General features: G+C 52.0%; 57 protein-coding genes (2 of these 57 only partly in view). 34 read left to right on the top strand and 23 right to left on the bottom strand.

Annotated elements, in window-relative coordinates; all coding sequences use genetic code 11:
• Nucleotides 1-9, bottom strand: the beginning of a protein-coding gene (gene mutM / locus F454_RS0104255) for a bifunctional DNA-formamidopyrimidine glycosylase/DNA-(apurinic or apyrimidinic site) lyase (protein WP_026292698.1). 804 nt of this gene lie to the left of the window's left edge; 9 of the gene's 813 nt are visible here — the first part of the coding sequence; its start codon is at nt 7-9; its stop codon lies beyond the left edge, outside the window.
• Nucleotides 10-116: 107 nt separating this feature from the next.
• Here mutM and dgt point away from each other — a divergent pair, with 107 nt between their 5' ends.
• The 7 genes from dgt (at nt 117) to F454_RS0104220 (ending at nt 7,783) form a co-directional block, all read left to right on the top strand.
• Nucleotides 117-1,400 carry a dGTP triphosphohydrolase gene (gene dgt / locus F454_RS0104250; RefSeq protein ID WP_018969386.1) on the top strand — a complete coding sequence of 428 codons (1,284 nt, stop codon included), beginning with the start codon at nt 117-119 and terminating at the stop codon, nt 1,398-1,400.
• Nucleotides 1,401-3,521 (top strand): RecQ family ATP-dependent DNA helicase, encoded by a 2,121-nt coding sequence (locus F454_RS0104245; RefSeq protein ID WP_018969385.1) that lies wholly within the window; start codon nt 1,401-1,403, stop codon nt 3,519-3,521. It abuts the gene before it with no gap.
• Between the two features lie 280 nt (nt 3,522-3,801).
• The gene (locus F454_RS0104240) at nt 3,802-4,086 is read left to right on the top strand and encodes a DUF6172 family protein (RefSeq protein WP_018969384.1); all 285 of its coding nucleotides are present in this window, start codon (nt 3,802-3,804) and stop codon (nt 4,084-4,086) included.
• Nucleotides 4,087-4,177: 91 nt separating this feature from the next.
• Nucleotides 4,178-4,792 carry a hypothetical protein gene (locus F454_RS0104235; RefSeq protein ID WP_156817126.1) on the top strand — a complete coding sequence of 205 codons (615 nt, stop codon included), beginning with the start codon at nt 4,178-4,180 and terminating at the stop codon, nt 4,790-4,792.
• Between the two features lie 150 nt (nt 4,793-4,942).
• Nucleotides 4,943-6,124 carry a transposase gene (locus tag F454_RS0104230; protein ID WP_018969382.1) on the top strand — a complete coding sequence of 394 codons (1,182 nt, stop codon included), beginning with the start codon at nt 4,943-4,945 and terminating at the stop codon, nt 6,122-6,124.
• 310 nt (nt 6,125-6,434) lie between these two features.
• A complete protein-coding gene (locus F454_RS0104225) occupies nt 6,435-7,046 on the top strand; it encodes a flavin reductase family protein (protein WP_018969381.1) in 612 nt (203 codons plus the stop codon).
• Between the two features lie 56 nt (nt 7,047-7,102).
• Nucleotides 7,103-7,783, top strand: coding sequence for a YqjF family protein (locus F454_RS0104220; protein WP_033367404.1), 681 nt, complete (start codon nt 7,103-7,105; stop codon nt 7,781-7,783).
• An 18-nt stretch (nt 7,784-7,801) separates the two neighbouring features.
• Here F454_RS0104220 and F454_RS0104215 read toward each other — a convergent pair whose 3' ends face one another.
• Complete coding sequence (locus F454_RS0104215; RefSeq protein WP_018969379.1) at nt 7,802-8,971, bottom strand: acyltransferase family protein; 1,170 nt, start codon at nt 8,969-8,971, stop codon at nt 7,802-7,804.
• Between the two features lie 196 nt (nt 8,972-9,167).
• On the opposite strand from F454_RS0104215, the gene F454_RS0104210 reads away from it, so the two are divergent.
• The 6 genes from F454_RS0104210 (at nt 9,168) to F454_RS0104185 (ending at nt 15,180) form a co-directional block, all read left to right on the top strand.
• Nucleotides 9,168-9,614, top strand: a complete 447-nt coding sequence (locus F454_RS0104210) for a deoxycytidylate deaminase (RefSeq protein WP_018969378.1) — start codon at nt 9,168-9,170, stop codon at nt 9,612-9,614.
• An 11-nt stretch (nt 9,615-9,625) separates the two neighbouring features.
• Nucleotides 9,626-10,717 (top strand): ABC transporter ATP-binding protein, encoded by a 1,092-nt coding sequence (locus F454_RS0104205; RefSeq protein WP_018969377.1) that lies wholly within the window; start codon nt 9,626-9,628, stop codon nt 10,715-10,717.
• A 53-nt stretch (nt 10,718-10,770) separates the two neighbouring features.
• Nucleotides 10,771-12,243: an ABC transporter substrate-binding protein gene (locus F454_RS0104200; RefSeq protein ID WP_169334315.1), complete on the top strand. Its 1,473-nt coding sequence runs from the start codon at nt 10,771-10,773 to the stop codon at nt 12,241-12,243.
• 2 nt (nt 12,244-12,245) lie between these two features.
• Nucleotides 12,246-13,943 (top strand): ABC transporter permease, encoded by a 1,698-nt coding sequence (locus F454_RS0104195; protein ID WP_018969375.1) that lies wholly within the window; start codon nt 12,246-12,248, stop codon nt 13,941-13,943.
• Between the two features lie 85 nt (nt 13,944-14,028).
• Entirely contained in the window at nt 14,029-14,208 is a 180-nt protein-coding gene (locus F454_RS0104190; RefSeq protein ID WP_018969374.1) for a hypothetical protein, read from the top strand.
• 27 nt (nt 14,209-14,235) lie between these two features.
• Entirely contained in the window at nt 14,236-15,180 is a 945-nt protein-coding gene (locus tag F454_RS0104185; protein ID WP_018969373.1) for a hypothetical protein, read from the top strand.
• 154 nt (nt 15,181-15,334) lie between these two features.
• Here F454_RS0104185 and F454_RS0104180 read toward each other — a convergent pair whose 3' ends face one another.
• Both F454_RS0104180 and ftsY read right to left on the bottom strand, forming a co-directional pair.
• Nucleotides 15,335-15,541, bottom strand: a complete 207-nt coding sequence (locus F454_RS0104180; protein WP_018969372.1) for a hypothetical protein — start codon at nt 15,539-15,541, stop codon at nt 15,335-15,337.
• Between the two features lie 87 nt (nt 15,542-15,628).
• A complete protein-coding gene (ftsY, locus tag F454_RS0104175; RefSeq protein WP_018969371.1) occupies nt 15,629-16,480 on the bottom strand; it encodes a signal recognition particle-docking protein FtsY in 852 nt (283 codons plus the stop codon).
• A gap of 357 nt (nt 16,481-16,837) precedes the next feature.
• Between ftsY and F454_RS0104170 the strand changes: the two genes are divergently transcribed.
• Nucleotides 16,838-17,308: a hypothetical protein gene (locus tag F454_RS0104170; RefSeq protein WP_018969370.1), complete on the top strand. Its 471-nt coding sequence runs from the start codon at nt 16,838-16,840 to the stop codon at nt 17,306-17,308.
• Between the two features lie 1,097 nt (nt 17,309-18,405).
• Here F454_RS0104170 and tmk read toward each other — a convergent pair.
• Nucleotides 18,406-19,020 (bottom strand): dTMP kinase, encoded by a 615-nt coding sequence (tmk, locus tag F454_RS0104155; RefSeq protein ID WP_018969367.1) that lies wholly within the window; start codon nt 19,018-19,020, stop codon nt 18,406-18,408.
• A gap of 148 nt (nt 19,021-19,168) precedes the next feature.
• Here tmk and F454_RS0104150 point away from each other — a divergent pair, with 148 nt between their 5' ends.
• Nucleotides 19,169-19,660, top strand: coding sequence for a hypothetical protein (locus F454_RS0104150; RefSeq protein WP_018969366.1), 492 nt, complete (start codon nt 19,169-19,171; stop codon nt 19,658-19,660).
• Between the two features lie 292 nt (nt 19,661-19,952).
• Here the strand turns inward: F454_RS0104150 and F454_RS0104145 are convergent, their stop codons facing one another.
• Nucleotides 19,953-20,954, bottom strand: coding sequence for a permease (locus F454_RS0104145; RefSeq protein WP_018969365.1), 1,002 nt, complete (start codon nt 20,952-20,954; stop codon nt 19,953-19,955).
• Between the two features lie 81 nt (nt 20,955-21,035).
• Here F454_RS0104145 and F454_RS0104140 point away from each other — a divergent pair, with 81 nt between their 5' ends.
• Entirely contained in the window at nt 21,036-21,353 is a 318-nt protein-coding gene (locus F454_RS0104140; protein ID WP_018969364.1) for an ArsR/SmtB family transcription factor, read from the top strand.
• 34 nt (nt 21,354-21,387) lie between these two features.
• On the opposite strand, the gene F454_RS0104135 is transcribed toward F454_RS0104140, so the two are convergent.
• The 5 genes from F454_RS0104135 to F454_RS0104115 form a co-directional block, all read right to left on the bottom strand.
• Complete coding sequence (locus F454_RS0104135; RefSeq protein WP_018969363.1) at nt 21,388-22,656, bottom strand: adenylosuccinate synthase; 1,269 nt, start codon at nt 22,654-22,656, stop codon at nt 21,388-21,390.
• A 17-nt stretch (nt 22,657-22,673) separates the two neighbouring features.
• The gene (locus tag F454_RS0104130; protein ID WP_026292695.1) at nt 22,674-23,114 is read right to left on the bottom strand and encodes a hypothetical protein; all 441 of its coding nucleotides are present in this window, start codon (nt 23,112-23,114) and stop codon (nt 22,674-22,676) included.
• Between the two features lie 77 nt (nt 23,115-23,191).
• A complete protein-coding gene (gene carA / locus F454_RS0104125) occupies nt 23,192-24,346 on the bottom strand; it encodes a glutamine-hydrolyzing carbamoyl-phosphate synthase small subunit (RefSeq protein ID WP_018969361.1) in 1,155 nt (384 codons plus the stop codon).
• A 157-nt stretch (nt 24,347-24,503) separates the two neighbouring features.
• A complete protein-coding gene (locus tag F454_RS0104120) occupies nt 24,504-24,860 on the bottom strand; it encodes a hypothetical protein (RefSeq protein WP_018969360.1) in 357 nt (118 codons plus the stop codon).
• A 15-nt stretch (nt 24,861-24,875) separates the two neighbouring features.
• Complete coding sequence (locus F454_RS0104115) at nt 24,876-25,514, bottom strand: hypothetical protein (protein ID WP_018969359.1); 639 nt, start codon at nt 25,512-25,514, stop codon at nt 24,876-24,878.
• 218 nt (nt 25,515-25,732) lie between these two features.
• Between F454_RS0104115 and F454_RS0104110 the strand changes: the two genes are divergently transcribed.
• On the top strand, nt 25,733-26,926 hold the full coding sequence (locus F454_RS0104110) for a M29 family metallopeptidase (RefSeq protein WP_018969358.1): 1,194 nt from the start codon (nt 25,733-25,735) through the stop codon (nt 26,924-26,926).
• 32 nt (nt 26,927-26,958) lie between these two features.
• Complete coding sequence (locus F454_RS0104105) at nt 26,959-27,684, top strand: putative 4-mercaptohistidine N1-methyltransferase (protein WP_018969357.1); 726 nt, start codon at nt 26,959-26,961, stop codon at nt 27,682-27,684.
• Nucleotides 27,685-27,789: 105 nt separating this feature from the next.
• Here the strand turns inward: F454_RS0104105 and F454_RS15550 are convergent, their stop codons facing one another.
• Together F454_RS15550 and F454_RS0104095 are read right to left on the bottom strand one after the other, a co-directional pair.
• Nucleotides 27,790-28,386 carry a DUF2062 domain-containing protein gene (locus tag F454_RS15550; protein WP_018969356.1) on the bottom strand — a complete coding sequence of 199 codons (597 nt, stop codon included), beginning with the start codon at nt 28,384-28,386 and terminating at the stop codon, nt 27,790-27,792.
• A 39-nt stretch (nt 28,387-28,425) separates the two neighbouring features.
• A complete protein-coding gene (locus tag F454_RS0104095) occupies nt 28,426-28,956 on the bottom strand; it encodes an iron-sulfur cluster assembly scaffold protein (protein ID WP_240471539.1) in 531 nt (176 codons plus the stop codon).
• Between the two features lie 188 nt (nt 28,957-29,144).
• On the opposite strand from F454_RS0104095, the gene F454_RS0104085 reads away from it, so the two are divergent.
• On the top strand, nt 29,145-29,798 hold the full coding sequence (locus tag F454_RS0104085) for a lysophospholipid acyltransferase family protein (RefSeq protein WP_018969353.1): 654 nt from the start codon (nt 29,145-29,147) through the stop codon (nt 29,796-29,798).
• On the opposite strand, the gene F454_RS0104080 is transcribed toward F454_RS0104085, so the two are convergent.
• Together F454_RS0104080 and F454_RS0104075 are read right to left on the bottom strand one after the other, a co-directional pair.
• Complete coding sequence (locus tag F454_RS0104080) at nt 29,795-30,016, bottom strand: hypothetical protein (protein WP_018969352.1); 222 nt, start codon at nt 30,014-30,016, stop codon at nt 29,795-29,797. The two genes, F454_RS0104085 and F454_RS0104080, sit on opposite strands and share 4 nt — an antisense overlap.
• Before the next feature lie 289 nt (nt 30,017-30,305).
• Entirely contained in the window at nt 30,306-31,148 is an 843-nt protein-coding gene (locus tag F454_RS0104075; protein ID WP_156817125.1) for a hypothetical protein, read from the bottom strand.
• 89 nt (nt 31,149-31,237) lie between these two features.
• On the opposite strand from F454_RS0104075, the gene mnmA reads away from it, so the two are divergent.
• The 4 genes from mnmA (at nt 31,238) to F454_RS0104055 (ending at nt 34,937) form a co-directional block, all read left to right on the top strand.
• Nucleotides 31,238-32,326, top strand: a complete 1,089-nt coding sequence (gene mnmA, locus F454_RS0104070) for a tRNA 2-thiouridine(34) synthase MnmA (RefSeq protein ID WP_338049193.1) — start codon at nt 31,238-31,240, stop codon at nt 32,324-32,326.
• Between the two features lie 480 nt (nt 32,327-32,806).
• On the top strand, nt 32,807-33,073 hold the full coding sequence (locus F454_RS0104065) for a hypothetical protein (RefSeq protein WP_205618987.1): 267 nt from the start codon (nt 32,807-32,809) through the stop codon (nt 33,071-33,073).
• A 164-nt stretch (nt 33,074-33,237) separates the two neighbouring features.
• Nucleotides 33,238-33,675, top strand: coding sequence for a MotA/TolQ/ExbB proton channel family protein (locus tag F454_RS0104060; protein WP_083912882.1), 438 nt, complete (start codon nt 33,238-33,240; stop codon nt 33,673-33,675).
• A gap of 203 nt (nt 33,676-33,878) precedes the next feature.
• Entirely contained in the window at nt 33,879-34,937 is a 1,059-nt protein-coding gene (locus F454_RS0104055) for an endo-1,4-beta-xylanase (RefSeq protein WP_169334314.1), read from the top strand.
• A gap of 128 nt (nt 34,938-35,065) precedes the next feature.
• On the opposite strand, the gene F454_RS0104050 is transcribed toward F454_RS0104055, so the two are convergent.
• Complete coding sequence (locus F454_RS0104050) at nt 35,066-35,836, bottom strand: PEP-CTERM sorting domain-containing protein (RefSeq protein WP_018969346.1); 771 nt, start codon at nt 35,834-35,836, stop codon at nt 35,066-35,068.
• Between the two features lie 243 nt (nt 35,837-36,079).
• On the opposite strand from F454_RS0104050, the gene thrS reads away from it, so the two are divergent.
• Both thrS and infC read left to right on the top strand, forming a co-directional pair.
• The gene (gene thrS, locus F454_RS0104045; protein ID WP_018969345.1) at nt 36,080-37,960 is read left to right on the top strand and encodes a threonine--tRNA ligase; all 1,881 of its coding nucleotides are present in this window, start codon (nt 36,080-36,082) and stop codon (nt 37,958-37,960) included.
• Nucleotides 37,961-38,069: 109 nt separating this feature from the next.
• A complete protein-coding gene (gene infC / locus F454_RS0104040) occupies nt 38,070-38,672 on the top strand; it encodes a translation initiation factor IF-3 (RefSeq protein WP_018969344.1) in 603 nt (200 codons plus the stop codon).
• Between the two features lie 106 nt (nt 38,673-38,778).
• On the opposite strand, the gene F454_RS0104035 is transcribed toward infC, so the two are convergent.
• Nucleotides 38,779-39,147 carry a hypothetical protein gene (locus F454_RS0104035; RefSeq protein WP_018969343.1) on the bottom strand — a complete coding sequence of 123 codons (369 nt, stop codon included), beginning with the start codon at nt 39,145-39,147 and terminating at the stop codon, nt 38,779-38,781.
• A gap of 102 nt (nt 39,148-39,249) precedes the next feature.
• Between F454_RS0104035 and rlmB the strand changes: the two genes are divergently transcribed.
• The gene (gene rlmB / locus F454_RS14125; RefSeq protein WP_018969342.1) at nt 39,250-39,825 is read left to right on the top strand and encodes a 23S rRNA (guanosine(2251)-2'-O)-methyltransferase RlmB; all 576 of its coding nucleotides are present in this window, start codon (nt 39,250-39,252) and stop codon (nt 39,823-39,825) included.
• 8 nt (nt 39,826-39,833) lie between these two features.
• Here rlmB and hemW read toward each other — a convergent pair whose 3' ends face one another.
• The gene (hemW, locus tag F454_RS0104025) at nt 39,834-41,006 is read right to left on the bottom strand and encodes a radical SAM family heme chaperone HemW (protein ID WP_018969341.1); all 1,173 of its coding nucleotides are present in this window, start codon (nt 41,004-41,006) and stop codon (nt 39,834-39,836) included.
• A gap of 97 nt (nt 41,007-41,103) precedes the next feature.
• Between hemW and F454_RS0104020 the strand changes: the two genes are divergently transcribed.
• A complete protein-coding gene (locus tag F454_RS0104020) occupies nt 41,104-42,024 on the top strand; it encodes a phytoene/squalene synthase family protein (protein WP_018969340.1) in 921 nt (306 codons plus the stop codon).
• A 63-nt stretch (nt 42,025-42,087) separates the two neighbouring features.
• Entirely contained in the window at nt 42,088-42,438 is a 351-nt protein-coding gene (locus F454_RS0104015; RefSeq protein WP_018969339.1) for a hypothetical protein, read from the top strand.
• A gap of 7 nt (nt 42,439-42,445) precedes the next feature.
• On the opposite strand, the gene F454_RS0104010 is transcribed toward F454_RS0104015, so the two are convergent.
• Together F454_RS0104010 and F454_RS0104005 are read right to left on the bottom strand one after the other, a co-directional pair.
• Complete coding sequence (locus F454_RS0104010; RefSeq protein WP_156817122.1) at nt 42,446-45,355, bottom strand: M16 family metallopeptidase; 2,910 nt, start codon at nt 45,353-45,355, stop codon at nt 42,446-42,448.
• 193 nt (nt 45,356-45,548) lie between these two features.
• Nucleotides 45,549-46,211 carry a type II secretion system protein gene (locus F454_RS0104005; protein WP_018969337.1) on the bottom strand — a complete coding sequence of 221 codons (663 nt, stop codon included), beginning with the start codon at nt 46,209-46,211 and terminating at the stop codon, nt 45,549-45,551.
• A 156-nt stretch (nt 46,212-46,367) separates the two neighbouring features.
• On the opposite strand from F454_RS0104005, the gene rsmA reads away from it, so the two are divergent.
• The 3 genes from rsmA to F454_RS14115 all read left to right on the top strand — a co-directional run bounded on the left by rsmA (nt 46,368) and on the right by F454_RS14115 (nt 49,920).
• The gene (gene rsmA / locus F454_RS0104000; RefSeq protein ID WP_018969336.1) at nt 46,368-47,720 is read left to right on the top strand and encodes a 16S rRNA (adenine(1518)-N(6)/adenine(1519)-N(6))-dimethyltransferase RsmA; all 1,353 of its coding nucleotides are present in this window, start codon (nt 46,368-46,370) and stop codon (nt 47,718-47,720) included.
• 194 nt (nt 47,721-47,914) lie between these two features.
• Entirely contained in the window at nt 47,915-49,276 is a 1,362-nt protein-coding gene (locus tag F454_RS15545) for an AI-2E family transporter (RefSeq protein WP_018969335.1), read from the top strand.
• A 47-nt stretch (nt 49,277-49,323) separates the two neighbouring features.
• Entirely contained in the window at nt 49,324-49,920 is a 597-nt protein-coding gene (locus F454_RS14115; protein ID WP_018969334.1) for a MauE/DoxX family redox-associated membrane protein, read from the top strand.
• Here F454_RS14115 and rimK read toward each other — a convergent pair.
• The 3 genes from rimK to F454_RS0103975 all read right to left on the bottom strand — a co-directional run bounded on the left by rimK (nt 49,917) and on the right by F454_RS0103975 (nt 53,840).
• Nucleotides 49,917-51,302, bottom strand: coding sequence for a 30S ribosomal protein S6--L-glutamate ligase (gene rimK / locus F454_RS0103985; RefSeq protein WP_018969333.1), 1,386 nt, complete (start codon nt 51,300-51,302; stop codon nt 49,917-49,919). The genes F454_RS14115 and rimK overlap by 4 nt on opposite strands.
• 145 nt (nt 51,303-51,447) lie before the next feature.
• Complete coding sequence (locus F454_RS0103980; protein ID WP_018969332.1) at nt 51,448-53,046, bottom strand: glycine--tRNA ligase; 1,599 nt, start codon at nt 53,044-53,046, stop codon at nt 51,448-51,450.
• 131 nt (nt 53,047-53,177) lie between these two features.
• Nucleotides 53,178-53,840 (bottom strand): TVP38/TMEM64 family protein, encoded by a 663-nt coding sequence (locus F454_RS0103975; protein WP_018969331.1) that lies wholly within the window; start codon nt 53,838-53,840, stop codon nt 53,178-53,180.
• 138 nt (nt 53,841-53,978) lie between these two features.
• Here F454_RS0103975 and F454_RS0103970 point away from each other — a divergent pair, with 138 nt between their 5' ends.
• The 3 genes from F454_RS0103970 to F454_RS15540 all read left to right on the top strand — a co-directional run.
• Complete coding sequence (locus F454_RS0103970) at nt 53,979-54,449, top strand: YHS domain-containing (seleno)protein (protein ID WP_018969330.1); 471 nt, start codon at nt 53,979-53,981, stop codon at nt 54,447-54,449.
• Nucleotides 54,450-54,721: 272 nt separating this feature from the next.
• On the top strand, nt 54,722-55,375 hold the full coding sequence (locus tag F454_RS0103965) for a response regulator transcription factor (RefSeq protein WP_026292694.1): 654 nt from the start codon (nt 54,722-54,724) through the stop codon (nt 55,373-55,375).
• Between the two features lie 77 nt (nt 55,376-55,452).
• A protein-coding gene (locus F454_RS15540; RefSeq protein ID WP_169334313.1) for a sensor histidine kinase crosses the window boundary here: on the top strand, nt 55,453-56,263 show its 5' portion. It continues 770 nt past the right edge of the window; 811 of the gene's 1,581 nt are visible here — the first part of the coding sequence; its start codon is at nt 55,453-55,455; its stop codon lies beyond the right edge, outside the window.

Below are 56,263 nucleotides of genomic sequence, written 5' to 3'. Positions count from 1 at the left end.
TTCCGGCATGTCCATGTGATCGCCCGATTCGGATTGTTCCGCAAGTGTAGAGTTCGGCTCGAGCTAAAGAAAACTGTTGTCGCAGTTGGCTGATGCGTTAGTCTCTGGCAGACATCATGGAGAATTCGTTTTACTCAGCCTTCGACCAAGAAAGATTGAACATAGAATCCCCACGCGACGACTATCGTTCGTGTTTTCAGATCGACCGCGATCGTATTCTCCATACCGATTCATTTCGTAGTCTGCAGAGCAAGACTCAGGTGTTTTGGAGTGGTGAATATGACTTCTATCGGACACGACTGACCCATTCCTTGGAGGTGGCTCAAATCGGTAGATCCATTAGTTATTACCTTAAAAAATTTTCCTCATATCTGGGTGAAGAGTACTTCATTGATAGTGATTTGGTGGAGGCGATATGTTTGTCCCATGATCTTGGGCACCCACCCTACGGGCATGCTGGTGAGAATGTGATCAATCGCTTCATGCATGAGGAGGGAGGCTTTGAAGGGAATGCGCAAACTTTGCGTTTGATTACGGAGCGGATCTTCTCGTCCAAGAACACCGGGATGAACCCATCCCGTGCCTTCCTCGATGGAGTGCTCAAGTACAAGACGCTGTGGTCTGAGCTCAAGTCATCCAATGATGGCATGCCGCCAAAGAACCACTTTATATACGACGAGCAGGTGAAGTATTTAGATTGGGTGTATGAAGGTCGCGATTTTCCAATCGAATACACTCCAGGTAAAGCCAGAGATGCCTTCAAGTCGATCGAATGCCAAATCATGGATTGGGCAGACGATGTGGCGTACTCACTCAATGATCTAGCAGATTCTATCAGAGCTGGTTTTCTCGATGTCCTAACGATTGAGAATTGGGCTGCAGAGCACGGCCATTCCATTCAACCCGAGTCTCCATTGGGCGACTTGCTCAAGGCGATACGCCGGGGTAAGGTGGAGTCGTTCGTGGGGCGGAAAATTGGGGATTTTATCCAGGCGGTCGAGCTTGATGAAGTGGTCAATTTCATGAGTGGTGAGTCGAATCGTTATCGATACACATTACTGATAGATGCTGAGCAACGTGCAGTCTGTGATGTGTACAAGGCACTAGCCTATCAAGTGGTGTTTCAATCATCTGAGCTTAGCCAGTTAGAGTACAAAGGCGGACACATGCTCAGCAAGCTTTGGAATCTTCTGCACTGTCAGTATGTGCTTGGAGATTCGAATGATGGGTTCCGGATTCTGCCCGATCCCGTGGCCAAGGAAATCGAGCAGTGCGCGGATCGCGCCGCGAAATCGCGCGTGCTCTGTGACTACATCGTGAGCCTTACCGATGCTGCGGTCAATCGCCTGTACAAGCGCCTTTTCACGCCGGGCTACGGCTCTATCGGAGACATTGTTTAGATGCAGAATCCACGGCAGATCAAGGACGCCCACGAGGCACTTCGCGAGCACTTTGGCTTTGAGGCCTTCCGTGAAGGGCAGGGCGATGTGGTAGATAAAATCATCAGTGGCACAGACGGCCTAGTCGTCATGCCCACCGGCGGCGGTAAGTCGCTTTGTTACCAACTGCCAGCGCTGTGCTTAGAAGGTGTCTGCATTGTGGTTAGCCCATTGATTGCCCTGATGAAGGATCAAGTGGATGCTTTATTGGTGCGTGGAGTACCAGCCACAGTGATCAATTCCACGCTGACCCTCGCCGAGCAACGCGAGCGCGTCTCCGGCATGCGCTCAGGCAAGTATAAGCTGGTCTACGTTGCGCCTGAGCGCTTTAAAGTGGAGAGCTTTATTCAGGCGCTGCTAGAGGTTGATATTTCACTTTTTGCGATCGATGAAGCCCATTGTTTGAGTCAGTGGGGACATGATTTTAGGCCAGATTACATGCGCTTGGGCGCAGTGTTAGAAAAAGTTGGGCATCCACAATGTGTGGCGCTCACAGCCACTGCTACAGCAGATGTGCGTCGCGATATCTTGTCGGTGCTTAAGCTGAGAAATCCCTTCGAGACAGTGAGTGGCTTCGCTCGAAGTAACCTAAGCCTGAACATCACGACGGTCTCGAAGCATGAGCAAAAGTACAAGCGCATCCGCGAGGTCATCAAGCAATGGAAGACTGGGATTGTCTACTGCGCCACGCGCAAGCGTGTGGATGAGATCGCTGAGATGCTGCACGACTGGGGCGTGAGTTGCATTGCCTACCACGGGGGGATGAGCGATGAACAACGTGAGAAAACCCAGAATACTTTCATTCAGAGAGAGGCCGATGTGGCGGTGGCTACGAACGCCTTTGGCATGGGGATTGATCGCTCCGATGTGCGCTTCGTGATGCATTTTGAAGTTCCAGGTAGCGTGGAAGCATACTATCAGGAGGCTGGGCGTGCGGGACGTGATGGCAAGCCTTCGCATTGTGAGCTTTTGTTCAACTACGCAGACACCCGCACCCAGGAGTTTTTCATCGAGGGAGTGAATCCGACCTACAAGACGATTTGTGATCTCTATCAGCATCTCTTGAATCAGGTGAATACGGATTTCGAGGTGCATGAGACTTTGGACCAAATGAAGATTGGTGCGGATGTGAAGAATGGGATGTCGGTTGGAGCTGCATTGGGGGTCTTGATGCGCCAAGGCATGATTGAACGTTTCAAGGTCAATGGCTCGCGAGTGATGGGGACTCGCTTGTTGAAGCCGAATGTCTTGACCAGCAAGTTAGAGATTGACCGGCACGCCCTCGAGGAAAAGGAGCGCCGCGATAAGTCGAAACTCGCCGCGATGGTCGAGCTTTGTTACTCACACCAATGCCGCCAGCAATGGATTATGGAATATTTTGGTGAGCGTGATGCTGGCACCTGCGGTAGCTGCGATGTCTGTGTCGGTAAGCTCGGTGAGGGCGCCAGTGAAGGATCGCCTGAGCAGGTCATGAACCTGCGTAAGATGCTCAGCGGCGTCGCCCGCATGAGTCGCAAGGTGAATGGGCAGTGGGAGGGGCGCTTTGGTAGAGGCCGCGTGGTGCAGATGCTTGTTGGCAGCAAGGCCAAAGAAATTCTCCAAAACCGACTCGAGGAACTCAGCACCTACGGGCTCCTCAAAGACCTAGGCACCGCCTATCTCAATGATTTGATGCAGTCGGCTCATGACGCCGGGCTCGTGCAAACCCAGAAAGGGGAATACCCGCTCGTCAGCCTCTCCGCCCGCGGCGAAGAGGTGATGTTAGATAGGGCCAAGCCCCTGGTCGTTTGGCCAGGCTCTGCGGCTAGCCTCAAAACTAAGGAGCAGCGCTCCGATGGCCTGAATTTAAGCACGCTGGGTTTTGACGCAGAACTCTACGAACGCCTGCGCAAGCTCCGCGCCGAAATCGCCCACAACGAAGGAGTCCCCGCCTACCAAATCTTTTCCAACAAAACATTGGAGGCAATGACGCGCCTGCGGCCCAATTCGGTACGCTCTGGTCGCTCAGTCCCCGGCGTAGGGGAGAAAAAGGCCGACCGCTACCTAGCCCGCTTCGTCGAGCTGATTAAGACCTACTCGTAGAAGAGGTTCTAAGCTCTTAGCCAAACACAAGCTGATGCGCTCAGCACAAATTTCTAACAGCCTTCCTCATCGAGCCTGTCACTATAGGGACTCTATAGGAAAGGATTTCCAGCTTCAAGGGCGCCTATTTGCTATGACGTGCTCCACTCGCAGTTTTAAGATGATAGAACACGTAGATCAACAGAAGAGGTTGCTGGAAGTGCCCTTAATCTAAACAATGTATTGATTACGAATCATTTCCTAGTACCCAAAGACTACAGTCAACCATGACATTTCAACGATGAAGAAAGTATTTCAAATTGCAGATCCCAAAAAGAAGCCAGCCCGAATGATTGAGGCGGCTAAAAGCACGATCAATAAGTACGTGAAACGCGAACGCAACAAGCAGCTAAGCCCCGATGCCAACTTTTGGGATTTCCGCTGTAAATTTGGGATCGATGCCGATTCCGCACAGAAGGTACACCACAAGCAATTGTTTTCAGAAATAGACAAGCTCAATACCGAAGAGGTGACATCGTTTTATGTCGAACTTACGGCATTCGAGGCGACTCGCCGTAAAGGGTGAACTTTGTATTTCAATCAGTCTTACCTTGTGGGCTCCAAGACCCGATCAGAATGAGCATCATACATAGTGACAGGCTCAATAGATTTAAGTCATGAATCCTTTTTTAGTTATTTTAATTATATTTAGTTTAAGTCCTATTTGTTATTGTTCAGATGTATCTTTGTGTCCTACGACTCAATCATATTTGAGTAAGTTTAAAGAATTTTCGCCAAATCAATTGAACTTTAACGATTGCGGGTTTTTGAGAATTACGATTATAAATTCTGATGGCGAGGCAACCCAGCTGTCCTGGCAGATACCTAATGACGATACCAAGCAATCAAACTTACGCGTTAGAAGGCTAAAGGTAATTAATAGAGATGAGGCGCTATGTGAGGGTGATTTTCACCATGAAATGGTACATAACGCTCTAATGGTCCTTTCTTGTGAAAAGACTAAGAATCTCATCGATGTTCTAGATTCCATCGATACAGAATTATTAAATGGAAAATGTTGGAAAGGTGAGGAACTCGATAGCAACCTACATGTATACGAATTAATAGATTCTACTTCAGTTGTTGTATGGGAGCGTCAAAGTCCTCTTTGGATTACAGACGAAGATGTAAAAAGTGTTTCCAAGATGAGGTTAGCCAGTGAATTAAAACTGACAATGTTGGCTGAAATGCTAAAATTGTGTGCATACAAATGCCTGTTGCCTCATAAATAGAGCACACCGTAATACATAGTGACATGTAACACATAGCATACATGGAGCCAGGCTCAATACAGAGAATTAGATCGCGTTACTGGTTGAGTAGGAGTAGTCTGTGAGTTGATGTCAGCGATTGCTGATGTCTAACTTTCAATCCCTCCTCCCATGCGAATTCCCCGTAAGTATTTGTTATCGTGCCACCAAGACACTCAGGGTGGTATTTACCATTGTGTGACTCGTGCTGTTTGGCGCGAGTTTGTATTTGATGATCATGGCCGTGAGTTCTTTGTGCAGCTGATGCGCAAGTACGAGGCCTTTGGCGATCTTAAGGTGCTGGCGTATTGCATTATGAGCAATCACATTTATGTGATGGTCTACGTGCCGCCAGGCAAGGCTGATGAACTCAGCGATCATCAATTTCTCAAGCAACTCTCGCATTTGTATTCGCAGGAATTGATCGATGATATGCAGCAGCGCTTGGCCACAGCCCGCGCGATACCCGATGTTGAAAAGCGTGATGCTGCTGTGCGTGCGATAAGAGAACCCTACACCCGCAGGATGTGGAACCTTTCGGAGTTCATGCGTTCAATCAAGCAAGGCTACAGCCGATGGTTCAACAAGGAACAGGGCAAAGAAGGAACCTTGTGGCAGGGGCGCTTTACCAGCGTGCAAGTCCAAGGTGGCTGGCATGCACGCTTTATCGCTGCATACATTGACCTCAACCCATTACGAGCTGGAATCGTGAAGGAACCGCTGGACTTCAGATGGTGCGGCTACGCAGCAGCTTATGGGAGCTCAAAGGAAGCCCAAGGTGGATTGCAGGCCTTGATGTTGCATGAGAGTAGCTTCGAGCTCTGCGAGGCGTGGAAGGCGGTCGGCAGGGAGAAGATGCATGAATACTTGGCCAGTTTGAGGCAAGCTGAACACGACAAGAAGGGAAGTCTGAAAGAGGAGAGAAGCTTCGACTTCAGAAGCGAGAGTGCGCGCTATCGTTGCATGCTAGCAGAAGAAGGGGAGGCGGCTGTAGGAGATGCCATTCCTAGTGAGTCACAGTCGGCGCGGAGGAAGCGTAAGCTAGGTTTTGATAGAAAAGAGGTAGAGCAAATCCTCAACGAGGGAGGCAAGTTGAACTGGCGTCAGATGCTGCGCTGCAAGCTACGTTTCGCCGTGGATGGTGTGATCTTTGGTTCTAAAGAATTTGTCGAGGATGGCTTTCAAGCGCTGCAGGATCAATGCGGCGAGGCTTATGCGAATCGCACCCATGGAGCGAAGAAGATGCTGTATACTAAAGAGTCTCGCATCTACGCCCACCGGCAGCATTTGAAGGATGCGTGTGAAGTGCATTGAAAATTAGAATAGTTGGCTCAGGCTTACTTCCTCTCTAACTAGCGTTATGTTTTAAGCTCAGCACTACCGTGTCTGCATGGCACAGTTTTTCATACTTGCGGCTATTTTGTTGCTCTAAATTCGGCCCTCGGCCAATGAACGACTACATCACATAGATTTAGATTGGATACGAATAATTCTAAGCGATGTGTGCGGCAGATAAGGGGATGATTTTTGAATTTTCTTATAAAGTGCCAGGCTCGATAAGGAGGAGAAAATAGAGGAGGAGGGACTTGCTTGCACATCTTTCTCTCTTCGCTAAGCTAGGGTTATGATCATTTCAAAGGGGGAGCTCGACCAGATGGAGATTCGTAAGAAGGTGCAGCTTGCGACTAGCCTTCCCGGAGCCAAGCCGATCTGTCTGGTTGGGACAAAAAGCCAGGCTGGCGTTGAGAATTTAGCACCCTTTTCGAGCATCACGCATCTGGGCTCGAACCCGCTCTTGATTGGGATGGTCACGCGTCCCGACACGGTGGAGCGGCACACGCTTCAGAATATCTTGGATTCCAAGGCTTGGACTTTGAACCACATTACGGAGGAATTTTTGCAAGCCGCGCATCAATGCTCTGCAAAGTACCCTGGCGGGGTCTCTGAGTTTGAGGCCACAGGATTGACAGCCCACTACGAAGCTGGAGGCTTTGCTCCCTTCGTTGCTGAGAGCCCGGTGAAATTTTCTCTCGAGTTGGAGGAGGTCATCGACATCAAGTCGAACGGCACGAAGTTGATTGTTGGGAGCGTCCAGCAGATTATCCTTCCTGACGTCGCTCTTGAAGCATCTGGCCATCTCGATCTATCTGGACTAGGTTGCCTGGCTTCCACTGCGCTGGATACCTACTTTTCTATCCAAGAGATTGGAAGACTCCCATACGCCCGACCTGAATGATGGTAGATCTAGAAAAGAGATTAGAGGAGCGCCAGCGTCCTACCGCACCAGTGGTCATGCGACAAGATTGGGCCAAGCTCTTGTTCCTGCACTGGGAGTTTGATCCTCAGCTAATCCAAAGTACTCTGCCGGATGGTCTCTTTGTCGACCGCCATGATGGGCGCGCCTACCTTGGTGTGGTTCCATTTTCTATGAACAAAGTTCGCCCGCGGTTTAGTCCTTGTGTCCCGGGTATTTCATGGTTTTTAGAGCTCAATTTACGGACCTATGTGCACGATGCTCAAGGTCGACCCGGTGTATGGTTTTACACGCTCGACTGCAACCAATCACTGGCTGTGAAGCTGGCAAGGACGCTGTTTCACCTACCTTATAATCATGCCAAGATGTCTGCGGAAACCAAGGATGGTGAAGTGATCTACCAATCGCAACGCCGGGGCGATGATACGACGCAGACCTTTCGCTACCCAAGTAGACTGAGCCATACGATGACCGCAGAGCCGGGAAGTTTGGAGTTCTTTCTATTAGAACGTTACCGTCTATTCAGCGATAAATGTGGCACAATCTACAGCGGTCAAGTCCACCATCCACCCTATGAATATCAGGAGCTAGTAGCGAAACAATACTCTACCCGACTCTTTCCACTGTGTGGCTTCGATGCCCCAACGGTGGCACCGGTCTCGGCGCTCGCAGCCCAGACAGTATCTGTGGATATTTTCCTGCTGCGTAGAAACGACTGAGGGTTGCTCTATCCTTTGTTAGGGGCGCTTCTTCCCCCAATTCATGGTGGGTTTCTCGATCCATTTGTAGGCTAGGCTGCAGACGATAAGGCAGATGATGACGCTGAGAGACATCGGGATGAGGTTCACTGGCCAATTGCCTTTTTCGATAGCGAAAGCGGGGTTGAGAACTTTATAGAAGCTCATGTACAAGACATAGCCGTGGAAGAGGTAGATCGAGTAGCACATGCCTCCAATGCTGGAAACTAGGGGCAGGGAGAGGAGGCGCTTCAGCCACTGGCCTCTCAGCACACAGCTGAAGGCCAGTAGCAGCAAATAAGCAAGCCATTGGTGTGAGCCAGTGATGTTGAGAGCGAAGGGGATGAAGAGCCAGGCGGCGATGCCAAGGAGGTCGGCGAAGAAGCGTGATAGCCTCGCATTTTCCCTGTCTCTCCATTGGTTGATGTAGAGGTCACCTAGCAGAATGCCAGCTAGAAAAAACTGCATTTGGCCGATGATTGAATGCGACCACAGTGGGGATGGATGTAGCGTGTTGAGGTGGCCACTGAGCTGCTGAATACCGAAGATTGCGAGGCACAGGACGATGAGGCGCAGGGCTTGCTGTCGGATCAGGAAGACCTTACAGAGGAGAGGTGCTAGAAGGTAAAACTGCACCTCGATCTCGAGTGTCCATGAAACAAAGAGGATCGGGTTGAGGGCTCCGTTATGGAGAATGCCATGGCTGTAGAGTAGGCCTGCAAGGAAGCGTTGGAGCCCCTCGGCAAGCGGCATGCCACCAATGACTGTGGTGATTAGGCCGAGCGTGAGCGCGATGTAGTAAGGGACACCAATGCGCACGACGCGACGTGTGTAATAGTTTTTCAGATCGACGCTACGGCCGCCTTTGCAGTGGTGCTTGACGAAGGGGAGCGCAAGTACGAAGCCGCTGATGACGAAGAAGACTTGAACTCCAAACCAGCCGTGGCCGATGGCAAAGTTGAGCCATTGGAAGCTCGGGGGCGATTCGATGGTCTGGGGGATAGGAGCGGCAAAGTAAAAGATGTGTGCGTGGTAGAGGAGAACGGCCATGATCGCAACGAAGCGCAGGCCATCGATCTCCGGCATGTAGCGGCCGGAGCTAGGGTGGCGCTGGAATTGCGCGAGCAATCTTGACCACGCGCCATGGTGGTCCTGTGATGGTGAGTTCATGCTGCTTTGCTGCCCGATGCTGGATCGGGTGAGGAAAAACTCAATCTTAATTTCGCCAAGTTCTGGTCTACGTGATTGGGCGTGATCGTGCTGCTGGAGTTCTGGTGCTTGATCGAAGGAATTACGTTGTTAGAGAAGCTAGAGAAATCTGATAAAAGTATTGAGCAATAGGAGCTCGGCGTGTTGAATTCGTGCTATGGCATCTGAGCGTTTATCAATTCCGCAATACGCAATGGCACTGGCTCATGTGGCGAGTCTGCGCAGTGAGGACCCGTTCCGCAAGGTCGGTGCTGCTGCCTTGGATTATGACAACCGTGTGATTGGCACTGCATACAATGGGCTGGCCCCAGGATTTGACGCGCCGAACGGGTTTTGGGACGACCGCGATAGTCGCCAGAAGTTCATGTTGCATGCTGAGGTGAATCTCTGCAGTTTGTTCAAACGCGGTGAGGCCAAGGTGATCGCAACGACGACGATGCCCTGCACTGCGTGCATGCAGACGCTGTGTGCGTATGGAGTGAAAGAGATCTACTACCGCGAGGTGTACAAGAAGTCTGATGCTCCGGAAATCGCTAAAATTTACGGGATTACACTTGAGCAAGTGACCGACTACCCTCTCAATCTTGAGCAAGACGAACACTAAGATCTACGGCAATGTCATCCATCACCATTCAGTCCCTCAGTAAGACCTACAGCAACGGCACCAAGGCTCTGGATACTCTGGACCTCAAGGTCGAAGAAGGTGAGCTGTTCTTTCTGCTAGGCAGCAGCGGCTGTGGTAAGACCACCTTGTTGCGTGCGATAGCAGGTCTTGAAGATCTCGACACTGGCACCATTTTATTCGGTGATAAGGATGTGACCAAAGTCCCGACGCACAAGCGTGAGGCTGCGATGGTATTTCAGTCCTACGCCCTGTGGCCGCACATGTCCGTGGGAGATAATGTGGCTTTTGGGCTTGAGGAACGTGGGGTTCGCGGTGATGAGCTGGTGGATCGCACACTCGAGGCGCTCAAGGGAGTGCAGCTCGATGGCTACGAAGATCGCCGCATTGATGAGCTTTCAGGTGGGCAGCAACAGCGCGTGGCATTGGCTAGGGCTTTGGTGGTTCGCCCGAAGTGCCTCTTGTTGGATGAGCCGCTGTCTAACTTGGATACTCAGTTACGTTTAGAAATGCGTACGGAGATTCGTCGGATAGTAAAAGAATTCGGCCTCACGGCAGTTTACGTGACTCACGATCAAGAGGAGGCGCTTTCAGTGGCAGACAAAGTGGCCGTGATGCGCGATGGCATGATCGAGCAAGTGGGAACACCGCGTGATATTTACCGTCATCCGAGCAACAAGTTCGTGGCTGATTTTATTGGAGAGGTGAATACGATCAACGCGCAGGTAGATACTGTGGTGTTTGATGATCACCGCGGCTACAGCGTGCGTGTGGTTTCGATGGTGGGAGAGATTTTCCAAGGTCAGGTGACTGTTGATGATTGGAGGCCTGAGGCTGGAGATATGGTGATGGTGGCGATTCGCCCCGAGGCTTATCGTTTTGACGATTCTGGCGATGTGCTGAACCAGGTGACGGGCAAGATAATCGATAGTGTCTATCAAGGACCGACGATTCAATATTTGGTGCTCAGTGACCACGGCATTTACGTGCAGGTCTCGGAGCTGAACCCACTCGCGTTACGTCCTGCGGGGCAACAGGTGAAGCTGACCGCGCGCTCGAATGATGTGGTGATGCTGCAGCCTTAATGCGCTAAGAAAAAGGAGAAGTGAATAGCTATTGGAAAAAGCGAGTGATTTTTGTGGCGGCCCTGATTGTGGTGGCCGTGCTTCCATTGATATTCAAGCAGTCGGAGCACCTGAGTCGTCGTGCCAGTGATCGCTCTTTGGTGATCATATCGCCGCACAATGAAACGATCCGCAATGAGTTCACCACGGCATTCCAATCATACTGGGAAAAGCGTACTGGCGAGAAGGTCTACATTGACTGGCGCACTCCAGGTGGGACGGCGGAGATTCTTAAGGTGGTTGAATCGTCATTGGAGGCCTCGGAGCGCAAGCAGAAGCCGCTGGGCTTGGATGTTTTTTTTGGTGGTGGTGAGTATTTATTTGAGTCGCTAGCGAAGCGTGGCCTGTTTGAGGAGCTTGCTGTGTTCGAGCAACACCCTGAGTGGTTTGACGACAAGCAGGGGATTCCGATGTTTCACCTGGGTGAGCGTTTCTACAGCTCAGAGCGGGTTTGGGTGGGAGCCTGTCTTTCCCAGTTCGGTATTTGTTACAATGTTGATGTGCTAGACAAGCATGGGATAGAAGCACCACGCACATGGGATGACCTTGGAAAGCCAGAGTATTTTGGTCTTATAGCCATGGCAGACCCACTGAAGAGTGGCTCGGTGACTAAGGCGTTTGAGATGATGATGCAGCAGAAAATTGCCGAGCACTTGGTCAGCACGCAGCGCGCCACTGGCGAGACGGAGACTGATCGTCGCAACCGCGCTATTCGTGATGGCTGGGCCTCAGGATTGCGCTTGATCCAACGCATCACTGCCAATGCTCGTTACTTCACCGATTCTGCCACAAAGATCGTCCACGATGTGGCGCAGGGAGATGCCGCAGCGGGCATGTGCATCGACTTCTATGGGCGCGCTTACGAGCGAAAACTACGAGGGGAGGGTGGCGAACCGGGTCGTCTGCGTTGGGTTGCGCCGGCCTTGGGCACGACGATGAGTGCCGACGCAGTTGCTGTGATGAAGCATGCGGCTGAGCCTGAGCTTGCTCAAGGATTTGTCGAGTTCCTCCTCAGCGAGGCAGGGCAGAAGATTTGGGCGTATCGATCTGGGAGCCTTGGAGGGCCAAGTCATCGTGCGCTGGGGCGCCTACCGATACGGCCTGAGCTATACCGTGCGTCGCACCGCTCGCGCTTTGCCTTTGATCTGCAGGACGCGTATGCCAACGATGCGCAATTGGTCTACCTGCCGGAGGTGACTGGGCCACTGTTTGGGGTCTTGCGCGCGGTGCTCAAGGGAATGTGCATTGACGTGCATGATGAACTCAGAGCTGCTTGGGCGGATTTGATCAAAGCGGACATGCCGGATCTTGCGCTGAACCATTTTCAAGATGTTTCCTACGTGTCCTACACCAAGGCGAGTGGGGAGTTTCGTAGCGACTTAGAATCGCGCAATCGCGGGGAATTTGCGTTGATCATGAAGCGCTTATCAGGTGTCTTTAAACGCAACTACGTGGAAACGCAACGACTCACGGAGGGCTATAAATAGGAATGTCGAAGAAATACGCGATCATCATCACGCTCGTCACGCTGGCATTTTTCTGCGTGTTTTTCTTTTGGCCGGTAGCTGGGGTGTTAGAACGCGCCTTTTTCACCGAGTCCGGCGAGTTCACGATTGGCAGCACCCTATCGGTGCTGAGTAATCCGATCTACCTTGAGGGACTGAGCAATGCCTTCCTGCTGGGGGTGGCGAGTACATTAGTGACATTTTTGGTGGCTTTGCCCTTGGCGGTGATGTCGCATCGTTGGGTTTTTCCAGGCAAGAGGTGGCTGACCCTGATGGTTTTGGCACCCTTGGTATTGCCGCCCTTTGTTGGTGCTGTGGGGGTTCGCCACATTTTGGGGACAGAGGGCTCTCTCAACGCGCTTTTATCAACGATTGGCCTGGTGTCAGGTGACAATCCAGTGGACTGGTTGGGCGCTAGCAAGTTCTGGGGCATCGTATTGATGAATGCCCTGCACCTGTATCCGATCCTCTACATGAACATCCTAAGCTCGCTCTCAAGTCTAGACCCGAGGATGGAACAAGCGGCGCAAAATCTGGGAGCTTCACCATGGACTCGCTTCAAAAAGATCACGCTACCATTGTGTATGCCGGGCGTGTTTGCGGGTGCGGCGATCGTATTTATTTGGTCGTTTACCGAGCTCGGGGTGCCTCTCGTCTTTGATTATACCCGGGTGACGCCTGTGCAGATCTACGATGGGATCAAGGACCTTCAAGGCAATCCTATCCCGTATGTTCTGGTGGCTGTGATGCTTTTGGTCTCAGTGCTGATTTACTTTAGCTCGCGCGTCATTTTGGGGCGCAGTCAGCTAGGTCATTCATCGAAAACAAAATCTCAATCGATGGCTCGGCCATTGCCTTTGGTACATGGGGCGATGGTTTCTGTGGCTTTTTTGGGGGTTTTCATTGTGGCGACGATTCCGCATTTCGGGGTCTTTTTCCTCTCCGTGTCTGAGGACTGGTACGGCACCGTGCTGCCTAGCGGCTTCACCCTTGCTCACTATGGAGAAGGGCTTGGTCATTCCCAGGTGGTTAGTTCGATCCGCAATAGCTTGGTTTATGCCTTGGGGGCGACTTTCCTTGATGTCCTTCTGGGTGTAGGTATTGCTTGGGTGATCGTGCGTAGTACGATTTGGGGACGTCGTATTCTCGATGCGATGATGATGCTGCCGCTTGCAGTTCCTGGTATCGTGTTGGCTTTCGGCTTTCTCTCGCTCACTGCGAGCTCAGGGTTCTTTGGGTTTTTGGTGCCAGCATCAGGAAACCCGGCGATGATTTTAATTTTAGCATACGCGATCCGCCGTTTGCCTTTTGTGGTGCGTGCGGTTGTGGGAGGATTGGAGCAAAGTAATATCGAGTTGGAAGAAGCTGCGTTGTCTTTGGGTGTCACTCCGTCGCGCTCATTTCTAAAGATTTCTATCCCATTGATTGGATCTAGCCTACTGGCTGGAGCGGTGCTGAGCTTTGCCTTTGCGATGCTCGAGGTTTCGGACAGCTTGATGCTGGCTCAGCAGTCAGAGCATTTTCCGATTACCAAGGCGATCTACTCCTTGCTCAGCACGCTGGGGAATGGTCACGAGCTTGCATCTGCTCTGGGTGTTTGGGCGATGTTGTTTCTTGCCTTGGCCATTTCTGGGGGCTTGCTGGTGGTGGGTAAGAAGGGTGGCAATCTATTCAGGTTCTAGGTGAAATTCAGATCTGAAGCTTGCTTAGATATCATTCACAGAAGGCTTGATTTTCCTAGATTGCTAGTTAAGAGTCTCTCCCGAAATGAAAGCACTTACACTCATTGTTAGCTCACTTGGCCTTTTGATTGGTTTTTCTTCCTGCGAAAAGCATGATTGGGAAGACACAAAGAAAATTTTTGAGTCAAAAGATGACGCTCACGGTCATGGCGACGATCACGGCCAAGACAAGAAGGATGGGCACAAGTCTGAAGCTGCACACTAATGATTTAGTGTGGCCAAGAGGGGTATTATGAAGAAACGTTCTCCTCTTTGGCTGATCCCAAACTTAACCAGCCTAGACGCGCCTTTCGTAGCATTGGTGTGGATGTGGCTGATGGCGCACGGTAAGAAAGTGCAGTACCTAGACACCATGATTTATGGTGTCTTAGCGTTTTCGGTTTGGGGGGTGTATGTCGTGGATCGCCTCCTCGATGTACGGCGTGATCCCAGCCTGCTCGACGCCGAGGATTCACCGCGCCACGCCTTCCATTGGAGGAACCGGAAGTGGCTCGTGCCCGCAGTGGGTGTCGCCTTTTTCACTTCCTTGTATTACGCCTTTTTCGTGCTGCCGCAGAATATGCTGACGGTTGGCTTTACGGGTTTGGTACTCGTGCTTTTCTTTGGCTTTGCTGCGAAGGTGGATCGCTCTGAGGTGGCGTATTTTAAGAACTTGATTGCTGGTTTGACCTTTGCCTTTGGCGTCTGTGCTCCGGTGGTGGTGAGTTCTGAACAACTTCCCTTGGTTCTCAATGACGCGCTTGCTCCTCTAGGGGCTGAGGGATTTAGTCTCGTCGGGGTGATTCAGGCTGCGTTTAATTTTTTCCTCGTGGTGGTGTTGACGGTGCGCACTGTCTTATTTTCACCAGCAGTGATGCTCTTCGCCTTGCTTTGTACGATGAATATCAATGCGATTGACCTTTGGGAGCGTGCCCGTCGCAGTACCGATGTGGAGGTGAAGCAGGAGAGCGAATTGGCTCTGTCATTGGGCCTCATTATGATGGTTGCAGCCTCAGTGTTTATCCTCTCTTGGAATCACACGGAAGTGGATGCGATCGTGGCTTATGTTGCGATGGCTTCAGCGGCGATGTTACATTTTCTCAATCGGAAGCGATACAAGTTCACTCTGTCGGCACTGCGAGTGCTTGCGGATCTGGCAATTGTGTTGCCGATCCCGATTGTCTTGATGTTCCGCTGAGGGTGCTCAGTGGTCTGCTGGTGTTCATCTGCGTAATTCCTCCGCGAAGAGATGTAATCGCGGTGGATTTGGCGAGTCTCGTATGACAAAACGACGCGTGAGTGGTGCACGCGATGGCCGGATTTTTGCGGCAGCGCAATCGCTTGTATCGGGGTTACTGAAACAGGAAGTAGATCCCCAGCGCTTCTCCAAATACCCAGACGGCAATCATGTGAGCCACTCCAAAGCTCCGGGCACCTGCGCTCTCTGCTGGATCGTCACGGTGTGGTCCAAAGAGGGTGGTGTAGCGGATGGCCATCCACACACCGATGAGGGTCCAAGTCACTAGAAGTACGAGAATGATGGCCTTGAGGATGAGCATGGAGTGGTGTGGTGATTACTTGATCAGGCCAGTTATAGGGCGGGCCTTGTCTAGCCATGATTGGCTGTGTGACGTAGGAGGCGACACCTACATGATTTCTTCCACAAATTCTTGCCTTTGGAAGGCTTTGAATTGGTGGGCTTCTTCGCCCATGCCAATGTAGCGAGGAGCGATTTTGAGTTCTTGGTAGATGGAAACGACGATCCCTCCCTTACCGGAGCCGTCGAGTTTGGTGACCACTAGGCTGTCGAGTGCGATGGCTTTGTTGAATTCGCGCGCTTGGTTGAGGGCATTGCCGCCGGTGGTGGCGTCGACCACAATCATCTTGGTGTGGGGGGCACTCGGGTCTTGCTTGGCAATCGTGCGTTGGATCTTCTCGAGCTCCGCCATCAGGTTGTGGCGTGTGTGGAGTCGGCCAGCGGTATCGATGATGAGGAATTGGGTGCCAGACTGAATGGCTTCTTGGTGTGCCTTGTAGCAGACCGAGGAAGGATCCGCATTTGGGGCGCCTTTGACGATCGGTATCTCGAGACGCCCTGCCCAGACTTCAAGTTGCTCGACGGCGGCTGCGCGGAAGGTGTCGGCAGCGGCTACCATCACGGAGTGGCCTTGGTTTTTGAGAGAGCTGGCTAGCTTGGCGGTCGAGGTGGTCTTGCCGGTGCCATTGACACCTACCATGAGAATGATGTGCGGGAGCCCGTCACTGCGCGGAGTCAATGCAGCAAAATCGTCTGGAAGGATTTCGGCAATGTGTTGTTTGGTGACAGCGACGATATCTTCAGCAGAAACTTTTCGGCCCATTTCTTGAAGTTCATCAACGATTTGCATGGTTAGGCGAGCTCCGAGGTCGGCGCCGATGAGGTCTGCTTCGAGTTCTTCCCAATCGATTTCTGCGCGATTGGTGACTTTGTTGATGAGCTTCTTAAAAAATCCTGCCATGCCGAGTTCTCTTTACGCCCGGAACGCCTCACGGTCAAGCCACAGACGATAGCATCATGGTGTTCACCGAAATTGCATTTGATCAAAGCAAGGCACGTGAGGCGTGGCTTCTTCTAAGATCTCTAGTGGCATGTGCGTAACCCATCCCCTTTTTGGAATGCGGTAATTGATCACCGCCCTAGGGCGGGGTGGGATTGATCCCACGATGACAAAACATCGCGCATGGTGGACCTCCAGCCGTTACTCCGTTCGATGGATTCTAGCAGAAAACGTTCGATATAATCCTTATGGCTGTTATTGATATGTAGCACTCCGACCGAACAAGTTCGGCGGGTGTGCTGAATTAAAAAATTAATTATGAAAAGAATACTCACCTCCATTTTGCTACTGTTCATTGTTACTTTTGCACCTGCCGAAGAGTCCGCTCGCATTGCGGTAGCGAAGGTAGACTTCAATGAAGTTGATGATCTACTAGTTAAGGTCGTACTTAGCAAAAAAGGAAATAATGAACTCAGGGATCGCTACTATGCTAAGAAGCGAGCGGAAAAAGAGGCGCAGAATCGAATGCAAGAGAAGATAGTGAGGGGCGAAAGCTTCAACCCGATGGAGGCAGCGAAGAGCTTCATGCATGATGATACCGATAAAAAGAAGGTTCAGCAATTGTGCGAGAAGCACTTATTGGAGCTTATTGAGGTAATTTTTGACGGGCGATACGATCTTGTATTTAAAGATGACTATCGCAGTTCATTGATTTACTCAAAAATAACTATCGATGACGTTACTGTTATTATTAAACAAGAGCTGCTTAAGGCTCTTCCCCAAGAATAAACGGTGAAAGTATGGTGCCAGGCTCGTCGCATTAGGCTCGTCGCACTGTATGGTGCCAGGCTCGTAAGGTGCATGACTGTTATTGATATGTAGCACTCCGACCGAACAAGCCCGGCGGGTGTGCTTAATTGTTCGGCTAAATTACCCATACCTATTCTATATTCTCTTTCGAATGCCTTTTGATAAATCTAACTACAAAATCATACGCGCTAGTGACGTTGCTGCCCGAGATGGAATTGGTGTAGAAATCTACCGTAAAGGGAAGTTCCTCAGAAGCGACAAATTCATTTGTGAGATATTCAGAGACGATACAGACCGAACTAGAACAGTCTCACTGAGCTCGAAAGAAATCTCTCTCGAAGAGCTAGAGTTTTGTATTAAGATTTTTAGAGAGGAGATTGATTGGGAATTTATAGAATACGAGGATTAACCCTATGCAACTGCCTGGTCTAACAAGATAGAGTGAGAAGATGAATACAGTACATTTAACCGTTTTCTGTGGCATATCGTGCCAGGCTCGTAAGGCGATGAAGAAAGAGCGTCCGGATATAACTAATAAATAGAGAATCAGCCTTGTGGCATATGGTGCCAGGCTCGTAAGGAGATGGCCTTGTGGCATATGGTGCCAGGCTCGTAAGGAGATGAATGGGGGATAGCCTTGAATCTGGCCCTTATGAGATTCCCCTTCAGGGAATGGATTTTGATTACATGAACCTAGGGTTGCGGCGCATGCTGCGCCTTACCCTAGTCTGGTATGTTTGGCTCCTGCAGAGCCTGGTGATGTTGATTAGATAGGATCTGAGGTTTTATCTTCTAATGTCACCTCGCGGCCTCAAACTCTGGTCAGCAGAGTGAGCCATCGCTGCCAGCTGCAGGGTAGATCTAGGCGCTTCCGTAATGCCATCACTCTCGATTGATTCACGGACTCACACCAAGGGTGTATCCGATACCAGCATGGGGTGAAGCGCGAGCGCCACCCCATGATATCGGTAAGAAAGTACAAGCAGAGCTGAAAGCTCGGCAGATACGCAGATTCGCATGCCTCAACGCAAGTACACAAGCAGTCGAGCCTAGGAGCTAGGGAGAGGGCGCTGTGATTACTCAGAGTGGATGGCTGCGCGCACGCGTGCTACCAGTTGTTGCTGGATCGACTCGATATCCTGTGAGGCGTCGATCACGTGGGCGTAGGCTTCGCCCTGCACACTGAGGAAGACATTGCGGCAGAACTCCAATGATTCACGTTGTTCGAATTCGTTGGCTGTGTCGCCGCGGCTGCCAATGCGCTCGAGCGCGGTGTCGATGTCGAGATCGAGGATGAAGAGCAAGTCCGGTTTTGGCGCAAATGCTTCATTGTCCTTGCGGATGGTGTCGATGTCGAAGCCATTGGCTCCCTGATAGGCCATTGTAGAAAAGTAATAACGGTCGAGCACGACGTGAGTGCCCGCCTCCATTGCCGGCGTGATCACATCGTTTACGTGTTGCTTGCGGTCCTTGTAGAAGAGCTCGAGCTCCTCGTTGCGCTCAAGGCGGCCTTCGGTCATCGACTGACGCAAGATCTTGCCGAAGGGGCCATCCGAGGGCTCGCGGTCGGCGAGGGCGGAGGCGCCGCCTGCCTTCAGGTTCTCTGCCAACAACTTCACCTGCGAGGACTTTCCTGTGCCATCAATTCCTTCAATCACGATCAAGAGTCCACGTTCCGAGTTGTTTTGCATGTCCTTGTTGGTAGGTTAGAGGGGCATGACTGACAAATAAAAAAGCTCTTAGACAGGCCTTCCGCAGAGTCTCTTCTTTGTCTAACCGTTGCTTCGTCCGGGTGGTTCTAGCAGAAAATGTTCGATCTATTCACTACGTCTGATAGCTATGCTTAACACCCAGACCGAACAGAGTTCGGCGGTTGTGTTTCACGTTATGCTAAAAATACTCGCTACTACTGTTATTCTTATCAGCACATGTGTCAGTGCTCTCTCCAAGGAACTGCCTGATTTTACCCAACTCTTGGGTAAAGAGTCATACGAAGACAAAACTCGAAATGAATTTGTAACTAATTACATCTATCATACCAACCTTGAAATTGATGCGATCAAATCGAAAATCGAAGAATACCTCGGTGATAATTGGACTGTAATGATGCTGCCCAAAAAAGTCATAGAACAGTCCGTGAAGTCTATTCAGAGTGAAGAGATTCTAGCCATGCTCTTGATTAGCAATCCTGATCTTCCTGATTTGGCATTAGGGGCAAATCTTTTCCTAAATGTAGAAAAGAGGAAGCACAACGAGACTGAACATAAATACATTTTCAACCTAGTACTTACTGATTTGTCTGAAGTGAAGAAGTCCATGCTGGGGCAATGACTCATTTCTTTATAGCTAGAGACGAGGGGGATTCAACAATTTCAGCTCTCCCTCGAAAGGTCGCAGATTCCACAGATTGAGCAGATTACCCAGATTAGATTTTCAATCCCATCTAGCGAGTTGAGCAGTACCCAGGCCCTCCCTGGAATGCGGTGATTGATCACCGCTCTCGAACCGTGCGGGATTTATCCCACTAAGGCAAAATATTGTCATGATGTATTTGTGTGCGGCATATAGTACTAGGCTCGGAAATTAGTGGCGTGCCGCTCACCCCGAAACTATGTAGCCCCAATTAAATCAGCAAGTTGAGAGTGTAGCCGCCGACAATGGCCATGCCCAATACCACGATGAGGAAGGCAATGATGATGGGAGTTTTGAATAAGGAACGCAGCAGAATCACCTCGGTGAGGCTGGCTCCGGCACTGCCGATGATGAGGGCCATGGCTGCACCTAGGCTCATCCCCTTGGTGACGAGGGCTGCGCTTAGTGGAATCACCGCCTCGGCACGCACGTAGAGCGGGATGCCGATGATGGCTGAGATCGGCACAGCGAATAAGTTGTCTACGGCGGTGTGCTTCGCGATGAATTCTGTCGGGACAAAGCCGTAGATCAGGCTACCAATCCCGATTCCCACCAGTAGGTAGGGGAGCACGGTCTTGAAATCCTTCAGTGCTTGGTGCCAAGGGGTGATCCAGCGTTGGCGCTTGGCCTCTGCGCTAGGTTTGCTTTCACAGCATGATGAAGCTGCAGGCTCAGCCTTCGGCTCGCCCTCGCTAGAGCAACAATCGTTGCCACTGCTCACTTCAGGCTCTGGCTCACATGAGCCACAAGCGCTATCTTCTTCATTGCTTTTGATAAAGCGCTCGAAGCCTAGGGCCTCAAGTAAGTAGCCTGCCGACACCGACACCGCCATGGCGGTGATAAAATAGAACAAGCTTACCTGCCAGCCAAAGGTGACGACAAAGAGGCCGATGATGATCGGATTAAGAAGCGGGCTAGCGATGAGGAATACCATGGTAGGCCCAAAGCCAGCTTTCGCTCTGAGAAGACCCTTGAGGAATGGAATGGTAGAGCATGAGCAGAATGGCGTGATCGACCCCAGCACAGCTGAGATCAAGTAGCCTCGCCCATTCTTTGAGCTGAGGATGCTGCGAACCTTTTCGGGAGTGACCCATTGTTGAATCACGCCGACGGCATAGCTGATGATGAGAAAGAGTAGGGTGAGCTCTAGTGCTAAAAAGGCAAACATGCTCAGACTTTGTGTGAGTTGATCTTGGATGGTTTCGGGGTTCATGATGATTTGTTGTTGTATTTCTAGAAATATAGAAATAAATTCAGCATTGTCAAATCGTGTTTCTGGTATTATCGAAATAACATGCAAATGAAAGAAGTGGCGATGGCATTCAAGGAGCTGGGGCATGAAGCGAGGTTGGGGATTTTCCAGCATTTAGTGCGTGCGGGGTACCAAGGTGCATCCGTGGGAGAGATTCAGACCGCTCTAGGGATCCCCAATTCCACTCTTTCCCATCACATCGCCGCTTTGGTGAAGGCGGGGCTATTGACACAAACCCGCGAGGGGCGGACACTGCGCTGCTTGCCCAATTATCAGAAAATTGAGTATCTTTCTGAGTTTTTAGTGCACGAGTGCTGCGCCGATGAATCACAAAAAAGCTCTCAGGGCCAGAGGCGCTGAGAGCTTTGTAAATGAATCAGGAATGAGGGGGCGATTAGACGATGATGGTCTGTTCGCGCTCTGGGCCATTGCCGATGAAGCTTACTGGAGCCCCTACGAGTTCGCTGAGGCGGTTGAGGTAGTTTTTCGCATTCTCCGGGAGGTCATCCCAGCTGCGTGCGCCTGTGGTGTCTGACTGCCAGCCAGGAAGTTCTTCGTAGATTGGAGTGGCTTTGTCCCAGCAGGAGCGGCCTGCAGGCGGGAACTCGTGACGCTCACCGTCGATGTCGTATGCGACACAGATTTTGAGTGTTTCACGCTCGTCGAGTCCGTCTAGGATGGTGACGGCGAGGTCGGTCACGCCATTGACCATGACTGCCATGCGGAGGAGCACGGTGTCTAGCCAGCCACAGCGGCGTGGGCGGCCAGTGGTGGCACCAAACTCCATACCACGTGCGTGGAAGTAATTGGTGATGTCCTCATTCTCTGTAGGCATGGCACCGGAGCCAACACGTGTGGTGTATGCTTTACACACGCCAATGACGCGGTCGATGGCTGTGGGTGGAAGGCCGGAGCCTGTGCAGGCGCCACCCGCTGTGGTGTTGGATGAAGTGAGGAATGGGTAGGTGCCAAAGTCGATGTCGAGAAGGGAGCCTTGAGCTCCTTCGAAGAGGATGGTCTTGCCTTCTTTCCATGCCTTGTGGAGGGATGGAATCACGTTGGTGACGTGTGGCATGAGACGAGCGATCGCTGGGCGAACTTCGTCTAGAACTTGGTCGGTGGTGAAGGTAGGTAGGCCGTGGCGATCGAGAGTTTCATTCGCTTCTTGGAGGCGGATGTCGATGAGCTCGCGTGCGGTTGCTTCGTCGCGGAAGTCTGCAAGGCGCAGGCCGATGCGATTGGCTTTGTCTGCGTATGTTGGGCCGATACCGCGCTTGGTGGTTCCGATCTTATTCTTGCCGAGTGCGGCTTCACGTGCTGCGTCGAGCTCGCGGTGGAACGGTAGCACCACGTGAGCGCGGTCCGAGATTAGGAGCTGTTCTGGATTTACCGGAATACCTTGTTCCTCGAGTGTGGTGATTTCTTTGCAGAGGCCCACTGGGTCCATGACCACGCCATTGCCGATGATGCAGGTTTTATCGCCCCAGAGGATGCCGGATGGCACCAGGTGAAGGATGTATTTTTTGCCATTGGCGATGACTGTGTGGCCGGCGTTGTTGCCGCCTTGGCCGCGAGCCACGAGGTCGGCTGACTCGGTGAGGTAGTCAACAATTTTGCCTTTGCCTTCGTCGCCCCATTGGAGGCCACAGATGATGGTGTTCATAACTTTAAGTGGTTCGTTTAGTTCTTTAAAATGGTGAGGCTGTTCTGGATGGTGGCGAACATGCGCTCTGCCTGACGGCTATCATTGAGGGGCATCTTGGTGATAATGCAGATGGTGTCGCCATCGTGCTTGAAGCTAAAGAAGAGAGCTTCGCGTGGAACATTATCTTTGGAGAAGAGGATGTAGGTGCCCTGTTGGGGTGAGTTGAAGAAGGTGCGGTAGCCAAATTTGTGTTGGAGTTGCTCGGCCTCACCTTTGAATTGTTTGAGTAAGCGATCCAGCATTTGCTGGCGTAGCATGTCGGGTTCGATGGAGCTGCCGTGATTTTGTAGCACCATGATCGATTGGTTGGGGCTCTCAATGCGCACCGTGGGAATGGCGCCATCACTGAGGGAAACCTTGTCACCGAGTCGATGTTCGAACGAAAACCCACCGCCTTCGTATGTTTGCTGTGACATGGCTACTCCTGGGAAGAAGAGCCAAAGCAAACATAAAATAGAAAGGCGGCGAAGCATGTGGGTCAATCGGAAGGCGATTAGCCTTCGAAGTTCTCAATCAGAGCTGCAAATTCGTCGAAGAAGTACTTCGCGTCGTTTGGTCCTGGGGCAGCTTCTGGGTGGTACTGCACAGAGAATGCTGGGAATGTTTTATGGCGGAAGCCTTCAACGGTCTCGTCGTTGAGGTTGATGTGAGTGATTTCTACATCGTCTGGTAGGCTGTCTGGGTCAGTGGCAAAGCCGTGGTTCTGCGAGGTGATGGAGATTTTTCCAGTACGCAGATCTTTCACGGGTTGGTTGCCACCGCGGTGACCAAACTTGAGTTTGTAGGTGTTGCCACCGAATGCGTGGGTGAGGATCTGGTGTCCGAGGCAGATGCCGAAGATGGGCTTTTTACCGAGGAGTTGCTTCACTTCTGCGTGGATGTAGTCGAGTGCAGCTGGGTCGCCTGGGCCGTTGGATAGGAAAATGCCATCAGGGTTGAGCGCGAGCACTTCTGCTGCGGTGGTGCGTGAGTTGACGACTTCGACGTCGAATCCAGCTTGGCGCATGCAGCGAAGGATGTTGTACTTGATGCCGAAGTCGAATGCCACGAGCTTGTATTTTGCAGGTGCGAGTTCTTCGTAGTAGCCTTCGCGCTCCTGTGATGGGCTTGGGATATTCCACTGTCGGGATTCACCCTCCCAGTGGTAGTTGGACTCGGTGGAGACTTCTTTCACGAAGTCGGATCCGGCCATGGCTTGAGAGTCTTTAGCCGCTTGGACTGCTTCCTCGGCGCTGAGTTCGGTGCTGATGCAGCAGCGCATGGAACCAGCAGTCCTTAGGTGCTTGGTGAGCGTGCGGGTGTCGATGTCTTCGATGCCGATGATCTTGTGCTCAGCAAAGTATTCGTCGAGTGTTTGACGGGAGCGGAAGTTGGATGCCACTGGTGAGAGCTCACCGATGACGAGGCCGCGGACGTGTGGTTGCGATGATTCCGCGTCTTCTGGGTTCACTCCGTAGTTTCCGATGAGCGGGTAGGTCATGGTGACTACCTGACCACGGTATGACGGGTCGGTGATGATCTCCTGATACCCAGTCATGGAGGTGTTGAAGCAAATTTCACCTGTGGTGGTTCCAGAGTGTCCAAACGCTTCACCTTCAAAGGTGCGGCCGTCTTCAAGTGCGAGAATAGCTTTGTTAGTAACTTTCATAGGCGCCTTAGCTGGCGCAGCCTAGGTGGCACATGCCCGCAGTGCAAGCGGGAAGTATCGGATTTTTTCGATTCTTCTACTGAGGTGCTAGGAAGCTCGGAACGGCAAGGGATTGCGGGTCGATATCACATGAAAGAAAATGCATGTGAGTGCGGGATCATCGCCAGGATTCCGAGATGATTTTGAAAATCCAAAGTGACAGGCTGGCGATGGTTACTAACAACAATAATAGGAGAAAGGCGCTATTGGATTGTTGTCTGCGTTCGTTGCGTAATTCGCCTTTGGATAGGCGCGCGGCAAAGGCGTTTTCGCGTTGGCGTATTGCGAGCTCTTCTGGAGCTGGGATGGTTTGGAGGTGTTCCCGAAGCTTTGATTTGTGTTCTTCAGGCGCTTTGGCGATGAAGGTTTCGAGGTCGGCGATGTGTGCAGAGACCTGCTTCTTTTGTTCGTCGACGCTGGACTCGACAGATTCCAGCGCTTCTTCGATGGCCTTTTTCTTTTTGGACCCAAACATGAGCAGGAGAGGCGCTTAGCTGGCGAGGTAGATGGCGTAGCCAATCCCGGCAACGATGATGAGTGGGAGGTTGAAGGCGAGTCCTTGGCTGAAGTTGCTCATGAAGGCGCTCGGTGGTCCACTCACTTTACCGGGTTTGGTGGTTGGGGCGGTGAAGAGGTTGGCGCGGCGGCTGTTGGCGAAGTGCAGCATGGCTTCTTCGTATTCATCTTCCGCGTGGTCGAGTTTGGCGATGGATTGGTCGAGCTCTTCTTTAAGGTTGTCGCGGGACCAGCTCTGCGGGTTCATGCCATCGATGACTTGTTGGTGCTCGGCAAAGCATTGGCGAGTTTCTTCGAGAGCTTCGATGTCCTGACGCAGTTCGTAGAGTTCGCGGTCGATGGCGGTGAGTGAGGTGGTGAGGCGATCGCTGATGTCATTTTGGCCTCTAAGAAATTCTTCTTTGCGTTCGTTGAGCTCTTTGAGTTCGCGTTCTTTGGCGGCGATTTCTTCCTGCTGGTGCTGGAGTTCTTCAAGCTCGCGTTTTGCAGCCTCCATCTTCAACTCAAAGTCGTCGGCAAGTGGGGATGCTTCGTTGGCGGACTTCGGTCGCATGTCGAGTTGCGGCTGGGCTACATTGATGCGTTGAGGGCGAGTTTCTGTGAGTCGTGACATGGCGAATGAAAAAGGATGAGATTTTGTTTAAGTGTTTTATAACAAATGGCCTGTTATTGGCGAGGAAATATTTAATTAATCTTGACTAAATCTCGATGAACAATTGTTGCAATAATGATTGGGTTTTTCGAAGCCTGGTTCCATCTTGTCTAATTTTTGTATAGATATTTTTCAGATCATTCCTTGATCCCGGAGTAAATTTAGTTAAGTTAGGCATCATGGTGATACCTGAATACCTTAATGAAAACATCATGCTGAACCCAGAACAGCGTGAATTCCCTCCATTCTCGGTGACCAAGCTCATGAAGACTGTGTTTGAGCCGACCGATGGATGCAACGTGTGCATCTTGATTGATTTTGATGAGCCTCAGAAGTGGATGAAGGATTTTTCCTTTTTATCGAATGACGCATACAGCGTGCAGCGCAAGGCATACGAAAATTTCTATGAGACATTCCGTGACGGTGTGATGGAGGAATTGGGCATGACGGGTGGTGAGATGTACGCATACTACTGCACGCATGGGTCAAATCTCGACCTACGCGATGCCTGTTATGATTCAGAGGGTAATGAGCTTTCATTGGATCAGGATATCTACAGCAAGTATGACATCATCCTTTGTATCTCTACCTGGAGTGCAACTGCGCCCCTGACAGCCAAGTGTAAGGAATATGGTTTCCGTGGTGCGACGATGCATGGGATGAATGACATCATCTTAGGCTCTGGACTGGCGGTGGATTATGATGAGGTGTCGCGCGACGCTGAGAAGGTGCGCCATGCGATGAGCAATGCGGATTCGATTGAAATTGATTTCACTTTAGAAGACGGCCGCGTGCTGACTGCCTGGCTTGGGCTCGATGCTCAAGACGCGCAGAAGTCGCACGGGCTTTGTAAGGGGATGAAGCCCGATGTGGCGAACCTTCCGGCTGGTGAAGTGTATTTTGTTCCTGTGGATGCCAGAGGAGAGTTCCCGATGAAGTATGAAGATGGCACGCTCGGTGTGCTTACGGTGGAGAATCGCAACATCATCAAGTCGACCTTGATTGAAGGCGAGCAGTCCACGATCGATGAGCACAATGCGCGCCTCGCGGATGATCCAATGACTGGCACGCTCGGCGAGCTAGGCTTCGGCACTCAGGTGCTTCCGGTTTCTTATCAAGACATCCAAGATGAGAAAGTACTCGGTACTTGCCACCTGGCTACAGGTCGCGATGACCACCTCGGTGGCGACATCGTGCCAGAGATGTTCAAGAAGCATGAGAATAGCACGCATGATGACATTTTATTCGCACCACACAAAACGCCAAACTTCGACATCAGCGAGGTGCGCATGCAGCGCGGCGAGCAGGAAGAAGTCATCATCCAGCATTTCCGCCCGAGCGCCTACATCATGGACGCGCTCTGTAGCGAGTAATGGAATCTACTTCGTATAGACCAATCCATTCGATGCAAGATTACGAATCTGTGAAGTTGCTCAGCGAGTATTTGCTGATGCATTATGGTAAAGATGAAGAGCGCATGCCCTGGGTGATCGGTGGCATTGGATCGCTCGACTTTGTGAGCCGAACGGTGGAGTACTTTTCACCCAAGCGCGTGGGTCTGAGTCTCGATCTCGGGTGTGCTGTCGGGCGCACGAGCTTTCTGCTCACCAAGACATCTAAGAAGGTGATAGGGATCGATTTTTCTCAGAGCTTTATCGATGCAGCCAACACGCTAAAAGAGGAGGGCAGCATCGCCTACAAGATGCATGAGGAAGGCGAGCGCTGGGTCGATGCGGTGGCGGAGTTGCCACCTGAGGTTGACCCTGAAAAAGTGCGCTTTGCTCAGGGGGATGCGATGGACCTGCCGGCTGGCTTCAAGGGCTTTGATCGGGTGCATGCATCGAATCTACTTTGTCGTCTTCCGGATCCGCTAGCATTCTTGGATTCTCTGCCTGGGATGCTTGCTGATGGTGGCGAGTTGGTTTTGGCCACTCCATTTTCATGGTTAGAGCAATACACTCCCAAAGAGAAGTGGCCGCAAGGTGACTCGTGGGAATGGCTTCAGCAGCAGCTAGAGCCTCACTTTGAGCTTGTGCGCGATTCGGATGAACCTTTCATCATTCGCGAGCACGGGCGAAAGTTTCAGCTTGGTGTCTCCAAGGTCAGCCTGTGGAAAAAGCGCGCCAGCTAGGCGCGGGCGAGTGGCATACACGGCAGCTAAAGATCAAGCGTCGGGGAGGTATTCCTCGGCGTTTTTTTTTGTGCGTGCACTTGCGTTTTCGTGAGGACGCTCCGCCTATGATTGTTCTTGGTTGGGCTGCTTGTTCATGCGATCCGGGTGCTTCCCTAGGTTGGGTAAGAACAGGCAAACGCCCCAAACGATGGGGAATGCGATGAGGCTGAGAAGGACGGCAGCGCTGAAGAAACCGAGTACGAAGTCGCCCACGTTGACAGTGAACTCACCTGCTTCAAGGATCTGCACGCCGAATAGGTAGAGGTCTTCTGCTGTGACTTTTTTCTCGAGATTGGAGATGATTGGGGGGCGAGGAATGCCGATGGTTTTGTGGAGCCAAGCGCCAAATTGGTGCTGGGTCACCATGATGGGGAGCTGGGTGATCGGGTTCGTGATCCAGCATGTGGCAAGTGCTACGGGAATGTTGCCCTTGGTGCGGATGCAGCCGATCGCGGCCAAAATCATCTGCATGGGAACCGGCAGCATGGCGCAGAAAAGCCCCACCGAGAGCCCGCTAGCCACGGTGTCGCGGCATGGTTTCCAAAATTGCTTGTCGAAGATCGCATGCGTCAGTGGCTCGAGCCACTTGATCCTGCGAAGCCTTGGGTGGCGCAGGTAGCGGTAGCTTTTGCGTACGAATCTGAGGTAGCGAAGCTTCATGCTCTACGGTACACTGGATTTCAAGATCTCGAAGGGACCTTAGTCCTCCAGAGGAACGATGCGGATGGAACCTTTGGCGGGGGCATGGATGTCGCCGGCCAGAGTGTTGCTGGTGTTGGGCTGACTTGCCTCAGAGCTGTCATCGGGGGAAAGAGCATTTTTGAGTGCTCCCTCCACGAGTTGGCCACAGTGGATTTTCATCGGTGGCAGTGCGCCGAGCTCGCCACTGAGCTCTTGAGCATCTAGTTTGGCGGCTTCATCAGCCGTCATGCCCTTGAGCATTTCAGTTGCCATTGATGCTACTGCGATGGCTGTCTGGCAGCCGAAGGACTGGAAGGAAGCGCGGTCGATGACCTTCTTGCCGTCTTTTTCGGTGAATTTGAGCCACATTCTTAGCATGTCGCCGCAGTCGGGAGACCCGACAGTGCCTACTGAATCGGCATCTGACATTTCTCCTTGGTTCTGTGGGTTGGCAAGCGTCTCGCGGACTTTCTCCTCAAATTCACTCATGGGGCGGATACTTGGCGCAGCGGCAAGGACTTGCAAGCAGAATGTGTGTGCTTTGATCAAGTCGATGGAGGTATCGTTGGCTCCATCATACTTAGGCCACGTTGATTCCAGCCTTTTGCTTAAGGTGATGGATTCTTATATGGGGAGATTTTTTTGCTCCGAGCCCGACACGAAGCAATGGCTCCTGTACAAAAGTTGCTCCCTTTGCTTGCCAAATTTAGGAATCCAAGCTTTGTTGCTCCATACTCATGAGTGACCACCATGCCATTCGCGGAGGACGCAAGCAACGTATCATTGGCTCCGCCATCGGTTGGTGCCTGCGTGCTTTGGGCTCGACCCTGCGCATCGAGATCGACAATCAGTCAGGCGTGGACACCGACATCGTCGATGGCTCAGAGCCGGTGCTCTGGTCGTTCTGGCACAACACGATTTTTGTGATGCCCTATGTGCGCATCAAAGCTTTTCGCCCGCGCAAGGTGGTGGTGCTCGCCAGTGCTAGCCCTGATGGTCAAATCCTCGAGAGTGCCGTCAATGTTTGCGAGATTGGCGCCGTGCGCGGCTCCAGCTCGCGCCGTGCGGTGGCTGCATTGATAGCCCTGCGCAAGGCGATTGAATCTGGCAGTGATGTCTGCATCACCCCAGACGGGCCGCGTGGCCCGCGCTACAAGCTACAGCCGGGCATTGTGAAGGTGGCACAAGCAACCCGCGCGCCAATGGTACCCATCACCGTCGAGTGCAAGTATGCCATCAAGCTTTCCACCTGGGACGCACTGCGCATCCCATTACCCTTCTCTAAAGTGAAGGTCACCCTCGGCCCTAAGCGCTACGCCTCGAATGAGATGACCGAGGAGGAATTTGAGGCCGTCCGCTCCAAGCTTGAAGCGGACATGATGGGAGCTTAATCCATGGCGTCTTTCACCGCGTCAACCACACTGTCTTTAGCGTCGTTGATCGGCTTGACTCCTTTTTGAATGGCTTCGCCAGTGTCGGAAACGACTTCATTGTCGTGTTTTTCCATCGCTTTACTGCCTTCATCGGCGCCTTTGACGGCAAGGCCAACGCAGCTGGAGAGGGCCGTGATGCATGCGAGTGAGAATAGTGTGAGAAGTGTGGATTTCATTGGTTTTAGTGGGTGAGAGTTCACTTATTGAGTTGGCCAAATATGGATTGGTGTACTAGCTCTTGTTAGTATGTGAGGCTAACAAGTAGCTAGTGTTAGGCATCAGAGTACCGCGCAGTGGTGGTGGTGACAAGTATAAGATTTGCCACGCAAGTAAGTGAGGCTGGGAAGCAAATTTGGTCATCTATGGGAGGTAGTACCCATAGTCAGTAAGCTGAAGCTGGGTTTCAAAGTCTGGTCCGCCAAGGCATGCCTTGGTAGCTTGTGTTGAGCCTATTCTTTCGCTAGCTTACGCTTCTTCAGATTGCTTTTGTTTTCTCTTTCTGAGCCAGAAGAGGAAGGCGGCGGTGGAGCCGAACATGAAGACCAGTAGGCCGAAGAGGGCGAGTGATTTATCGACCTCTTCGCTGACGTCATCTGGCAGGGCGTCGGGCTGCGGGACCTTGGGGTCGCTGAGAATGCTGATGGAGCCCTCGCTGAGGGTGACTTTGCTGAGCTTGTGGAAGATCGGGGCGAGATCTTCGTCGTTGCGGTACTCGGTGAAGAGGAAGGTGGGGAATTCCTTAGTCATCTTTTGAGGTACTGGGTTGCCTGTGTCGGGGTGAATCTCAGTGACGATCGGAAAGAGCGAGCCCATGGCGATCACTGGCTCCATGACCATGGTGCCGTTGAGGTAGCGGATGCCCTCAAATCCAGCGCGTACCTCGAAGGCAATGTCAGCGATGATTTTTTCTGGCGTGATGCTGGCGATGGAGAACTTGTTGCGGAAGGTCTTGAGCTTCGGGAAGTGGGCGATGGCGAGGTTCATCTCCTGCACGTCGAGTGTGAGTGTGGCTGCTTGGCCATCGAGCACGCTATTGCTGAAGTCGTCGAACTTTTTCACCAAAGCATCCACTTGAGCGGTGTCGCTGGTGTCTGCGAGGGTAGTGGGATTCGATTCGGTTTGCGAAATGTTGATGATTTCGCGTTTGTAGCCGTTGTATTGATACGTGGCGAAAATCGCGAGGAATGCGACCATGCCAAGGATGACGAGGAAAATTGCGCAGCCTGCGATGGGAGTTGGTTTTCCGGTAGCTTCAATATTCGGTTCAGCCATGCCTTGGGTGATGGGGGAGGGAACCAGATCTTTCAAGCTTAATCATACGGAACTCGTGCCCGTTGGTGGCGGCTGGGTATCGCTTGTCAGCTCGTTCTTGCACAATGTGAGAATGTGTCGTACGGGTGGGCATGGCTAAGATTTTGGTAGGACTCTCTGGAGGTGTCGATTCCAGCGTGGCGGCTGCCCTGCTCCTTGAGCAAGGGCATGAAGTCGTGGGAGCCTATATGAAGAACTGGATCAATGCTGATGCCGTGCCTGGCGACTGCCCTTGGGAGGATGATGTGGAAGATGCACATGCTGTGGCGAAGCAGCTCGGGATCGAGTTCCGGGTGGTAGATCTGATCGACCAATACCAAGACCGCATCGTAGACTACTTGCTCGAGGGGTACCGCAGTGGGATCACGCCGAATCCTGACGTGTATTGCAACCGCGAGATGAAATTTGGAGTCTTTCTAGACTACGCCCTGAGTCAGGGATTCGAGTACGTGGCCACTGGGCATTACGCGCGCAAACGCGAACGCGCCGATGGCAGCTGCGACATCCTGCGTGGTTCAGATACCAACAAAGACCAGAGCTATTTCCTTTCTCTCATGGAGCAAAACCAAGCAAAGCACGCGCTGTTCCCATGCGGCGAGCTTCTCAAACCCGAAGTGCGCCAAGCGGCTGAACGGTTTGAGCTTCCGACTGCTCAAAAGAAAGACAGCCAAGGGATATGTTTCATCGGCAATGTCAAGATGAGCGACTTCCTGCGCCACTACGTGCCGGATAAACCCGGTAATATCGTGGACACCCAAGGGCAGCGCCTAGGGCGCCACCAAGGCTTGCACCTCTACACTCTTGGCCAGCGTAAAGGTCATGGCGTGGCGTCTCCTCGTGATGGGGTCGCCTATGTCGTGGTTGGCAAGCAGATCGAACGCAATGAGCTCGTGCTCGGCTACAATGAAGCCGATACCCCGGGGCTCTTTGCGACCGATTGCGTGGTAGGCACGGTTTCATGGGTCAACCAAGCTGTCACCAGCAAACGCAAAATCGAAGCGCAACCACGCTACCGCGCCAAATCGGAAGCATGTTGGGTCACCCCCCGTGAAGATGGTAAACTGGATCTCAAATTTATCCGCCAACAACGCGCCCTGACTCCTGGCCAGATCTGCGCCTTCTACGAAAATGGAGTCCTACTAGGCGGCGGAGTGTTTGAATCAGTAGAATCCTAGCGCACCTGAAGTAGACCATGTTGAGAGTTTTTAACTATCAATGTGTAAACTATACAGAGTGCCAAAAGTAATAGACATCTTAGTTTTTGCTATCAGATACCCCAAGGATTGTTTAATGCTAAACCATGCGAATAATTCCTAACAGTTATCTAAGCCAGCATCCCAGGCTTCAAATGTCGGTGGCAGCGATGCCTGTCGTTGTGCCTTTATGCAATCAGGACAATTCAGAGCGCCAACAGTCCTTTGAAGCCGTTTCTGCGAGCTAATAATGTTCGCCCCAGAACCCTGCCATCCTGAATGGGTTACCACATCACTCTATCAAGACGTGCATCTCCCCCCGGTATCACCGCGCGGGAGTGGAGAGACTTTGTTGCGGAGCGTTCCGAGCTGACAATCGTTGAGGAGAATGAGCACTTCATCACTGCCGTTCTCGACGGGGACGACAGTTTGATTCTCCACCATTCTTCCGGCGCTGATTCGGTGTTCACGAGCAGTCCCAATGGGCCGCGGATCATCGAGTATCTGGCATCGATTGCGCCTATTTTTGGTGGGGTCGTTACTGGTGACGAGGGCGAGGCTTACACCACTGAATCGGACTGGGGCACTCAGGCTGACTGGGATGCACAGGCATCGATCCGACCGGCACCCAAGCCGTGGTGGAAGCGCGAGCTTTCAAGGGGCAAGAGATTGGCAGTAGGACTACTGCTTGGGGCTTTGATCCTTCTTATCAGAGAGGTCTTCTTCTAGTCGCCCAACCAACAAAGAATCAAAACAAGGCGAACAAGCCGAAGATGGCGACACCTTACAGCGCCCTTGTTGAATTTCCGTTTGGTGGTTAGAATCCGGTAACGAGAATCGGAGTGGCGCCGTAAGGGACGGTGCCGCCATTTCTCAGACGTTAGGCTAAATAAATGAACTCACCATACGCAACGCCAACAAGTGAAGTTTCCATCACAGTTTCACAAAACTTTCGTAAACTAGCTGTGCCTGGAACGCTACTACTGGCGGCTCCATTATTTGGATCTATTGCTACTATCATAGGTATGATTCGAGCATTCTCGACCCTGAAGGAAGATGGAGCTAATCCTGAAGAACTAGCTTCCGACATTAGCATTGCGTTACTATCGACAGCTTACGGTGCCACGTTTGGTTTGATTGGAGTTGTCCTGGTCAGCATTGCACTATTCCGTGGCTTCAATCGCGAACTCTGGTTTCTGAGGAGCGTCTGTATCTTGGCTGCTTTGTGGTGCCTCTTACTTTTTCCTATTGGGCTTATTGTAGGCGTCTATCTGCTAGTTGTTTTCCTCAAGCGTCAATCTGAGTTTTCCGCAATCGATCAACTTACCTAACAATACGCTGCACCCGATCCCCTCACCGTCGAGAAGCGAGCCAATTTCCAATCCAAACATTAACCAAAAAACAAAGCGCGCTGAGAGTTCAGTGATTGGTGTGCTTTACGTTCGTACATAGGAGACCTCGAATGAGAATCATGCTAATTGCTATATTGCTACTGGTCACACACAGTTACGGAGAACAGAGTGGTCAGCCGACCTTGAAGCAGGCCTTCAAAGGTGATTTTTTGATTGGCGCTGCGATCTCGAAGCCTTTGTTTGAGGAGGAGACGTTTGCCACTTTGAACATGGTGGCTGGTCAGTTCAGCAGCGTTTCATCATGCAATATGCTGAAGTGGGGTTCCTTCAATCCTGAGCCTGGCGTGTACAACCATGAAACGGCTGATGCCTATGTGAAGTTTGGTACGGAGAACAAGATGTATGTCGTTGGCCATGTCTTGTTCTGGCATAATCAGACACCGAAATGGGTCTTTTTAGACGAGAAGGGGGAAACCGTAGACCGCGCGGAGCTTCTGAGGCGGATGCGTGAACGGGTGAGACATGTATCAAAGCGCTATGGAACTAGGATCCAGGCCTGGGATGTGGTCAATGAATCCTTTATGGGCAGCGGCAAGCTCCGTGACAGCCAGTGGACTCGTATCATTGGCAGTGATTTCATCGAACAGGCATTCCGCATCGCTGAGGAAGAACTGCCCGAGGGCGTGGAGTTGATCTACAACGACTACTCGATGACGGGAAAAGGTAAGAGGGACGCCGTCGTCAGAATGGTCCGAGAACTCAAAGAAAAGGGCGTGCTAATTGACGGTGTTGGCCTGCAAGGCCATTGGTCCAAGAAGGGGCCTTCTATTTCGGAAATCGAGGCCAGCATCATCGCCTTTTCAGAGGCGGGTGTGGGTGTCCATATTACCGAGCTTGATATTGATATGTTGCCTCGAAAGGAAGGCATGTGGGGTGCTGATGTTGCCAAACGCCTGGTAGGCGACGCGCGTATGGACCCATATCGCGACGGGTTACCTGAGGCCAGGCAACAGGAACTGGCCAAACGCTATGCGGATCTCTTTCAGTTGTTTCTCAAGCACAAGGATAAGATCAAGCGAGTCACCTTCTGGGGGACAACGGACAAGTACTCTTGGCTCAACAACTGGCCCATCAAGGGCCGGATCAGTTATCCGTTGCTGTTCGACAGAGCCGGCAAAGCAAAACCTGCCTTTCATGCTGTCCTCGGCCTCAAAGACAAGCAGGCGACGCCTGATGAATGACCTTAGGCTCACTTTCAATACTCTCACCCCACTCACCTTTTTCTGAGAATGTCATTTAAAAAATCTAACTACAAAAAAGCACGCTTTGTGAGCGTGCTTTTGAATGTATAGCGTGAAAACTTCTCAGTCTATCGACGGCGGCGAATAAGAAGTGTGGTCATACCAATGCTTAACAGAGAGGCGCTGGTTGGTTCGGGAACTGCCGTGATGACAAGGCCAGAAAATCTAGCTCGGGAACCAGGGGTGGCATCATTGTCGTCATTCAAGTACTCAAAAGACAAGGTGTCATAGCCACCCGAGGTATCAAAATCAAATTGTGTCATTGCGTAGCCCGTTGTTGTGAGATCATCACCAGCAATTACAATGTCAGGGCCACCTGAGCCAGAAAGCGTGGCAGTCACGCGAGCAGCGTCTTGAAATGTTCCGAAAAAGAAGTAGACAGAGCCTGAAGTGAACGATGAGACATCAACCTCTCCTGTAACCATTCGAGCCACAGCATCGGTATGCGAGCTGAAATTGGCTGTTCCGTCGAATGTGCCTGAGACATTCGGATTGTTCGTCGTGTATAGGTTGATATAGCTCTTTTGGCCGGTGCCAGATACGTCAGTAAGGGTGATATTAGAGACGTAGCCGCCTGAAGTAGCATATTCATTGCTACTCCCCCCACCAGCATTGAAGAATGAATAGCCTTGGACAGGGCTATTGAATGCCGTCTGTGACACGGACCCACCAATTGTTCCGCCATAGTATTCAGCTCCACTTTTGACCGAAACATAAGTTTCTGGCGGAGTGTCATTCTCGTTATCTGTTAAAGTCAGGGTTGTCTGAACCAGCGAGGCAGCCTGGGCGATCGAGGCGCTCACGAGGAGAGTTGCTGTAGGGATTAGTTTTTTCATCATTATTGTGTATTTAACTGTGTTGGCTAAACGGTTTTTAGCTGAAGAACAGTACTCAGGTCTGACCTTTGGCTCAATTTATGGGTGCGGCATTCATAATTACAATTTGCGTCAGCCATACAAGTAGATGGCGTGTGTTGGTGTTGTTGTGGCTGAGACTTTGGCTGGATGGTGCTGGTGACAAGAGGTGGATCAGAACAAAATTGAGTTGCAAAAAGCGGGCTGGAATGTTGAGAAAGCGGTGCAATGTCAGATACGAAACAGAGAAAATCGCTTGAGGAACGTCACCAGATGAGTGACTTGGAACGTTTGCGCCATTCTTGTGCCCATGTGTTGGCGACGGCGATCACGCGTATCTGGCCAGATGCTCAGCTTGCTGGTGGTCCTCCAGTGGAGAATGGATTCTACTATGACATTGAATTGCAGCACCGTATCACTCCGGACGATTTTGCGAAGATTGAGGCGGAGATGAAGAAGGTAGTGAAAGAAAATTCACCATTTGAGAAGACTGTGGTGAGCCGCGATGAGGCGCTTGAGATGGCGCAATCTGGTCGCCTCGGTGCGATTGCTGAGCGTGGTGAGGCATCGAAGTTTAAGGTAGACCTGCTCAACGACATTCCTGAGGACGAAGAGATTTCCTTGTTCCAGAATAACGATTTTATCGACCTGTGTGCTGGGCCCCACGTTGGTCGCACGGGGAATTGTAAGGCATTCAAGGTGATGTCTGTGGCATCAGCCTTTTACAAAGGTGACAAGGACAGAGAGAGCTTGCAGCGAGTCTACGGGACTTGTTTCAAGAATAAGACTGAGCTCAACGAGCACCTTGAAGCCTTGGAGGAAGCGAAGAAGCGCGACCACCGCCGCCTTGGAAAAGACTTGGGGCTCTTCACGATCGACGAGGCCGTGGGGCAGGGACTTATTCTCTGGAAGCCTAAGGGGGCGCTGGTTCGACGTTCGCTCCAAGACTTCATCACTGAGGAGCTCGACCGCCAGGGCTACAGCCAGGTGTACACTCCACACATTGGTAAGCTCGACTTGTATCGTACTTCAGGCCACTTTCCGTACTATCAAGAGAGCCAGTTTCCAGCGATTGCTGAGCGCGATACCTTGGAAAAGCTTTCGGATGAGAATGCGAGTTGCTCGACGCTGACCAATGGCCTTTCTACTGGCGAGATCGAGGGCTACATGCTCAGGCCTATGAATTGCCCGCACCACATTAAGATTTACGATAGCGACCCACACAGCTACCGCGACCTACCGGTGCGTTTGGCTGAGTTCGGCACGGTGTATCGCTGGGAGCAATCCGGTGAGCTCGGCGGGATGACACGTGTGCGTGGCTTCACTCAAGACGATGCCCACATCTTTTGCACGCCTGACCAGGTGGACGATGAGATTGCAAGCTGTCTCGACCTTGTGAAGAAGGTGTTGAGCACGCTTGGCATGGAAGACTACCGTGTGCGCCTTTCCTTCTCAGATCCTGATTCCGACAAGTATGTGGGCACGCGCGACGTGTGGGATAAAGCAGAGGCATCACTGCAGAAGGCCGTAGAGCACCTCGGTGTGGATTACACTGTAGAACTCGGTGAAGCCGCCTTCTATGGGCCGAAGATTGACTTTGTGGTCAAGGATGTGATCGGTCGCGACTGGCAGCTCGGTACCGTGCAGTTAGACTTTAACTTACCGGAGCGTTTTGACCTCACCTATGTGGGGGCTGACAACAACCGCCACCGCCCAGTCATGATTCACCGTGCTCCCTTTGGCTCGTTAGAACGCTTCGTTGGGCTGCTGATCGAGCATTTTGAAGGGAAGTTCCCTACTTGGCTTGCTCCTGAGCAAGTCAGGGTGCTGCCGCTGTCTGATAAATTCATCGAACATGCTGAGGCTGCTGCCAAGCGCCTGGCTGATATTGGTACTCGTGTGAGTGTGGATCGCGCTTCAGAGAAGCTTGGTGCTAAGATTCGCCTTGCCAGATTAGACCGCGTGCCTTATATGCTGGTCATTGGCGCTCAAGAAGCCGAAACCGATTCTGTTTCTGTTCGTCATAGAGATCGTGAAAACTTGGGTACTCAATCGTTAGACGATTTCATCAATCAATTGAACGAAGAGCTTAAAAATCGCAGTCTTTAAGCCCAACAATCGTCTGATATTTACGAACCAAAGTATCACAATACCAACCAATTAGGAGGATAGAAAAATAGCAACAAAGAAGCCATACAAAAGAAACAACCGTCGCGACATGACTCGTGTGAACGAGTACATCCGCGCACCAAAGGTGCGAGTTGTTACTGATAAAGGTGAACTCATCGGAGTGATGAGTAGCCGCGAAGCCGTATCCAAAGCAAAGAGCATCGGCTTAGACCTTGTGGAGATCGCTTCGAAAGCTGATCCACCAGTTTGCAAGGTGTGTGATTATGGCAAATACAAGTATGAGCAATCCAAGCTCAAAAAGAGTAAGCCGAAGAGTACTACCAAGATGAAGGAAGTGAAGTTCCGTGTGCGCACGGAGGATCATGACTACAACTTGAAGTGTGCTCGGATTGAAAAATTTCTAGAAGAAGGCAACAAGGTGAAAGTTCAGCTTCAGTTCCGTGGGCGTGAGAATGCGCACAAGGATCTTGGATTTGTTGTTCTCCAGCGCGTTGCCGAAGACCTGAGTGGAATGGCGAATCTGGATCAGAAGCCACGACTAGCAGGTAGAGCAGTTAGTATGTTGCTTTCACCGCTTCCTAAAGAACAGCGCGTGCGTAAGTTCTTGGTAGATGATAGCCAGCTCGAGGAAGAAGATGAGGATTTGGATGACGACGGAGAGGAAGAAGAGTTCGCCGAAGATGACGAGTAATCGTCTGAGATAGCTCTAGATTCTTTATCTAGCAATTTCCAACTGGCATGTGTGAGAGCGCATGCCAGTTTTTTTGTGGTCAGTATTGTTGGTGGTAGCGAGTGTGCTAGCTGACGATCCAATAGATGATGGTGCTGATGATGGCGATGAGGCTGACCCCTCGGATCCACTGAAGTCGGATGCGCATTTTATTGCACAAGGTGCTGAGTTCAGCGAGGTCGCCTGCCATTTGTGCGATGAGTTCGGATTGTTGGTTGAGGAGTTCGTCGTTTTGCTGGACGCGTTTTTGCAGGCGAGCGATTTGTTGATCGGCGCTGAGTGGTTCGGGGCTATTGGACTCCGTGAGGGTGGGTTGCTTTTTGCGGCGTTTTTGTATTTCGGTCCACAAGGTGAGGGCCTTGTCGCGATGTTCGTATGCGAATTTCGCGGCTGGTAAAAGCTTCGGTAGGATGGTGACAACTGCGGGAAGAGCCATGCCCTAGTCTAACGTAGATCTTGGATCTGGCAACCATGAGAACTTTTTTGAGCTGTGGTGAAGTGCGCTTGCACCGAGGGTGGATTTGGACATAATGCGCGCATGCGCAAACGAGGAAATGAAGGCCAAGCCAGAGAGAATAAGCATGTCTACAACAAAGGTGGCGGTGGCTTAGCCAAGGGTGAGGATGCCCTTGATGCGATTTTAGAACACAAGCCGAACCCGCTTTTGGTGGTCTTGGATTGTGTGACCGATCCGCATAATTTGGGTGCGATTTTACGCACTGCGGATGGCGCGGGAGTGGCGGCGGTGATCGCGCCAAAAGACAAGTCCGTGGGTCTCACTGAAACGGTGCAGCGGGTGGCTGTGGGCGCGGCTTCTACGGTGCCGTTTGTGCGTGTTACGAACCTTGCTAGGACGATGAAGAAGCTACAGAACGACCACGGTGTGTGGCTGATCGGGACTTCGGATAAGGCGACGCAATCACTCTACGATATGGATCTCAAGGGCGGTGTCGGTATCGTCATGGGGGCTGAGGGGGATGGCATGCGCCGGCTGACCGAGGAAAATTGTGATCTGTTGATTCAGATCCCGATGGCGGGCAAGGTGGACTGCCTCAATGTGAGTGTGGCCACGGGAGTTTGCCTGTATGAGGCGGTGCGTCAGCGCGGTCAATAGCACGGGGGCTAGACGATGTGCTCGATCACCGAGTCGGTGACGAGTTGCCCTTGGTGGGTTAGAATCAAGTGGCCGTCGCGTAGGGTGGCTAGTTCGCCATCCACGACTTGCTGGGCGCGTTGTCGTTCATTGGAGCTGAGGTGCTCTAGGCTGAGCCCTTCGGCGGTGCGCAGTGCCATGGCGACGTATTCTAGGTGTAGGTCGTCGCGGCTGAGTTCTTCGATTTCGGTTTTGGCGTGGCCGACATGGGTGATTTGTTTGATATAGCCGGCGGTATCGGGGAGGTTTTTCCAGCGGGTGGTACCGATGGTCGAGACGGCTGAGGGGCCGAGCCCCAGGTAGTTGGAGCCTTTCCAGTAGCCGCTGTTGTGGCTGGAGCGAGTGGTGGAGCTGCTGCGTTTTGCGTAGTTGGAGGTTTCGTAGTGGTCGAAGCCGGCAGCGCTTAGGGTGTTGTGAGCGAGGCTGAAGAAGCGGGCATTGGTTTCAGGGTCGTCATGGTATTCCCCCTTGCTGAGCTTTGCGATGAAGGCGGTGTCTTCCTCGTAGGTTAAGTTGTAGGCTGAGATGTGGTCGGGCTTGAGTGCGATGGCGGTAGCGAGGGTCTTTTCCCAGGAGTTGATGCTTTGACCAGGAATTGAGAACATCAGGTCGATGTTGACTTGGGCAATCCCGGCTTCGCGTAGGATGGGCACGGCTTCTTGGGCTTCTGCGGCGGAATGTTCGCGGCCCAGGGTCTTGAGTACCGCGTCATCAAAGGATTGGATTCCCAGAGAGATGCGGGTGACGCCTAGTTCGCGGAAGAGCTGTGCTTTCTTGAGGTCGAAGGTTGCAGGGTTTGCTTCGAAGGTGAGTTCCTCGATTTGGCTGAAATCGAATAGCTTGCGTAGTTCGCCAAAGAGGAAGCGCAGGTGGGTGGGAGATAGCATGGAGGGGGTGCCTCCACCAAAGTAGAGTGTCCTGAGCTGCGGGAAGGCTTGGTCACGCGTGGCGTGTCGGGCCTCGGTCAGTAGGGCTTCGAGGAAGGCCTTGATGTCGGTGTTGCCCGGTGTGTGCTTGTAAAACGAGCAATACGGGCAGATGCGATGGCAGAAGGGAATATGGAGATAGACTTGCACGGTGTGAGGATGGCCATGGAGGATGGCGCGGTTCCCGAGCCTAGGCAGAGTGTCTGGAAATGACAAATGCAACCTGCTAGCAGCTCAGGATTCATTTGCATGGAAGAGGAGAATTGGGACGATTTCTATTTCCAGATTGCGAATCTGAGGTATCAATAGGTCGATGCCAGTGCCTAGTGATCTCGGTAAGTCAGTGTTGAAAGGGGTGTCGCGTTCCTTCTATCTGACGATTCGTTTGTTGCCCCCCAAGATGCGGCAGCCTATCGCACTTGGCTATTTGCTGGCGAGGGCATCAGATACGATTGCCGATACTGCGGCGGTGCCGGCTGAGCTGAGAGAAGATTGCCTTTATCGATTCACTCATGCTCTGGGGGATCAGGCTGAGAGAGTAAAGCTCCAACAATTGTTGGAAAATGATTTCATTCACTATCAAAGCAACGAGAAGGAACAGCAGCTACTGCAGCGGATGGCAGATGTCTTTACCTGGTATGATCAGGTGCCATCTTGGCAACGCGAGTCGATTGATCGCGTCTTGGGCTTTATTTGTCGTGGGCAGATGCAGGACATTCGGCATTTCTCCATCGAATCGCAATCGGTACTGAGTAGTTCAAAAGCACTCGAGTCATATTGCTTTCATGTTGCTGGCTGTGTCGGTGAGTTCTGGTCTGAGATCGGGATCCAGTCGATGTATCGTTTCTCGAGGTTGGAGCCAGAAGAGCTGAAAGAACTCGGTGGGGATTACGGAATTGGGCTGCAGTTGGTGAATATCTTGCGCGACATTCCCGAGGACTTTGCCAATGGTCGTTGTTACCTGCCAGTGGCTGATATGAACGATAAACAGCTGATCCTGGATGAGGCCGAGCGCTGGCGCGCGCGTGCTAGAGACTATGTGGAGTCTGGGCTAGCTTACTCGAGCTCGCTGCGTTCGTGGCGCTGTAAAGTGGCCACCGTGTTGCCCGCATTGATTGCTAGAGAGACACTTGATTTGCTAGAAGAGGCTAGCTGGGAGGATCTAGAAGCGGGAGTGAAAGTGTCACGTAAGGTGGTGCGCCAATGTTTGTGGCGTGCTCTGTGGTGGGATTAGGTTCTGTTATTATACGATAGGCTTTGTTACGCTAGACCTTGATTTCAACCTCTGTCGTAATCCATGAAACTATTTATCACAATTCTATCAGCTGGGCTGAGCTTGAGCGTGTTTGCCAATCCTTATGCGGTGGGGCCCTCGTATGTTTTGAAACCGAATTTTTCCATCGACTTTGACAATGAACTGGTGGTGCTGGCTAAGGGATTTGAGCAAGCGTGTCGGGCGCTCCCCGCCGGTGAGAAGTTTATCATCTTTAGGCCGGAAAGTGGCTTTGAGGACGACTGGATTGCGGTGCGCGAGGTGAAGGCGGTCGGCGGGGTGCTGCTGGTGCATGTGAGCAATGGAGCTGCCCGTGAGCTCGTCTTTGGCGCTGATAAAGTGTTGATGGTTTCCTCTATCAGGCCGAGACCTTAATCTTGGTTTATTCAGCCTTTTTCGGAGAAATCGAGATTTGCGCGCTGTTGTCTTTTTGTAGGATTTCTTTGGCGAGCTCATTGATGTCGCTGACGCTGATACTCGCGTAGTCGGTGTCGCGATCGCGTGCTGCTTCGATGAGTACTGGGTAGCGCTGGGATTGATTCATTACGGTGGCGAGCCAATAGCTATTCTGGCGCAGAGACTTTTTGAGGATGCCAAGGCGAGGTTGAATGACGCGCTGGAGTTCATCTTCATTGGAGCCGTTGTTGGCGAGTTCCTGTGCCAGCTCCGAGATGATCTTATTGATTTTCTCAGTGTGCGCGGGCTTGCCTGGGCTGATGGCTGAAATGGTGCCGCTATTCTTGAATGTGTTAGAGAGCTGGGCGTAGGAGAAGGGGCTGTAGGCTTCGCCTAATCCTTCGCGGAGTTTGATGCGCATTCTATCGCGGAGGATGGCAGAGAGGACGCTGAGGCGACGGAGTCGCTTGATGTCGCGCTCGGTGTTGTCTCCGGCTTTCCAGAGTACCACGGACATGGCTTTCTCGATATCGCTTTCGTAGGTAAATGCTTGTTGGCTTGGAGTGTCTGGGAAGGTGAGTGTTCTCTCAGCTAGTGGTACTTCGGTGCTGGTACCACGCTCTGGTAGCTGCGCAAAGGTGCGGGAGAGTGCGGTTTGTGCGTCTTCGAGGCTGCAGTCGCCTACAATGGAAATCTCGAGCGGTGCGCCGTCGAGGAACGGGCTTAGCCACGCTTTGGCTTGTTCTGAGTGAAGTGCTTGCGCTTCGGTGAGGCTTGGGTAGGCAAAGCGCGGATCACCGCCGCTGAGCCAGCTTTGGAGCTGGCGCATGGCGCCGCTTTCGGTGTGGCGCAGCTGGGCGTATTGTTGCGGGAGGCTCGATTTGTATTGGCGTTCCGCTTCTGGTCGGAAGCCGGGGTCGGTGAGGTAGGCTTTGAGTAGTTCAAGCTGGAGTGTGAGGTCCTCTGGGGTGGTGGAGCCGCTGAGGTTGAAGCTGCCTTCGCCGATGGTGAAGGTGGCGCCGACATTGCGACCAGCGAGGATGGTGCGTAGGTCGTCGCTGCTGTGCTGGCCTAGTCCGCCTGCTGTGAAGACTGCAGATGCTAGGGCGTTGAGGCCTGGGTGCTCGAGTGGCATGCTGGCGAGGCCATCCCCAAAGCTGATGCTGATGCCAACCGAGTTTTTATCGAAGTCGGTTTGTTTGAAGTTTACTGCGACACCATTACCGTACTGCCATTGGTAGATGTCGAGGTCTTGGATGTGTTGTTGGTTTTCGACGGTGGCTTGGCTGTGGCTTGCGTCGCTGGCGTAGGCGAATGCTTGTGTTTCGCGTTCCTCTGGCGCATCGATTTGCGATTGTTTCTCTTTGAGGTAGAGCGCTTTGAGGGTGCCTGCTGTGTCGGTGCCTGAGGCCTGGGTGGTGAGGATTAAACTGATGTCTTCGGTGTTCCAGAAGCTTGTGAATGACTGATGGATGCTTGTTGGGTCGAGGCTCTGCAGTTGTTCTTGGACGATGCTGAGATCCATCTCAGGGGTTGAGTAGATCTCATCGCGGTGGATGTGGCGTGCGAGGCTACTTGCGATGTCATTGGACTTGCGCGTGGGAGCAGACTTCACTGCTTGTTCGTAGTAGTTTAGGATGTCGGCGACGGCTTCGTTGAATTCACTGCTGGTGAATCCGTAGAGGAGGGCGCGGCGGAATTCATTCTCCAAGACAGGGAGGGCTGCGATCCAATCGTTTTCGAGTGGGGTGACATCGATGCTTCCGAGCTCGAGACCGCGGAAGTAGATGCTGCGTGAGGCGCCGCCACTGAGGATGCTAGTGTCGTCTTCCTTGGCAATGCGGGCGAGGCGGCGGTTGATGATCGAGTGCGCGAGGTGTAGCTTGAGCGATTCGAGTCGCTGCGCTTTGCTATCGACTTTGTGTTCAAAGCTGCGGGAGCGTAGGAGGGTGAGCTCGGTGGCTGGTAGTTCTTTGTCATTGAAGACGTGGACTTGGAAGCCTGGTTTGGTGGTCACATCGCCGACGTCGCCCTTGGGGGCTTTTTTGGCTGGGTTTTGCATGTTGCCAAAGGCTGCTTTGATGCGGCGTTGGGCCTCGGCGACATCGAGGTCACCGACGTAGATGAAGGTGAGCTTTTCTGGCGCATAGAATTTGGTGTAGAAATCTACAAAGAGGTCGCGTTGTGCGTTTTGAATGACTTCTTCGGTGCCGATGGGAAGGCGCTTTCCGATCATTGAATTCGGGAAGAGTGTCTCAAATTGTCGTTGGAACATGCGGAGACCCACCGAGTCACGGGTAGTTTTTTCTGAGGAAATGACGCCGCGTTCTTCTTGGATTTCTTTTTCTTCGAGCAGGGCGCCATCGGCGAAGTCACTCATGACTGCGAAGCCGAGGTCTAGGGTGCTCTCTTCGATGTTGGGAAGGTCCAGCATGTAGACGGTTTCATCGAATGAGGTGTAGGCATTGGCGTGGGCTCCGAAGGCAATGCCGAGCCGCTGCATTTGCGGCACGAGTTTGGTGGCATCGGGGAAGTGGCGTGTGCCATTGAAGACCATGTGTTCCAGGAAGTGTGCGAGCCCTCGCTGTTGCTCAGTTTCGTCTAGTGAACCAGCATCAACGTGGAGTCGCATGCTGACGCGCTCGGCCGGTAAAGGGGAGCGTTGGATAATGTAGCGCATTCCATTGTCGAGTGTTCCGTATGTGACGGCGGAGTCCTGGGCGATGTCTGAACTGGTGGCAGCCCACGGACGCGGGGTGCCTGTGGCGCGACTGGTGTCAGACTTGCTGCTCACGAGCTCAGTGCTCGGAGTCGCCTTATCGGCATTCTGGGCGACGACGAGAGCTCCTACGAGGGTGAGGCCAAGGGCGGAGATGAACGGAACGGATGACTTCATTGCGTGGAATTTTTGTACAATCTGGTTTTCTGCATAGCGCACCTGTGGGTGATGCTTTGCTTAGGAAATTGCCATTTTCACTATCAGTTAGAGAAAGCGTGACCCTGAGGGTAGCGGCTTTGCTAGATAGCGAAAGCAAAAAAGCACGCGAGCGGGCTCGGCGTGCTTTGGGTGAAATAGGGGTGGACGGGGATTACCAGGTCTTCACATCATCGATGTCGTCGAAGATGCCATCTGGTCCTGGGCTAGCGACTACTGCTGGGACGGAGTGGATGCGCATTGGGTTGCCATCTTTGTCTTGGTAGACTTTGAAGTCGACGTTTTTGAGGGCTGGCACGTGGGCGAAGTTGATTTTATTTTCGCCAGTGTAGTCGATAACAACTGCGAATGGATAGCCCCATGGGTCCATGAGCATTTTAGGTTCGCCGTCGTCGTCATAGACGATGCCATTGACTCCGTTTTTTGCGTCTTGGGCATCGAAGAATTGCACGTTGTTTGGGTTCACATCGTCATCTTTACCCATGAGCACATTGAGGAGGCGGGCATTGATGGTGACGTACATTTCTACATCGCCAGGAGCGCCGCTGGTGCTTTGAGCTTGGCTTTCTTCCTTCTCACCACGGATGTAACTCTTGGAGCTGAGGTAGGGAAGGTAGCCATATTTTTGTTCGAATTGTTCGATGGCAAAGATGATGTCGTGGGCCATTTTTTGGCCTTCGGTGATCTTGGCTTTCTTGAGTTGGCCCATGATTACTGGAGCTGAGACACCTGCGAGGGTCGCAATGATGGCAATGACAACGAGCAATTCGACGAGCGAGAAACCATTTCGGTTAGAATGATGATTGGATTTTTTCATAGTTTCTTTGTGTAGTGGGATAGCAATGGCAGGAATCCTAGCGTACGGCAATGATACATTCTGAGAAATTTGAGAGGATAATTTTAGAGGGGATTGCATGGGAAGCGAGTTCAAATTGCCATTGCTTGTTTAAACAAGTGGGCATAGTAGTGTGGCATGACTGGCGGCGATATCAGACAAGTGCTCGATGAAGCGGGAGTGATCCCATCGAAAAAGTTGGGACAAAACTTCCTTTGCGACTCGAATGTGGCGCGCTGGATTGTTGAGCAACTGCAACCGCAAGCGGACGATGTTGTGGTGGAATGTGGTCCTGGTACAGGGGCGCTCACGGAGCATCTGGTGGAGTTGGTGGCCAAGGTGATCTTGGTCGAATTTGACGCCCGTCTCTATGAATACCTGAGCAAGCGCTTTGCGGACAACCCGAAGGTGACGATCTACCATGCCGACGGAGCACGCTTTGATACGCGTATTCTTTTCAAAGAGGGACCGATCAAGTTCTTGGGAAATCTTCCGTATTCAGCAGGCGGCGCGATCATGCGTAATTTCATGCAACGCCCGACGATGATTTCTCGGGCAGTTTTGATGCTACAGAAAGAATTTATTGATCGGATTGTGGCGGTGCCGCGCACCAAAGCCTATGGAGTGTTGAGCTTGCGGATGCAGAGTGAATGGGAGAGCAAACCCGTGAAGACTGTGCCGCCTGAGGCATTTTTTCCGCGTCCATTGATCGACTCCACGGTGATGACCTGTGTGCCAAAGCCCCAGGGTGCTTTACCAAACTATGATGCTCGCTTGTTTGATGAATTGATCCGTCGTGGCTTCGCCCAGCGCCGCAAGCAAATCAAAAAGCAGCTACCAGAGAACCGCGATTGGGCAGAAGTGGCAGAGGTGCTTGGGCTGAAAGTAACCGCACGTGCGGAAGAAATCACCCTCGAGCAATGGGTTGAAATCACGCGTCAGTATGACCCTCACCCGCTCAAAGATGTGGCTCAAGATCACGATGAGCTTTTCGATGTGGTGGATGACGAAGATCAAGTGATTGGGCAGGAGACGCGTGCAGTGGTGCATGAAAAAGCGCTGAAGCACCGCGCGGTGCATGTCTTTGTATTCAACAAGCACAAGGAGGTGTTGCTGCAGAAGCGCTCGGGTCTGAAAGATAAGTTTCCAAACCACTGGGACAGCAGCGCTGCTGGTCACCTCGATGCAGGGGAAGGCTATGCAGCATGTGCGAGCCGCGAACTGGAAGAAGAGCTAGGAATCCATGACGTAGAGACTCAGGCTATTGCCAAGCTTGCACCTTGTGAGAATACTGGATGGGAATGGATTCAGTTGTATCTAGCACGCCATGACGGAGCGCTGCGTTATCCTTGTAGTGAAGTGCACTCAGTGCAGTGGTTTAGCATGGAATTAGTGCGTGAATGGATCGATCGCCGGCCGGAGGATTTTGCACCTGGTTTTATCGAATGCTGGAATGTGTTTGAGGCCAAGATGCAGGCAGCCCAATCGTAATAGTGGCGGGATTTTTAGGCCTGAGAGTGGGCGGTACTAACATCTTTGTAGCAATGTCAGAAAAACTCTGGCTTGTTATACAAATCTGGCTAGAATGGCAGAAAATTCAGCATGGTGACGGCTCTTGTGTGCGTCATTCTATGTCGCTTTGATACTCCTGCGGCGTACTTGGAATTTTTTTGATCATTGAACCCATGGAAGAGAAGCCAAAGAAGAGAGGAGCTGAAGCAGCACGGATTCTAATCGTACTAGCCAGCGTGGTGCTAGTCGTGGCTGGGGCGAAGGCCTCGGCAGATTTTGTGGTGCCCTTACTCTTGGCATTTTTCATTGCTACAGTCAGTTACCCCATCACCTATTGGCTGAGTAAGCATCGAGTGCCTCGGGTGCTTGCGGTGTTCTTTACAGTGTTGATTGACTTTGCGTTTTTGGCTGGCGTGGTGCTGGTAGGTATCATGTTGGTGGGTGAACTCCAGAATAAGTGGGAGAGTAAGTACTACGAGCTCACCAAGACCCGTGTGACGCAGCTCGCTGACAATGTGTCTAGCACGATGGATCGTTTTGGAATGCTGGCGGATCAGGATAAGAATGCTGTTGCCTCCGGCGAGGAATCGGCACCGCTGGCACTTGTGGTGCCAGAGCCAGACATATTTGACACAGAAGGAGACGTGGTGGCGAGCCAAGTAACCGAAGTTGAAAATCTAGAGCGGGGAGATGCGGTGGTGGCATTGACCCAATCGAATCTTGATATACTATCGGACGAGCTTCTCAAGCATCTGAGCGTGAATAAAGTGCTGCAGATGGGCACTGATTTTCTAGGCAAGTTGGTATCCTTTCTAGGCACGACCTTTCTGGTCTTGTTATTGACGGTTTTCATGCTGAGTGAGGCGCGGATGTTTGCGCGTCGCTTCAATGCGATTTGTGAAGCAAAGGGGCCGAACTTACAGCGCATGGTGAGTGCGACTCGCGATATTCAAAGGTACTTAGGGATCAAGACCTTGATTAGTTTGACTACTGGGTTTTTGGCTGGAGTGCTATGTTGGGCAGTGGGCTTAGAGTTCCCATTGCTTTGGGGTATCTTAGCTTTTGCCCTGAATTACATTCCGGCGATTGGGTCGGTGATGGCTGGCATCCCACCGGTTTTGCTTTCTTTGTTGCTGACTGGCGACATCAAGGATGCAGTGATCGTTGCTGCGGGCTACCTTGCGATCAACGGGGTGCTTGGCAACTTCTTGGAACCAACCTTGCTAGGCCGACGCTTTGGGATGTCGACCTTGGTGGTGGTGGTTTCTGTGCTCTTTTGGGGCTGGATTTGGGGTCCTATCGGTATGTTGCTTGCGGTCCCATTGACGATGTTGGTGAAGGTGGCCCTAGACAACAGTGCCGACTTCCGCTGGATCGCTGTCGCGATCAGCCAAGAGGATAAGCAAGGGAAATCCCATGAGGTAGAGGAAATCAAAGAAGCCATTGCGGAAGCTGAGGCGCATAAGCAAGAGAAGGAAGAGGAAGAAAGACGCAAGGCTGCGGACCTCACCAAGATGTTTCCTGAAGCTGAATAAGTTGCAGCCATGATTGCATGTTTGGGTATCGGTGCTATGGGTGATGCATGAGCTCATGTTGTGCACCCAAGCAAGAAAATACACCTAGCAAGGCGCAAAAGCCCGGTATCAAGGCGTATCGTCCACTGATTATCGTGATTGGTCTCTCGCTGCTTTTTGCCTGTGCCAAGAATTACCAATACATGCAGCTAAAGATGCTGCCATCATTGAGTGTTGTGGTTGGAGGGGAGTTTGCCGTTGAGGCTGTTCAGTCCATGGGCGCGCGTCTTTGGATGCACGACATGATGGGGTCTTTTTTGATGATCTTTGCCATGTTGAAGTTGTTTGATGTCGACGGGTTTACGAAGGCCTTTCGGAAGTACGACTTGGTGGCGAAAGCAGTCCCAGCATACGCGGGTGTTTATCCCTTGATTGAATTGCTGCTGGGGCTGGGCTACCTCAGTGGTTGGAGACCCGAGGTGGTCTACACTGCGACATTGGTGATTATGGGGAGCGGGAGCTTGGGGGTATTGTTGGCGCTACCGAAGCGCGATGGCTTACAGTGTGCCTGTATGGGCGCCACACTCAATGTGCCACTCACCACCGTTGCGTTGATTGAAAATCTTGGCATGGTGGCGATGGCTGCGTGGATGCTCTTGGCTTAAGTTTCTTCGCTAGGTTCCCAGCCGAGCTTTTTTTCAATCGCTTGGATCATGAGTCCTGCGATGTCCTTGCCAGTGGCTGATTCGATGCCTTCCAAGCCAGGTGAGGAATTCACTTCTAGTAGGAGAGGTCCTTTCGATGAACGGATGAGATCGACACCCGCGACATCTAGGCCGAAAGCCTTGGCTGCTTTGATGGCGAGCGTGCGTTCTTCTGGAGTGATTTTGACAATGGCCGCTTTACCACCTTGATGGATATTGGCTCGAAACTCTCCAGCAGCAGCGGTACGTTCGATGGATGCCACGACCTTACCATTGATGACGAAGCATCTTAGGTCCTTGCCATTGGCTTCTTTGACGAATTCTTGAACCAGAAGGTTTACGTTCAAGGATTTGAATGCATTGATCACTGACTCGGCGGCTTTCTTCGTTTCCGCGAGGACGACACCCTTACCTTGAGTTCCTTCTAATAATTTCACGATCAATGGAGCTCCGCCGACCATGTCGATCAGGTCATTGGTATCCATGGGGGAATTGGCGAAGCCAGAGGTGGGGATATCCAAGCCGTTCTTCAGCATCAGCTGCATGGAAAAGAGCTTGTCTCGTGAGTGGCTGATCGAATCTGCCGAGTTCAGTGCAAACTTGCCCAGGCTTTCAAACTGTCGGGTGAGAGCGCAACCATAGAAGGTCACACTGGGGCGGATGCGTGGGATCACTGCGTCGAGCCCATTGAGACTTGAGCCACCCCGCGAGAGCACTTCTGGGTGATCAGCATCCATTTTGAGGTAACAATGCTTCACATTGAGAAACTGCATTTGATGCCCGCGTTGTTCACCTGCTTCGATGATACGTTGATTACTGTATAATTCAGGGTTGGAAGCGAGTATGCCGATCTTAAGGCCACGTTTTACTTCCTCGACCTCGCCGTACATGGTGCTGATTTCAGATTTGCTGTGGTCGCCATGTGAGAGTTCCTCAGATGGATCTACTAGAATGCGGCCAACCATGGCTTCTCGGCCCAGAAGCATGCGATAGCCCATGTTGTCACGGTTGCTGAGTGTGATCTCAATGGAATGGGATTCCCCAGCCAGCTCCATGGCGGTGCGGATGACGTAGCGTTTTTCACGTTCCCCATTGGAGGACTTGATGATGCGTCGATCCACGACCATCGCTTCGCAGCGTACCACGGTTTTGCGGTTCTTTTGGATTGGGTGGACTTCAAAGGAAACCCATGCTTCTCCGTCGCGTTTGAAGCTATGGATATTGAAAGCGTGGAGCGATGATGTCTTGGCGCCTGAGTCAACGCGCGCCTTGATCGCTGGGACTTGGAGTTGTGGTAACGCAAGCCATTCTGCGCTACCAACGATGGTTTTATTCACACTCATAGATAGATTTAGAATCGCTCAATTACTCCCTTTTGTGCTCCAAGTCAATCTATGAACGGTGAGGGGATTGTGAAAAAGCTACGCAAAAAAAAACGCAGAGCCGAAGCTCTGCGTTTGTCTAAAGGATCGTAGCTTTTCGCCGTGATTAGCGAAGGCGCTCGAGGAGCCATGGAAGAAGATCGCTGATCGCGATACGTTCTTGCTCCATGGAGTCACGGTGGCGCACGGTGACGGTGTCCGTGAGGTCTTCACCGTTCGGGCCTTCTTCTCCGAGAGTCTCGAAGTCGATGGCGATACAGAAGGGTGTGCCGATTTCATCCTGACGACGGTAGCGGCGGCCGATGGCAGCGGTCTCGTCGTAGAAGACATTCATGAATGGCTGAAGAAGGTGCTGGACTTCCTTGGCCTTGGCCACGAGCTCAGGCTTGTTTTTAAGGAGTGGGAGGATCGCGGCTTTGATTGGCGCGATGCATGGTTTGAAGCGCATGACGGTGCGTTCGTCCTTCTTCTTAGCACCTTCTTTGGTGAGGTCTTCGACGTCATAGGATTCGCAGAGAACCGCGAGTACGGTGCGATCACACCCAGCGGATGGTTCCACCACGTGAGGGATGAAGCGTTCCTTGGTTTCTTCGTCGAAGTATTCGATGTTCTTGCCAGAATGTTCTTGGTGTTTTGTGAGGTCGTAGGCACCGCGGTACGCCACACCTTCGAGCTCCTGGATGCCGAATGGGAATTCGTATTCGATGTCGTAGGTCTTGGCTGAGTAGTGAGCACGCTCACCATCTGGGACGTCGAGCACGTGAAGCTTCTCGCGTGGCACACCGATTTCCTCGTAGAAGGAAAGGCGTGTTTCGAGCCATTCTTCGGTGAGACGTAGGCCGTCTTCTGGGCGACAGAAAAACTCGATTTCCATTTGTTCGAATTCGCGCGAACGGAAGGTGAAGTTGCGTGGGTTGATCTCGTTACGGAATGCCTTACCAATCTGAGCGATGCCGAATGGTAGTTTGACGCGTGAGGAATCTAGCACATTTTTGTACTGCACGAAGATCGTTTGTGCTGTCTCTGGGCGGAGGTAGGCAACGGCATTGGGGTCATTGTCATCTGAGGAAGCTCCCATTTTGGTTTGGAACATGAGATTGAACTCACGAGCTTCGGTGAGAAGGGAACCGTTTTCAGGATTGTATTTAGTGGTGTCGACTTCTTCGGTAGTCGATTCGCCGGCTAGTTCTAACTTCTTTGCTGGGACGTCCTGACCATTGAGGAATTGCGCATAGTATTGCTTGGCTACTTTACGTGCGTTGTTCTCGTTTTGGTTCGCCGTTGGGTCGATGAGTACTGAGAATGGCTTTTCAACTGAGAAGCCGGATTCAGCGTGGCTTGCCCCGGTGTAGTGATAGGCTGTGCCGGATTGTGGATCGATTTGATCAGCGCGAAGGCGAGCTTTGGACAGCAAGCAATCACACATTGGGTCTGAGAAGCCACCCACATGGCCAGAGGCAGTGAGTACCGCATGATGGGTGAGGATGGAACCATCCATGCCGAGGATGTCATCGCGCTCTTGCACGTTTTTGCGCCACCAATAGTCTTTGAGGTTGCGCTTGAGCTCAGCACCGAGTGGGCCGTAATCCCAGCAGCCATTGAGACCGCCGTAGAGTTCTGCAGATTGGTAGATGAAACCTTTGCTCTTACAGAGAGAGACGATTTTTTCCATCTTCTGTGGGTCGGTGTTTTCGCGTTCAGCCATGTTCGTTGATAAAAAGGATTGGTTGCAGCGGATGAAAGCACCCGCCTTGGGGTTCCGCAAGGGTGAATTTGTTTAATTCTAAGGCGCGAGAGCTGGACTTGGTGAGAAGCCTAGAGCACATCAGTCGGCCCTTATTCCTGTCTGGATTTTTTACGCTGCTTCCTAGTGAAGCTGAACCAGCTCACCCACAGTACCAACATGATACAGAAGTAGGCAATGATGGCAGGGGTGACATTTTCGGCGGAGGAGAGAGAGCCCGCGTAGGCCACGGCTATGGAATAGAGAGTGCAGCTGGTGCCAAAGCTCAAGAGGTAGGTGCTAAAGCGCATTTTAGTCACACCTGCGAGGCAGCTAGTGACTTCAGGCAGCATCGGTGCAGCGCGTGAGAGCATCAAGGCGAGGGCGCCATGCTTATGAAAGCTAGCACGCATGTCTTCGATCATTTCAGGTTTGTCAAAGAGGCGGTGTAGCATCGGTTCGCCAAAGGCCCGACAGAGTCCGTAGCCGACCACGCCTGCGAGGGTGAGCCCCAAACTACCGCAGAAGGCGCCCCAGAAGGGACCTAAGAAATACCCTGCCAGACTGACGACCACGATACCGGGAACGGCGAGTAGGATGTCGGCTACCAGCAAGGCTACAATGATGATGCCGATCCAGACTTTTGGCATGTCGTGTGCACTTCGTAACCAAGCTTCAATTTCCTCTTGGGTGAGCCAACCTGTACTTTGTAGCAGGACAAACAGGCCGAGAAAAAATCCTACGAGCCACAATGCTGTCTTGATCAAAGGAGTCATGTGATCAACGAAATATAGATTGAGCTGTTAGGCAAGGATTTGTGTGTTTGATTCCAGCTGCGCGGATGATGGTGAGGAGATTGGATGGAATACGATTGTGGCTGAGGTGCTCTCATGGAGGTAACCCCAAAACGTACTATGAAAACCACCTTACTCAGTATTATCCTCACTCTAGCAGCAGCCATCTCAGCCTTGGGTCAAGACTCTCAAGGGGTGCGCGAGCAACATTACAACCTCAAACGCGGTGTTGCGCTTCAAGGGTGGGATCCCGTTTCCTATTTTTCTGGCTCACCGAAGGAAGGGAATTCTGCTCACCGTGTCGCCTATCAGGGGGTGACTTACCATTTCTCTTCTGCGGCCAATGCTGCAGCATTCAAGGCGGAGCCAGAAAAGTATGAACCTCAGTACGGTGGCTGGTGTGCTTATGCGCTGGCTGTTGGGAATGGCAAGGTGAGAATCGACCCAGAGAGTTACAAAGTCGTGGATGGAAAACTCTTCTTATTCTACAACCAGTTTCCCTTTGGGAACACATTAAACAAATGGAATAAAGGCAGCGATAAGGCCCAGATCGCTATTGCCGATGCCGCTTGGCAGAAGGAGAAAAACTGAGTAGAAGCGCGTTCTAACATACCATTCTAGAAGAGAGCAGATCCCAAATTCGGGGTCTGCTTTTTTATTTTTGCTTAACTTTCTGAGAATGTATCCCCCCTTAATCTGCCATTCATCTTCACTGTGCTACCCATAGGCATCAGACAACTTTTAGTCCCTCTGGTGCCTGGTGTCGAGATAGGGGAAGTAAGGTATTACTAGGTACTGGCACCGGAGGGCTAACAATAAAAGAATTTGGAATGATGATCAAACCTGTCTATAGTCCATCGGTAATGCGAATTTTGTTAGTTGAGGACAATGATCCGCTGCGTATGACGGTTCAGGAGGCGCTCGGCGAAGAAGGAATGACAGTGGATGCTGTTGAGAATGGTGAGCTTGGCTTATACCAGGCCACAGAGTATGCGTACGATTTAATTGTGTTAGACGTGATGATGCCCAAGCTTGATGGCTGGCAGGTACTGAGCAAGCTGCGCGAGCAGGGCAATCAGGTGCCTGTGATCATGTTGACCGCGCGGGATGAAGTGGAGGATCGAGTGCAGGGCTTGGATTTAGGTGCGGATGATTATTTGGTGAAGCCATTTCGTTTGGCTGAGTTAAGCGCGCGTATTCGTTCCGTGATCCGTCGTTCTCGTGGCAATGCCACGGCGGTGACGGTGCTAGGGGATGTGACGGTGGACGCTGCGAAGCATGAAGTGAGCAAGGCGGGCAAGGCGGTAGAGTTGACGGCTCTGGAGTACAAGGTGCTCGATTCTTTATTGTCCAAGCGTGGTGAGGTCGTGTCTCGTTCTCATCTCTACCTGCACCTTTTTTCGGATGAGAAGGAAGTGGGTTCGAATATTCTCGATGTCTACATCTGTAATCTCCGCAAAAAGTTAGGTAGTCAGCTGGTGAAGACCAAACGTGGGGCGGGTTATTATATTGAGTGATGCTCGGAAACTTTCAATCGCTTCGCTGGCAGATTCAGCTGTGGCACTTGCTCCTTTTGCTGAGCATCGTTGGCGGTATGCTTACCGCCTTCTATTTTTATGAGAAGCGCGTGCAAGTTGATCTATTAGATAAGCGTTTGTGGAAGCCGGTGCACGCTATCTTGCCGGCATTTCGGATGGCTCCAGACACCCGTCACGGTGGTGCTCGACAGCGGCCAGGTGGGTTGAGTCAGAGTGGCGCGGAGCCTGGCTACCAGCGCGGTGAACGCAGAAGGGGGCCAGGAGCTGATGGCGAGGGGCGCAAGCGTCCATTGCCGCCGCATAGGCGCAATGGCCAAGGGAGAGGTGATTCAAGTGAAAGTGGGCAGCAAGGTGGCCCAAGAGAGGAGGGGGCTGGGGGCTCATATGGTCCAGCGATGCGTCGTGGTGATGGCGATCGGAATGCTTTTGTGCCGCCGGGGGAAGATCCAGAGAAAACCCAATTTGATGAACGAAGCTTGAGTGACAACCGGGCATTGAAAAGAATGGAGAAGAATGGTTTTTACGTGGAAGCGTGGATGCAGGATCGCTTGGTGTATCGATCAGAGGGGGCTCCAGAGCGTGAGAGCATTGCCAGTGATCATGAATTGGGGGCTCTGCACGATGGGGTGCAAGAACGTTGGAATGGCAATAACCGCGAGTTGGTGCAGCCCACTCCGTTTGGTAAGGTGATCGTGGGGGTTTCGGCAGACATCATTGACGAGGAGATGGCGAGCTTTCGCAACCAATTGATTTTGGTAGGTTGCGCGGTGGTGGTGTTGGGGTTTCTCGGTGGGGCATTGCTGACGCGCCGTGCTCTGGCGCCGATTCATCAGATGGAGGGGACCGCAGAGCTGATCTCGCAGGGGG

It is taken from the genome of Rubritalea marina DSM 17716, from assembly GCF_000378105.1.
Taxonomy (GTDB): domain Bacteria; phylum Verrucomicrobiota; class Verrucomicrobiia; order Verrucomicrobiales; family Akkermansiaceae; genus Rubritalea; species Rubritalea marina.
The sequence above is the reverse complement of the archived record's forward strand: the minus strand, read 5'-3'. Positions and strand labels throughout refer to the sequence as shown.

Bases quoted from the DNA above. Each gene is read 5' to 3' on its own strand.
- F454_RS0104190 (WP_018969374.1), top strand. From the start codon at position 14,029: ATGAAAGCACTTACACTCATTGTTAGCTCACTTGGCCTTTTGATTGGT.
- F454_RS0104215 (WP_018969379.1), bottom strand. From the start codon at position 8,971: ATGAACTCACCATCACAGGACCACCATGGCGCGTGGTCAAGATTGCTC.
- F454_RS0104080 (WP_018969352.1), bottom strand. From the start codon at position 30,016: ATGAAATCCACACTTCTCACACTATTCTCACTCGCATGCATCACGGCC.
- F454_RS0104135 (WP_018969363.1), bottom strand. From the start codon at position 22,656: ATGAACACCATCATCTGTGGCCTCCAATGGGGCGACGAAGGCAAAGGC.
- rimK (WP_018969333.1), bottom strand. From the start codon at position 51,302: ATGAGTGTGAATAAAACCATCGTTGGTAGCGCAGAATGGCTTGCGTTA.
- F454_RS0104050 (WP_018969346.1), bottom strand. From the start codon at position 35,836: ATGATGAAAAAACTAATCCCTACAGCAACTCTCCTCGTGAGCGCCTCG.
- F454_RS0104140 (WP_018969364.1), top strand. From the start codon at position 21,036: ATGCAAATGAAAGAAGTGGCGATGGCATTCAAGGAGCTGGGGCATGAA.
- F454_RS0104170 (WP_018969370.1), top strand. From the start codon at position 16,838: ATGAAAAGAATACTCACCTCCATTTTGCTACTGTTCATTGTTACTTTT.
- F454_RS0104005 (WP_018969337.1), bottom strand. From the start codon at position 46,211: ATGAAAAAATCCAATCATCATTCTAACCGAAATGGTTTCTCGCTCGTC.
- tmk (WP_018969367.1), bottom strand. From the start codon at position 19,020: ATGCAAAACAACTCGGAACGTGGACTCTTGATCGTGATTGAAGGAATT.
- F454_RS0104105 (WP_018969357.1), top strand. From the start codon at position 26,959: ATGCAAGATTACGAATCTGTGAAGTTGCTCAGCGAGTATTTGCTGATG.
- infC (WP_018969344.1), top strand. From the start codon at position 38,070: ATGACTCGTGTGAACGAGTACATCCGCGCACCAAAGGTGCGAGTTGTT.
- F454_RS0104145 (WP_018969365.1), bottom strand. From the start codon at position 20,954: ATGAACCCCGAAACCATCCAAGATCAACTCACACAAAGTCTGAGCATG.
- F454_RS0104220 (WP_033367404.1), top strand. From the start codon at position 7,103: ATGCGACAAGATTGGGCCAAGCTCTTGTTCCTGCACTGGGAGTTTGAT.
- F454_RS0104180 (WP_018969372.1), bottom strand. From the start codon at position 15,541: ATGCTCATCCTCAAGGCCATCATTCTCGTACTTCTAGTGACTTGGACC.
- F454_RS0104020 (WP_018969340.1), top strand. From the start codon at position 41,104: ATGCCAGTGCCTAGTGATCTCGGTAAGTCAGTGTTGAAAGGGGTGTCG.
- F454_RS0104060 (WP_083912882.1), top strand. From the start codon at position 33,238: ATGAACTCACCATACGCAACGCCAACAAGTGAAGTTTCCATCACAGTT.
- F454_RS0104010 (WP_156817122.1), bottom strand. From the start codon at position 45,355: ATGAAGTCATCCGTTCCGTTCATCTCCGCCCTTGGCCTCACCCTCGTA.
- F454_RS0104115 (WP_018969359.1), bottom strand. From the start codon at position 25,514: ATGTCACGACTCACAGAAACTCGCCCTCAACGCATCAATGTAGCCCAG.
- F454_RS0104240 (WP_018969384.1), top strand. From the start codon at position 3,802: ATGAAGAAAGTATTTCAAATTGCAGATCCCAAAAAGAAGCCAGCCCGA.
- ftsY (WP_018969371.1), bottom strand. From the start codon at position 16,480: ATGGCAGGATTTTTTAAGAAGCTCATCAACAAAGTCACCAATCGCGCA.
- F454_RS0104120 (WP_018969360.1), bottom strand. From the start codon at position 24,860: ATGTTTGGGTCCAAAAAGAAAAAGGCCATCGAAGAAGCGCTGGAATCT.
- F454_RS0103970 (WP_018969330.1), top strand. From the start codon at position 53,979: ATGAAAACCACCTTACTCAGTATTATCCTCACTCTAGCAGCAGCCATC.
- F454_RS0104195 (WP_018969375.1), top strand. From the start codon at position 12,246: ATGTCGAAGAAATACGCGATCATCATCACGCTCGTCACGCTGGCATTT.
- F454_RS0103965 (WP_026292694.1), top strand. From the start codon at position 54,722: ATGCGAATTTTGTTAGTTGAGGACAATGATCCGCTGCGTATGACGGTT.
- F454_RS14115 (WP_018969334.1), top strand. From the start codon at position 49,324: ATGAGCTCATGTTGTGCACCCAAGCAAGAAAATACACCTAGCAAGGCG.
- F454_RS0104185 (WP_018969373.1), top strand. From the start codon at position 14,236: ATGAAGAAACGTTCTCCTCTTTGGCTGATCCCAAACTTAACCAGCCTA.
- F454_RS15545 (WP_018969335.1), top strand. From the start codon at position 47,915: ATGGAAGAGAAGCCAAAGAAGAGAGGAGCTGAAGCAGCACGGATTCTA.
- F454_RS0104130 (WP_026292695.1), bottom strand. From the start codon at position 23,114: ATGTCACAGCAAACATACGAAGGCGGTGGGTTTTCGTTCGAACATCGA.
- F454_RS0104015 (WP_018969339.1), top strand. From the start codon at position 42,088: ATGAAACTATTTATCACAATTCTATCAGCTGGGCTGAGCTTGAGCGTG.
- F454_RS0104230 (WP_018969382.1), top strand. From the start codon at position 4,943: ATGCGAATTCCCCGTAAGTATTTGTTATCGTGCCACCAAGACACTCAG.
- F454_RS0103980 (WP_018969332.1), bottom strand. From the start codon at position 53,046: ATGGCTGAACGCGAAAACACCGACCCACAGAAGATGGAAAAAATCGTC.
- F454_RS0104210 (WP_018969378.1), top strand. From the start codon at position 9,168: ATGGCATCTGAGCGTTTATCAATTCCGCAATACGCAATGGCACTGGCT.
- F454_RS0104085 (WP_018969353.1), top strand. From the start codon at position 29,145: ATGAGTGACCACCATGCCATTCGCGGAGGACGCAAGCAACGTATCATT.
- F454_RS0104035 (WP_018969343.1), bottom strand. From the start codon at position 39,147: ATGGCTCTTCCCGCAGTTGTCACCATCCTACCGAAGCTTTTACCAGCC.
- rlmB (WP_018969342.1), top strand. From the start codon at position 39,250: ATGCGCAAACGAGGAAATGAAGGCCAAGCCAGAGAGAATAAGCATGTC.
- F454_RS0103975 (WP_018969331.1), bottom strand. From the start codon at position 53,840: ATGACTCCTTTGATCAAGACAGCATTGTGGCTCGTAGGATTTTTTCTC.
- thrS (WP_018969345.1), top strand. From the start codon at position 36,080: ATGTCAGATACGAAACAGAGAAAATCGCTTGAGGAACGTCACCAGATG.
- dgt (WP_018969386.1), top strand. From the start codon at position 117: ATGGAGAATTCGTTTTACTCAGCCTTCGACCAAGAAAGATTGAACATA.
- F454_RS0104245 (WP_018969385.1), top strand. From the start codon at position 1,401: ATGCAGAATCCACGGCAGATCAAGGACGCCCACGAGGCACTTCGCGAG.
- rsmA (WP_018969336.1), top strand. From the start codon at position 46,368: ATGACTGGCGGCGATATCAGACAAGTGCTCGATGAAGCGGGAGTGATC.
- F454_RS0104225 (WP_018969381.1), top strand. From the start codon at position 6,435: ATGATCATTTCAAAGGGGGAGCTCGACCAGATGGAGATTCGTAAGAAG.
- F454_RS0104205 (WP_018969377.1), top strand. From the start codon at position 9,626: ATGTCATCCATCACCATTCAGTCCCTCAGTAAGACCTACAGCAACGGC.
- F454_RS15550 (WP_018969356.1), bottom strand. From the start codon at position 28,386: ATGAAGCTTCGCTACCTCAGATTCGTACGCAAAAGCTACCGCTACCTG.
- F454_RS0104235 (WP_156817126.1), top strand. From the start codon at position 4,178: ATGAATCCTTTTTTAGTTATTTTAATTATATTTAGTTTAAGTCCTATT.
- F454_RS0104150 (WP_018969366.1), top strand. From the start codon at position 19,169: ATGCTTAACACCCAGACCGAACAGAGTTCGGCGGTTGTGTTTCACGTT.
- carA (WP_018969361.1), bottom strand. From the start codon at position 24,346: ATGAAAGTTACTAACAAAGCTATTCTCGCACTTGAAGACGGCCGCACC.
- F454_RS0104110 (WP_018969358.1), top strand. From the start codon at position 25,733: ATGGTGATACCTGAATACCTTAATGAAAACATCATGCTGAACCCAGAA.